Source organism: Photobacterium frigidiphilum, assembly GCF_003025615.1.
Classification (GTDB): domain Bacteria; phylum Pseudomonadota; class Gammaproteobacteria; order Enterobacterales; family Vibrionaceae; genus Photobacterium; species Photobacterium frigidiphilum.
Genome location: NZ_PYMJ01000037.1, coordinates 1 through 57431 on the forward strand (window position 1 = coordinate 1; position 57431 = coordinate 57431).

Genomic DNA, 57431 nt, shown 5'->3' on the forward strand with positions numbered 1-57431 from the left:
TCGATCGCTCAATAACATTTTTAACCAAAGTGATCGGCATCGATGTTATTAGGTGATCGCCATGAATGGTATTGGCTGATCGGCATCAGTGTTATTGAGCGATCGGGATGGATGAAAATATGCAAGAACGTTATGTCTACGGTATTAGTACGCCTGAAACCGCTAAATTTGCAGCAACGATGGCGTTTGCTTCTCGAGTACTTAAACCTTATAAACCAGAAGATTCCCGCCGTTATTTGAAAGCAGCACAGCTCGCTTGGCATTATTTGGAACAAAACCCTGAACAATATATTGATTGGCAAGAAGATGATGATAGTGGTTCAGGTCCATATATTAAGAATGATGAAGATAAAGAAAAATCGCTAGAAACTGATGCTGACGATAGGCTCTGGGCGCTTGCAGAGCTTTATTTAGCAACATCAAAAGACAATTATCTAGATCAATATTTCTCGCTCTATGACGCAACCCTTATCGATATTTTTGAATGGAAAAATCCCATGGCGATGGGAGCCTGGCACCTTATTTTGGCGCTTGAAGGCGAACAGAGAGAACGTTTAGTAAAAGACTTAAAGTCGATTGCCGATAAATATATAAACCAATCTCAACAATCACCTTTTGGCGTTGCTAACCAACGTTTTATTTGGGGTTCAAATAAGATGACGGCGGAAGCGGGAATACTTGTCGCGTGGTCTGACTTTGCTCAAGGCAAATCGAGCAACCATTCAACAGTTCAGGCTCAAATTAATTACTTGTTAGGAGCAAACGCTTTTAACCTTAGTTTTGTTACACAAGCGGGTACTTATTCTGTGAGAAATCTTCACCATTTGTACCGTATTGCAACAGGGGTTAGCTTGCCGGGATATTTAGTTGGTGGCCCAAATGAGAAAGCTCAGGCCGATATTGCTCCGAAAAATATGGGAATGCTGAGCTACATCGATAGTGAAAAATCTTATGCGGTAAATGAATTTGCTATCGATTATAACGCGAGCTTAATTGGTTTATTGGCTGTAAATCATGCCTATTTTAGACAAAAACAACCGGAGTGATAGAAGATGGACTTTTATTTTAAGGAGTTTGAACATCGGAAGCCACCAGAACCTGTGCCGCACAGTATTCCCCGTGAATTACTGTATCAGTACTTGGCGACGTGTAATCTCACTCTGGGTGTTTGGTATTTATGGTGGCGATGGTCTTTTGCGCTTAACTATGATGCATTGTGGTTTTCTTTGCCTTTGGCATTTGCAGAATCGTGTGCTTTTTTTGGCTCATTACTCTTTACGTTCAATCTTTGGAAGACAAAAGATGAGCCCCAAAAAGAGCCTCCGCATAAAATTGCAGAATGTGAAAATGGTAGCGAAGAAGATAGACCCATTAGCGTTGATGTTTTTTTCCCGTCTTACGATGAAGAACCAGAGCTGGTCCGCTTAAGTATCTTAGACGCACAAAAAATAACGTACCCTCATAATATCGAAATGAAAATTTATATTCTCGATGATGGGAAGCGTCCGTCAATGGCCGCTTTAGCGCAAGAGCTAGGTATTGAATATATTACGCGTGAAGGTAATGAAGGTTTTAAAGCGGGTAATCTACGAAATGCATTAGAGCAGACGTATGGTGATTTCATTGTTATTTGTGATGCCGATACACGCCCTTTCCCTACAATTTTAGAACATACCTTAGGGTATTTTCGAGACCCTGATGTTGCATGGGTACAAACTCCACAATGGTTCTTTGACTTACCTGAAGGTGAACGTCTTCCTGCTTGGTTAGATAGGAAAGTAGGTCGTACAGGGGCGTTCATTGGTCGAGGGGTCGAGCGATTATATGGCCCTGTTACGTTAGGAGAAGATCCTTTCGTTAACGATCCTCAGATGTTTTACGACGTAATCCAACGTCGTCGTAATTGGGTTAATGCGTCTTTTTGTTGTGGTGCTGGTTCTATCCACCGTCGTGAAGCGGTAATGGAAGCTGCGCTTCGTAGCTACAGTGAACAAATTAGCAAAGAACATGATGCTGTTGAAAAGCAGATTCGAAAGCTGACAAAAGAAAAAACAGTCGATAAAGAAATATCGAATAACCTACGCCAAGAAATTTTATTTGATACGGAATTTACGCCATATAAATTTCACGTGTCAGAAGATATATATACATCGATTGTTCTGCATTCAGATACCGAAAGAACTTGGCGTTCGGTTCAGCACCCCGAAGTTGAAAGTAAAATGCTGTCGCCACAAGATCTACAAACGTGGACGGTTCAACGTTTTAAGTATTCTGGTGGTTCGATTGATATTTTCATGAACGACAACCCAATATTCCGTAAGGGTATGGATATTAAGCAGAAGTTGATGTACGGCGCCAGTTTTTGGTCAAATTTGTCGGCTATATGGAATATCATTTTCTTAGCGTGCCCAATCATTTACTTCTTAACAAGTATTGCGCCTGTTAGTGCGTATGACACCACGTTCTATTTGCACTTTTTACCCTTTGTATTAACGGCTGAACTGGCAATGATGGTAGGTACATGGGGGGTGGCTGGTTATAAGGGTAAAACGAATTTCTTATCCTTTTTTCCTGTGAATTTCCGTGCATTATGGACTGTGCTTAGAGGGCGAAAAATCAGTTTTCCAACTACGCCTAAAGAGCGACAAACAGGTACTTTTCTTAAGTTAGTTATACCTCAAATTACCGTTTTTTCATTAAGCCTATTTAGTATGATATTTGCTTGGTTTGGTTATTCGACAGGGGCTTTTGGTACTTATTCGTTTGGCGGTTTAGTCTTAAACAGCTTTTGGATTATCAACAATATGATGGCTATGTGGGGCATGATTGCGGCGGCATTTTGGACGCCCCCATCTGATAAAAAGCAAGAACAGGAATCAGAGGAATTAGAATATGGAATTTAAAAAAGCAATGGTTAATGCCCGCCACCATTTTGTGTTTATTGGGGGGTTAGCTACAGCACTTGTTATTGCGTTTACAATTGAAACGCGCGATTTTAATCAAGTATTGGGTAATTTAACGTTTGAAACATCAGAATCTATTCCACTCCGCGAAAGTCGTATTCTAACTGAAGAAGAGTACTTATGGGCAACGACGGCATGGGAATATTTTGATAATAACTATCAGCAGAATACGGGCCTTGTGAATTCAGTTGATAGTTATCCTTCAACCACAATGTGGGATACCGCATCGTATTTAATGGGGCTAATCTCAGCTGAAAAATTGAATGTTATTAGTGATGGTGAATTTTCATTGAGGATGCAAAAAGCACTTCATACTTTGGCACAGTTACCATTAATTGAAGGTAAGCTACCGAATAAAGCTTATAACACTCAAACCTTGGAAATGGTGGATTACAACAATACGCCAACACCAAAAGGGATCGGTTGGTCTGCTATCGATATTGGGCGAATTTTAGTACCGCTTAATATAATGATTTGGCAATACCCGCAATTTAATAAGCATGTTAATGATGTGCTAATGCATTGGAATGTGAGTGAAATGATAGACCAAGGTTACCTATATGGTTCTCGTCCTGCGAGCAAAGGTGATGGGTTTGAACTTGTGCAAGAAGGGCGTATTGGTTATGAAGAATATGCCTCGAAAGCGTTGTCGTTAATGGGGCGTGACGTCTTTAATGCCATGAAATATATTGATTACTTAGAATTAATGACCATTGATGGCGTCGAAATTCCAACAGATAGACGAGATCCTGCAAAATTTCATGCACATAACTATGTGGTGAGTGAATCTTACATTTTGGATGCGCTTGAATTTGGCTCAGATAGTGTTTCTAAAATATTTGCATACCGCGTGTATAAAGCGCAACAAAACCGTTATGACCGCACAGGTATCCTAACCGCAGTGAGCGAAGACAACGTGGATGAAGCGCCGTATTTTGTTTACAACACTGTATTTTCAGATGGTAAAAAATGGAATGCAATAAGTGACGCAGGTGAAGACATGTCTCACTTAAAAACGTTATCAACTAAAGCAGCCTTTGGTTGGTACGCTCTATACGATACACCTTATGCCTCTTTATTAGTTGATGAAGCAAAAAACCTATTTGATGATAAAAAAGGTTGGTATTCAGGTCGTTATGAAGATGATGGGCGAATCAATACAGCAATAACAGCCAATACAAACGGCATTGTATTAGAGTCGTTGGCATATATTCAAAATGGCTCACTGCTAAGTGTGGGTGTGAAGTAATAAACCTGTCGTGACTGATAGGATAATAAAGCGGTATTGAGCTGCGTATATGTAGCTGTTGTATAGATAGGGAGTGTTTATGCGTTATATCACGGTTTGCCTGCTAAGTGTAATGACGGTGGGATGTGGAAATAAATACAACAGTTTTTCTAGCGATATTGTGGAAAAGAAAAGCCATTGGTCAACACCGCAGCCTCGTACAGGTAACTTGACTGAAAAAGAAATGGATATGGCTCGAATTGCTTGGAAGTACTTTGAAAATAACTACCAAGAATCGACCGGGCTAGTCAATGCTGTAAATAATTACCCATCAGTAACGTGGTGGGATGCTTCATCGTATTTGGCTGGCATGGTGAGTGCACTAGAACTTGGCATAATTGAAAAGGAAGAGTTTGATCATCGCTTTCTTCGCTTTGTTACGACGTTAAACACATTAGACCTTTTCAGAGGTGAGCTACCTAATAAAGCCTATAACACACAAACTGCTGCGAAAGTGGATTACGGTAACCAACCCGGTGAAATTGGGTACTCTGCACTCGATTTAGGTCGATTACTTATCTGGCTATATATCATTAAAAATAGATACCCAGAGTATGCGACGGGTATTGATTCTGCTTTATTACGATGGAACTACTGTAATGTCGTTGATGAGAACGGCACCATGTTCGGTGCATTACTCGAGAAAGACAAACCTGTGCAGTACCTGCAAGAAGGGCGTCTAGGTTACGAAGAGTATGCTGCAAAAGGGTTTGAGTTGTGGGGCTTCAATACAACGCAAGCTGCAATGCCTGAACCCTATAGTACGATTAATCTTTATGGGTATGATATTCCTTACGATACGCGTGACCCGCGTAAACTGAAAGCGCATAGTTACGTTGTAACTGAAAGTTATGTGTTAGATGGCATTGAGCTTGGTTGGGATTTAGTCTCAGATCGCTCGGCGCACAATAAAAGCTATTCACACGATTGGATGGCTGAATTTGCGTTACAAATATATCGTGTACAAGAGGAGCGCTATAAGCAAACGGGTATTATCACAGCAAGAACTGAGCACCAGTTAGCGGGTCCTCCGTATTTTGTGTATGACACTATCTATACTGATGGTTTTGCTTGGAATACGATTTCAGAAAACGGTGATTTTTTACCCCAATATTCAGCGGTTGCAGTAAAAGGCGCGATGGGTATGTGGGCGTTATGGGATACTGAATACACCGATCTATTATTTGATCATATTTCACATTTATATGACCGAGAAAAAGGATTTTACGAAGGTATTTTTGAAAATGGTACTGGTTTAATAAACACATTCACATCGAATAATAACGGTATAACAATGGAAATACTCTTGTATAAACAGCAAGGAAAATTACTGACTTATAAAGATAATATTGCTCCAAGTTTATGGGAGAAAGCATTAGAAACACCGTTTGGTTACGAAGGCCAATGCTTACCTCGTAAGCCAACAGCACGCCCGTAGTTGTGGTTGTTTGAAAGGGATGTCGATGTTGAGAGTAGCTGTTGCCGTTAGTCTAGCTTTATCATTATCTGCTTGTGGGGTGGTGTATAAAGGTGTGCAAGATGGAGTTTCCTCTATTAACGAGTCGCAAGTGATTCGTCAGGGGCGCTTTGGCGAGCTTACAGAACTTGAAATTGAATGGGCTAGGGTAGCGTGGAAATATGTTGAAAATAATACGCAGCTTAGTACCGGGTTAGTGAATACTATTGATAATTACCCGACAACTAATATGGCAGGCCTGGCGGATTATTTACTGGCTTTAACTGCTGCGCGTGAATTTGAATTTATCACCAGTAAAGAACATGATGAACGCCTATCGTTAGCCATTAGTTTTCTTGCCAAAATGAACCTCGGGCCGACTGGGGTTCCCAATAAGGTTTACAGCACAAATACTGGTCAAAAAGTAGATTATGGCAATCAACCTGGTGATATTGGTTGGTCGTCGATTGATGTTGGACGGTTATTAATCGTTCTAGCCATTATTAAGCAGCGTAATCCAGAATTTTCAGAATACGTTGATAAAGCTGTTTTACGTTGGAATTTTTGTGAGCTAGTCAGCCAAGATGGGGAACTATATGGTGGGGCAATTAATGATGGGCAGATATTTCGTTACAAAGAAGGTCGACTAGGCGTTGAAGAATATACATCTTACGGGTATGTAGATTGGCATATTGTGCCAGAAAAATCGATGCGATTAGACCCGTACGATGTTGCCACAATAAATGGTATTGATCTGTTATTTGATGGGCGAGATCCTCGCCACTACGATGTACTTCGTCCTGTTTATAGCACCCCGTATTTATGGTTAGGTCTTGAGTTTAATTGGGATGATATTAAGGATACATCGTCAAATGATGCTACACACAGTAATCAAGTGTTATCTGCAATGGCAGATTCAATCTACCGTGTACAAGAATCTCGGTGGGATGTAGATCGTATCTATACCGCTCGTGGTGAACACGTCGTGAGTGGTGACCCCTATTTTGTTTATGACAGTATTTATGCATTAGGTACACCTTGGATAACCGTCGCTGAAGATGGAAGTTCGCATGATGAATTAGCGCTAGTATCCACACGGGTTGCATTTCAAATGTGGACATTGTGGAAAACAGATTATACCAACCGGTTACTTATATTGGTGAAAGAATTATACGACCCAGAACGAGGTTGGTATGAAGGGCGTTATGAGTTAACCAGTTCTTATGAAAAAAGTATTACGCTAAAAACCAATGCCGGTGTATTAGAAGCCCTGTTATATAAAGCAAATGGGAAACTCTATAAGCCACAAGGTGATAAAGAGTATCGTGATGTACAATTTAATTCGCGCTTCTATCATCCTGGGAAATGTAATGTGGAGACTTTTCGATGAGCCGAATATTTATATTAAAGCATAAAATAAAATTGATGTTATTTATTGGGTTGATTGTTTTTTTGGTACAAATAACACCCGTACAAGCAGCGGTGGAAGATGTTGAATTGCCTCCATACAGTAAGGCTACGTATCTTGTCAGTCAGGGGAAATATAAGCAAGCATCAGAACAATGGCATCAACTAACCATTATTATATTAAGCTCTGAGGCAAAATTAGGTCGCAAAAAAATGTGGCAATATGCTGGTCTTTCAGAAGCATTAGCAGCTATTTCTGCTGATAAAAATAACAATGCTGAGGCGTATCAATATTGGGCAGACAGTACTCGATATTTAATGACGGGAGGAATAAATTGGGAAAAAATGCGAAAAAATTTGCATCGGCGTTATGAGCGCTCAAATACTCAGTTATCTTCTCAATTACAGATTAATGATTTATCTGCTGGTATTGATGAAAAATGGCAACAAGAGTTAACAACGCTGCAAGTCTGGGATGATAAGTTAAGTATATTTTCTTTTAATGCTCCTAAATTAGGGTTGCAAGAGAACGTTGATAAACAGGTACAATTTACTCCTGCTGTTATTCCGCAAGCTGTTTATCAACCACCTTCGGCTACAGGAAAAAAACTGAGTGGAATTAAAGCTCAATTTAATCGTGAAAAAAATGTTGTTCCTGTAGATGTAAATAATAACAAAGTTGTTAGTAATAACGTCACGACTAATAACGCGGTTGTTCTAGATAAGGATGTCTCCGTTAATAATCATTCTAATAATATAGACAGCTCGGTAGATAGAAACAGAAAAAATGACAAAGATAAGGTGGCTGCTTATCCGGTTGTTATAAACAGTGTTGTAACGAGTGACAAAGAAATGAATGTTGTTATCTCTCCCGTTGAGGAAATAAAGTTCGATGAAAGTAAAATAGCTAATAAATCTGAGGTGACTTCAGATGATTCGGATGTTCATCCCTTACCGAAAGGAAACCTTGCAACCATTGAAGAGACTAATGTTAAAGCACTGCAGCGTAGAAGCTTTGCACCTGTTTCATCTACGAGTGAATAGTTATTATTATTGTTGTCTATTTTATTTTTCTTACTATTATTATTTGTAAGCCCTGTTGTCTTAGGTGGGTGACTAATTAGTCTCGCATCACTCACGGATAAAGGGATTTATAATGACGCCATCAGGAAAACTTATTTATCAAGAATTAGAATCTTCCAGTGATTTCTTTGACCTTACAGAAGAAGCACATCAAAAAAAATTACTGATTCTTGCAAATAAATTATATTGCCTTACTGAAGTATCAACTGAATTTTATAAAAAAATGATCAAAGAGGTAAGGCGCCCTCTAGAATTTCGCCTTGCTATTAAATTGGTAGAGTCTCGTCGTTATTTATTATCACTGAACAAACCACTAACGATTGGCGTCGTATTTGCCATGTGGGGTGAACATAATAGATTAAATGTAAAGAGTGTTACTAATCCTCACGGTGAAGATTCACTGAGAACAAAAATAAATCAGCTAAATTGGATAACGAAAGGTACATCCGTTGATTGGCATTTATACCCCGTTGATGACGGTTGTCCGCATAATAGTGTAGGCATAGCGAAGAACATACTGGCTTCACATGCTGATAAGAATAAAGTGACCGTGCTAGCGCTTCAAGATGCGATACCCACTGAGTCAGGCCCCTTACAGAACCTCTATCATGTTGATGATTCTCGCAAAGGTGGTGCTATTATTTATGGTTGTGAGGTTGCTTTAAAAGATAATGTCGACTGTGTTGTGTATACCGATGCAGATAACTCTGTTCACTTAGGGCAGTTAGGTTTGCTTATCGAGCCTTATATCAAAAATGATTATCAAGTTGTATTGGGTAATCGTAAGCACCCAGATTCAATTTTGGTCAAGCAGGAAGAACGCTGGGGTGTAGGTATTAAAACATTACGTCATATGCAGCGAATGATAGGGCAAGAAATTTTCACGAAAGGCATCAAAGACACGCAAGCGGCTTTTAAGTTATATGGTAATGCCGCTTTAAGAAAGATTGTTAAAACACCAACAGTGTATGATTTTTCATTTGATACCGATTGGATTCTTGCTGCGATGGAGATAAATCAGTCTATAACAACAGTACCTTTTGCTTTCATTGATTCTGCTGCCGAATCCGCTTCTATTGTGCAAGGGCCAATGACGACGTGGTATACCCTGCTTGATGGTTTAGTGAAGGCGGTTCGCGCAAGACATGCAGCGCACAGTACAGAGATGGCCGATGTATTTGAACGCGAAATTTTATCTCATGAAGATCTCGAATTGATCATTAATAGTGTACCTCCTGAACTGATCAATGCTCAAGACTCTGATTTAGGGGATCCCAATGTTATGTCTCCTAAAGCCATTGAGCAGTGGTTGATAACCATGAAATCACCTCAGACGCAGAGCGTTACTTGAATTTTATATACCTAGGTTACTTGGCTATAAGTTAAACCGTTTCCTAATCATTGTGCATTTGCATGATCACCTCAATGCCTCACGCTAACTCAGCGGAAGGATTGGGGTGTTTTTTCTTCCAATTTCAAGTGAACTTTTATTCATATTGAGCAAATGAATGTTTGATCAGCTTCAAACATAGACCAATTAAATTTTTATAAGTGTCAGTTATGTCTACAGTTGTATTAACAAATTTGTAACCTAATGATTGGCGATATAAACGTTAATCGACAGGTGAAGAATCTGTACCACTTCGCAAACTTAATAATGCGTTGGTAACGACTTTTACGAGTTTCAGTATTGGAATACAAGTGCGAGAACAACAAGGAGAGTAGGATGCAGTTGAAAGATGTAATTAAAAAGTTAGCACTGATTACAACAGTCGCCAGTGTGCTTTTTACCCCACTTATTGTGCAGGCAGCAAGCGCTGAATATAAGTGGAAAATGGTGACCACATGGCCTAAGAATTTCCCTGGTTTAGGTACAGGTGCAAATGATTTAGCCAACCAAATTAATGAAATGAGTAATGGCCGTATTCAAGTCAAAGTATACGGTGCAAAAGAGCTTGTCGGTGCACTTGAAGTTTTTGATGCAGTGTCACGTGGTACTGCTGAAATGGGGCATGGTGCAGGGTATTATTGGAAAGGAAAAGTACCTGCAGGTCAGTTTTTTGCGGCTGTGCCTTTTGGCTTAACCGCGCAAGAGATGAACGGTTGGATTTATAGTGGTGGTGGTTTAGAACTGTGGCAAGAAGCCTATGCACCGTTTGGTATTATTCCGATGCCAGGCGGTAATACAGGAGTGCAAATGGGGGGGTGGTTTAATAAAGAAATAAAAACTCTTGATGATCTTAAAGGCTTGAAAATGCGAATCCCAGGTCTTGGTGGCGAGGTATTAAAACGTGCAGGAGGCACGCCTGTATTGTTACCGGGTGGTGAAATATTCCCAGCGCTTCAGTCGGGTGCGATTGATGCCACTGAATGGGTAGGCCCGTACAACGATATGGCATTTGGTCTTTATAAAGCCGCGAAATATTACTATTACCCAGGTTGGCATGAGCCAGGTACAACACTTGAAGCGCTGATCAATAAAAAAGCCTTCGATAAGCTACCTAAAGACTTACAAGCGATTGTATTAAACGCGACAAAAGTGGCTAACTCGAACATGTTGGCTGAATACACCGCACGAAATAATGCCGCGTTGCAAAGCCTGATTACTGATCACAAGGTTAAGTTATTACCTTACCCTGCAGAAGTGTTAAGCCAGCTGAAAACCTTATCAGATGAAGTCGTCGCAGAAGAAGCTCAGAAAGATGAAATGAGTAAGAAGGTGTATGCCTCTTATATTGCTTTCCGTGATCAAGCGGTCGATTGGCATGCTGTTTCAGAGCAAGCTTACTTGAATGCGAGAAACCCTGAATAAAGAGTCGTAATACGGTGGGGTAGAAGGCTTACCCCATCAATTTGTATGTTGTAATGAGTATTGTGTATGGACGCACCATCTCCCGCTGTTATCAGTTTTATACGGCGTATTAATCGCTTCAGTGATATTACTGGTCGGTTTGTTTCGTGGTTTGTTTTAGCCATTGTATTAATCACCTTTATCGTTGTTGTTATGCGTTATGTGTTTAATACGGGTTCGGTTTTTCTACAGGAATTAATCACCTATTTTCATAACTATGTCATCATGTTGGGTGCTGCTTATGCACTGCTCAAAGGTGCGCATGTCAGAGTCGATATATTCTATCGCCCTATGTCGAATAAGAAGAAAGCGTGGATTGATTTATTCGGTTTTCTTTTTCTTTTATTACCTACCTGCTTATTCATTTTTATCATTGCTTGGGAATATGTCGCTTTGTCGTGGAAAATATTCGAAGGCTCGCAAGAAGCTGGTGGTGTTGATGCCCGTTATCTCTTTAAAACCACGATTCTATTAATGCCCATATTAATGATTGTGCAAGGCTTGGCAGAAAGTATGAAGGCACTACTAACCATTGCGGGTTTTGAAGAGGCAGTGAAAGCGCTTGATGAACATGAAGAGGAGCACGCATTATGATTGAGCTTCTTCCTCTTTTGCTTTTTGTTGTTGTTTTTATTGTGTTGCTGTTTGGCTATCCCGTTGCGTTTTCGTTAGCGGGCTCAGCATTATTGTTTGCGGCAATTGGCTATGTAACAGAAACTTTTGACCCTGTATTCCTTGAAGCGATACCCAATCGAATTCAAGGAATATTATCCAACGAACTATTAATCGCGATCCCACTATTTGTGTTTATGGGGGTGATGCTAGAGAAATCTAAAATAGCCGAAGAATTACTCGATACCATGGGGCAAGTATTTGGTGGTATGGCGGGGGGTTTAGGTTTATCCGTCACGTTAGTCGGCATGTTATTAGCCGCAAGTACCGGCATCGTCGGGGCAACTGTCGTTACCATGGGGTTATTGTCGCTACCGACTATGTTACGTCGGGGCTACTCGCCTGAAATATCTACAGGGATCATTTGTGCATCTGGTACGTTAGGGCAAATTATTCCCCCGTCGATTGTATTGGTGCTATTGGGTGATGTGATTTCATCCTCCTATCAACAAGCTCAGCTCGATCAGGGGATCTTCGCACCAGATAGCGTCACCGTGGGTGATTTGTTTTTTGGTGCATTGATTCCAGGTTTGATTCTTGTGAGTCTGTACGCGCTTTACATCATTGTTATCGCCATTATCTCGCCAGAAAAAGTCCCTCCTATTCCTGAAGATGAACGTAAAGTCAGTAAAGAATTGTGGATGCAGGTGCTTACCGTTTTAATTCCACCGATTTTATTGATCGTATTAGTGCTGGGCTCAATTTTAGGGGGTATTGCGACACCGACAGAGGCTGCATCGGTTGGCTCTGTAGGGGCAATAATACTGTCGTGCTTTAAACGTACCCTCAACTTAAATATTCTTCAACAGGTCATGCGAAGCACAACGGAAGTGACTGCGATGGTGTTCATGATACTGATTGGCGCATCGGTATTTTCGTTAGTATTTCGTGGGTTTGGAGGGGATGATCTCGTTAGGGATTTTCTGGTTGATCTACCCGGTGGTGTCTTTGGCGCTGTACTGTTAGTTATGATTGTCATGTTTTTATTAGGCTTTTTTTTAGATTTTATTGAAATTACGTTTGTTGTGATTCCAATTGTTGCACCAATACTACTGACCATGGGGCTAGATCCCGTTTGGTTGGGCATAATGATAGCCTTAAATCTTCAAACATCATTCTTAACGCCACCCTTTGGTTTTTCATTGTTTTATCTTCGGGGTGTTGCACCTGATTCTATCTCAACACCACAAATCTATCGGGGTGTGATTCCTTTCATTGGCATTCAATTGTTCGTACTCGGTTTGTTAGCGTATTGGCCAGCTCTTGCGACATGGTTACCTAACGTTGTCTATGGTTAAGCACTGTACACGGCTAAGTATGTTTATATTTAGCCGTGTACGCACATCTTCGTCTTTCGGGAAGGGTTATGAAGTTTGGGTGTGAGAGGGATTTATGAGAATATTCATCCGACGCTTATTTAACGATTGGATCTCATGAAAACTTGGATGCACCAGCCACGCAATATTGATATTTCACACTATGTAGATCGATACTGGTGGCTAGAAGTCGGTGAAAGCGATAGTGGTTATGAACCCGCATTGTTGATACCTAATCCTAATGCAAATCTCATTTTTACGTTGCCGACCCAGCAGTATTCTTACCAGCAAGATCAGCAAGAATTAGTCGGGCAGGGTAGCCATTTACTTCACCTATGCAGCAAAGCAATCAGTATTAATGACCAAGGCAGTGTTATTCGGCTTGGCATTAAGTTTAAAGCAGGTGCGCTGTATGCGTTATTTGGTATTGAAGGCAGTGAAACACAGAATACGGTTACCTCTGATTTGTCGCTGTTGCATCCATCGTTCACTCTCGCAAATATACGGCAGCTCATTGATACTGACTATGCTTCAGCTAAAGAGGCTGATCAGATCAAATACAGCGTTGATAATGTGATTGAACGATTGGATAGCCTGTTCTCGCAAGTCATTCAATTAGCGAAAGAAGATCGCCACAGTATATTGGTGTGTGATGCGTTGAGTCTACTTGCTGATAATTCATCGGTTGGGATCGAAACTAAATTGTTTTGCTCACGTAGAACTCTTGAAAGGGCATTTTTGCGTGTAACGGGTGTATCAATAAAGCAGTACGAAATGATGATGCGGTTAGATGCAGTTCTGATGTATATCTTTAAAAATGTAACTGACCCTAAGAATGATACGAGAATAACAGAGCCTGATTGGGCTGATATCGCACAACACTTTGGTTTTAGTGATCAACCACATCTTATCCGTCAGTTAAAGCAAGCGATTGGACATACCCCAAACAAATACCTGAATACACGTAACCTGATTATTGATGTGTATGGTGATTTTGAATAAGTCGCTATTTATCTGACCACACCACACATTGTCGCTTTTGTTCAATCACCCCTTTGCTTTAGAGGTTATGCTCTGATGCAGGATCTATATTAATGAAGAGTAACATTTTGCAACTTGAAGATTTAAAACAAGGTCAACCTGTCCTCCTATCAAATGCATTTACTATCCAGCTTATTCGCCAAGAAGATTTTACCGATATTCTAACGATGCTTGAAAACCCGAATGTTACGAAATTTTTGTTTTTCGCTCCGGCGCCAGTGGCGTTGTACGAGGCATTCTTCTTGCCAATCATTGAAAATACAGAAAAAGCGATAGCAAGCGGTGAGTGGCCAGAACATCTAACAATCATTATTCGTGATCAGAACCATCAATACATGGGCATGGCGGGTTTAACGCAAGTTATGCTGTTAGCGGGTAACTATGAAGTTGGCTTCCAGTTACCTGAGCATGCTTGGGGTTTAGGTATTGGTACATTGACGTGTGAATACTTAACTAAAGTCGCATTTGAACAGCTTAATGCACATAAGGTTGCTGCTGATTGTTATAGCCAAAATTTAGGTTCTGCAGGTGTATTACGTAAGTCAGGTTATGCACTTGAAGGTAAGCAAGCAGGGTATTTTCATACCGAAGAATTAACCGATGATCGTTTGTTATTTGGTATGACGGCAAGCCAGTACTCTGCAAAGAAAATGGGTCAAGCTATATAGTAAATAATTGTGGTGTACAAACACTAAAATATTATTTTTGAATGCAAGATTATTCCCTGTCGAAAGGCAATATGTTTGTCAGTGCTCATCCCCAAAATGGATGAGCAACTTGATAGATAGCTTTGTCCTTGTCAACTAACCCTACCTTTAGTCAATCTAGCCTCAATGTTCACTTTTATCATTTTGATATTGTTTATTGTTTTGATAGTAAAAATGACTATCAAACTGATATTTACGCACTCTCATTGCGTAAGTGTGCAGTTGTAATTTACAGGTGTGATTAGTTTGATCCTTAATCTAATATCTTTGATTAAGAATCAACCCCTGCAAGATCACATATCTCCTTCTTGTTTTCTATTCTTGCCCCAAGTCGGTCTAATTTCTGCTTAACAAGATTACCTGTTTATCATTTCTGTTTTTATGGAAGTATCTCGGTGAAAGTATGGCGACAAGGGGTAATTGGATAACCCATGCGTCTTCATCGTTTCGTGGGTAAACAGATTAGCCCCAGAGTAGTGGATTCAGTCTTTTATTGTTCCTTCTAATGGATAGAGCGCCCAGACAATACGGGTAGGGATAATCGTGAAAAAAGATTGTTGCGCTCTGGGTTGGCCTGCAGGGTACTCGTATCTCACATGCAATTCCGCTGTGAATACCTTGTTGAGTCAGAACCCAATTGAGAAGGATATTTCAATGACTAGCTTTAATCAGCTTGGCAAGCGCACCCTTCGGGTCGATGGACTTGCTAAAGTGACGGGAAAGGCGATTTACGGTAATGATATTCAGATTCCTGGCATGCTTTATGGCGTGTGTCGTTACGCAGATATTCCTGCGGGAAAAATAACCAAGATAGACACAGAAGACGCCAAGCAAATAGACGGGGTGGTTCGTATTGCGTGCTTCGATGATATACCGGGTGATCCCACTGCAGGGGTGATCATTCGCGATTATTACCCCATTGTAAAAGATGAAGTCTGCTTCATGGGCGATGTACTGGCGGTTGTCGTCGCTGAAACATATGAAGCTGCGTGTTTGGCGGTGGATAAAATCAAAGTGGAATATACACCATATACTCCCATTTCAGATATGCATGAAGCGTTAAAGCCAGAATCGCGTCTGATTCATCCTGATAAAGAATCCAATGTTGTTGCGACACACCATACTCAGCTCGGTGATTACGAAGCAGGGTTAGCACGATCGAGCTATGTGATGGAGCGAACGTTTCAAATTGGCTTCCAAGAACACGCATATATTGAACCTGAATCCATTACTGCTTATCTCGATCCTACCTCTTCCGATCTTATTCTGACGGGCTCTATTCAAAACCCGCACCGTGTTCGCGGGTTTGTGTCGTCGTACGTTGGTCTACCACAAGCGAAAGTCGACGTGCGCCGAGCTGTTATGGGCGGTTCGTTTGGCGGCAAAGATGACACCATAGATCATTTGTCATGCCGTGCAGGTTTGATGGCCATGCTCACGAAGCGTCCGGTGAAGTTTACCTATACCCGTGAACAATCCATGGTCGAGAGCAGCAAGCGTCATCCGTATCACATGACTTATAAAGTTGGTTTTGATGGTGACGGAAAAATCCATGGCATGAAGGTTGATATTCTGGCTGACAGTGGGGCGTATGCGGCATGCACTCCGTTTGTCACTTGGCGTTCAGTGGTACAAGCCGCAGGACCATACGATATTGAAAACGTTCGTGTCGATGTTCAAGGCGTGTATACCAATAACACCTACACGGGCGCTATGCGGGGATTTGGCTCGCCACAAATCGTGTTTGCCAACGAATCCTTGATGGATGAAATTGCAGAACATTGCGGTATCAGTGCGATAGCGGTACGTAAAATTAACGTTATTAAACAAGGTGGTCACAGCATTACGGGGCAGAAATTTGATAACCACACGGTTTCTGCATTGGAAGTGATGGAAAAAGCGACTACGCAGGCTGAGTACCTCAAAAAATTAGAACACTACAAAGTACTTAATGCTTCCGATAACCCAGTCAAATACGGTATTGGTTTCGCGATCAGTTACCGCGGTTGTTCACTGGGGGCGGAAGGTGTCGATACGTCATCGGCACTTGTATCGGTTAATACTGACGGTAGCGTGAATATCTCGACTGGGGTATGTGAAAACGGTCAAGGGTTACAAACCACCATGTCGCTGATTACTGCCGAGGTGTTGGGTTTGTTCGTTGATGCAGTGAATTTCACCGAACCACCTACGTCCATGATTTCGGACGGTGGTCCAACCGTTGCTTCGCGCGCCACGGTGACGGGTGGTAATGCGGTCAAAAATGGCGCAGACATTATTAAAAACCGTATTTTTGCGGTGATCGCCGATACGCTTCAAGCAACCAAAATAGAAGAAACGATCTGGAAAGACGGTGTCATCAGTAACGCTCAACAACCTCATCTGCATATTACTTTTGCTGAAGCGGCAAATAAGGCGAAATGGGCTGGCGTTAATTTGGCCGCGTACGGCTGGTTCGATCAACCAGATATCAGTTGGGATGAAGAACACGGTTGCGGGAGCCCGTACTTTACTTGGGTGTATGCTTGCCAAGTGGTCGATCTTAAGGTTGATACCAGTACGGGCAAATTGGACTTGCTCGACATTACTGCGGTCCACGATGTGGGGCAAGTGATCAGCCAAGTGGGTTTTGAAGGCCAAGTAGCTGGAGGTATCGCGCAAGGATTTGGATTAGGGGTGCTTGAAGATTACAACATCGAACATGGTGTTCTTAAATCTGAAAACCTTGATAGCTACTTATTGCCGACGATCAAAGATATGCCACCAATGACCATTATAGCGGTCGAGAATGCCGATGCGGGGGGACCATTTGGTGCTAAGAGTATCGGCGAACCCGCGACTGAATTAGCCGCTGCGGCAATCAATAACGCAGTCAGTTTTGCACTTAACAAACGTATGCGCCAATTACCACTGACCTTGGAGCAAGTGGTGTTGGGTTATAACCTCAAGAAACCCGCGCGACAAAGTGAATTAATGCTTGAATCGGAAGAGAAAAAGCATACCCATCGCTTAACGGGTTTCTCGGTAGTGAATCCATTAACCCTTACTCAGGCGTTGTCTTTGTTGCAAGATGGTAAGGCTACTGCGATTGCGGGCGGCACCGATGTGTTAGTGCAAGGTCGTATGCAAAGTTGCGAGCGTAAATTAGTCAATATTGCTGACTTATCGGGCTTGTGCGAAATTATCGAAGACGATACCCATGTCACCATTGGTAGTGGGGTTCACTTTAATCGCTTGGTAGAGCACTCAGCTATCGCAGAAAATTTTCCACTGTTAGCTACTGCATGCCACACCATTGGATCTCACCAAATCCGTAACCGCGCCACAATTGGCGGTAACATTGTGAATGCGGCACCATGTGCTGATTCCGTGCCGCCACTCATTATCTACGATGCAGAAGTCGAACTGCGTATGGCAAGCTCATCGTTGTCGGAAGGGGCTAACGAGGGAGTAATCACCCGACGTATGCCACTGTGTAAATTCATCACTGGTGGCTACCGCACTGAGCTACAAACAGGTGAATTGCTCACTAAAGTGATCTTACCGAAGATGCATGCTAATGCAGTATCAGGCTCTTCATCTTTTATCCAAAAATATAGCCAGCTGGGTCGACGCAATGCACTCAATATCACCCGTTTGAGCTTGAGCTGCTTGATGGCGTTTGATGAAAATAATCATGTGTCTACTTGTCGCCTTGTTGATGGGGCGCTGTTCAGCAAGCCACAACGTTTGACTGCCATTGAAGACGAGTTATTAGGGTATCCATTAGACCAAGAACGACTATTACGTGCTGAAGCTATCTTGATGGATGCCATTGATACAGCGATTGGTGGACGTTGGTCGGCGAAATATAAACAACCGGTATTCACTAATATGTTCCGCGACTTGATGAATGAGATTCGTGCAGAGCATGCAGTAGGAGTTGCATTATGAGTGATTTACAAGCGACATCTATTAATCAAAGCGAAACTACACCTATTCGTCTGACCGTGAACGGCAAACTGCATTTATTAGACGTAGACGGTAATACCCGACTATTGGATTTGGTGCGTAATGATTTAGGACACACAGGCACCAAAGAGGGCTGTTCGGTGGGTGAGTGTGGGGCATGTACTGTCATCATGAACCAAGAAGCGGTTTGCTCATGCATGGTATTGGCTGCGCAGTGTAATGGGGCCGAGATCACCACTATCGAAGGTGTTGCGGAGGATCCGTTAGCCAATCAACTTCAACAATCCTTTATTGAAGAAGGCGGGGTGCAATGCGGATTTTGTACGCCGGGCGTATTGATGAGCACCAAAGCCTTATTGGATAAAAACACAAAGCCATCTGATGAGGAAATCATGGATGCGTTGGAAGGAAATTTATGTCGCTGCACTGGCTATCAACCGATCATGAATTCGGTTAAAGCCGTTATCGTGCACAATAATAATAAGAAGAAGGATTAGCGATAGAGAACATAAATAAAGCTCAATAACCACCGTTCATAATTAGTTTCCCCCTGCGGTTGAGTGAGAGGCAGGTAGCCTATGCATAAGCTCTGGGGGCACGGATGCGTTTTACCATTGAGGATATAACAATGAAGTTACTGTACAAGTTGAACGAAAAGCCACCTAAGGGAGTGACCTTCTTTCTCGCGCTACAGCATATGCTGGCATCAATTGGCGGGATAGTGGCGGTACCCCTGATCGTGGGTGGATCCATAGGATTACCACCAGATGAAGTTGTAACGTTAATCAGTGCCTCATTGCTTGTGTCTGGCATTGCGACCATCGTGCAATGCATCGGTGTAGGGCCGATCGGGATTCGTTTACCCGTTGTGATGGGATCCAGCTTTGCGTTCTTGGGTACCTGTATTGCGATCGGTAATAGCCAAGGTATGTCAGGTATTATTGGTGCTGCGTTCGTTGGCTCTTTCATGGTGATCATAGCCAGTTTTTATATGGAGTACATCAGAAAGCTCTTTCCCACTTTGGTGAGTGGTGTGGTGGTGACCTTGATCGGGTTAACCATTTTGCCCGTTGCCATGAACTGGATCGGTGATGCCCCAGCGGGGAGCCCTGAATTTGCATCGTTACCAAAAATCTTTTTGGCAGCGGTATCGTTGGCGGTGGTGATTGGCGTTTCTGTCTTTTGTAAAGGTGCAGTGGCCGCATCAGCGATTGTGGTTGGTTTGGCTGTTGGTTACGTGATTGCTTTGCCGATGGGTATGGTGAATTTACAGCAGTTGTCTGATGCTTCGTGGTTTGCGATGCCTGAGCCGTTGAAGTACGGCATGACATTCTCACTGCCTGCTATTATCACTATGACTTTGGTTTATCTTGTCGTCGTGGCGGAAGCTACGGGTGATTTCATGGCGTTAGGCAGTAACTGTCATGTTGATGTATCAGGTAAAGATTTGAAGCGCGGCCTGCTTGGCGATGGTTTAGCCAGCACCCTTGGTGCATTGTTAACCGCGATGCCAGTGGCGAGTTTCAGTCAGAATGTTGGTATCGTCGGTATTAGTGGTGTTGCCAGCCGTTATGTTGTTGGGGTCACGGGCGGTTTGTTGATTCTTGGTGGTCTGTTTCCGAAAGTGGCGGCATTGGCGGTAACCGTGCCTAAACCAGTATTGGGCGGCGTCGGTTTCGTGATGTTTGGCATGATTGCTTATGCCGGTATCCGGATGTTACTGAAAGCGGCAGACTCACGTCGTAATGCACTGGTGGTGTGTGTCGGTTTGGCATCGGGCATGGCGGTAACGTTAGAGCCTAACTTACTGCAACACTTCCCTGAAGATCTCAAGATGTTGTTCCATTCGGGCATTACCACTGGCACATTAGCGACCGTGGTTTTGAATATGTTACTGCCGAAATCGAAGAAGAGTGAGCTTGAAGATGACGAGCCTGAAGAAAACATTACTGCAAAATCGATTCTGACGAAGCCAGATAAACGCTTAAAAAAAATCTCTAATTAAGAAGTAATACAGGTGAAACCGCGTCTTACATAAGGTTATTTACATAATAACAAGATGTAAGACGCGGTTTCTTCATACTAAAATTAGATCTATAAATGAGTATTTTGCTGAAATCTCAACAAACTCTCGCTGAAATTAACGTTTTGATTAAGGTAACTAGGTTATGTACTAAACCGTCGCTTCATCGACTAAATACAAAATTGATTGATAGGGAATACCACTGTGGTGTGATAAACCTATTTCACAGGTTCGGCTATTACTGAATCCACGCGTACAGTTATTGGGTACTTGTTCTTTTAGTGGGTGTACAGCCGCAGCGTTAAGTTCTGGCGTGGTAAAGCCTTTGTCACCCGCCCATCCACAGCATTGAATATGTTCGGGAATAATCACTTCAGATGCGCAGGCATTGGCTAATTCAAGCATACTGTTTTCTAAGCCCATTCGTCGAGAACTGCAAGTAACATGTAACATTACCGTTTCTTCAATGGGTGAAATACTTAAATAGTCGAGCAAATATTTGAGCACAAAACCTGTGGGTTCTAAGATTTCCATAGGTTGCGTAAATTGCTCAATACTGCGTTTAGCACAAGGGCTGGTGTCCATTAACACGGGCCACTTTCCTTGCTCGCTTGCTTGCCATAGTGCATCTTCTAATTGTTGCGATTTCTGTTCTGCCAGTGCAGTCATGCCTTTGCTGTCGTAAGGCATTCCACAACACTGGTCAGCTAAAGATTCAGGAATGATGATGTCAAAACCTGCTTTTTTGATCAGTGATGTGGTCACTTCAGTGAGTGACCGACTATCGGTATTACCCGCTTGCTGGCCCATAGTACGGCTGGCACATGAAGGCAGATACACCACCTTTTTATTTACTCCGGTGTGTGTTTTTGTGTTTTTCGGCTGGTGGCGGTTAGAGGTTGGCATTTCCGGCATCCAAATAGGTGTTTTACCGCCTGTCAGGTTACGGATACCGTTGGTTACTTTACCAACTGCTTTTTCACCCAGTACTTTCTGAGCGAGTTCATTTGCTTTAAGCCCTACACTCACCATTTTGGTCGTTGCAGTGAAATGATCTGCCGTCCAGCGGGCGATAGGGGTAAATTTCTGGTACTTGGCAGTACGCAATTTTTTCACCAGATCGCCAGTATTGATACCTACAGGGCAGCGATCAGCACATAATCCCGTTGCTGCACAAGTGTCTAACCCTTGGTATTCAAATACGTCACGCAATGCTGCTGAATTGGCGGTTTCGCCAGCGGCTTCTCGACGTTGAATCTCGCGGTATAGCACAATACGCTGACGTGGCGATAAAGTAAGCGTACGAGAAGGACATACGGGTTCACAGAAGCCACACTCAATACAACGATCAATTAGATCGTCAGCTTTAGGCATAGGCTTCAGGTTTTTAATGTGTGATTGAGGATTATCATTAATAATGACCCCTGGGTTTAATATGCCACGGGGATCAAACAATGCTTTGATCTGCTGCATTAAGGCATAGCCATCTTTGCCCCATTCCAGCTCGACATACGGTGCCATGTTACGACCTGTGCCGTGTTCTGCTTTTAATGAACCTTGATATTTTATTGCGACTAATTCAGCCACGGCATCCATGAAGTCGCCATAACGTTGTATTTCATCGGGTGATTCAAAACCCTGAGTGAAAACAAAATGCAAGTTGCCTTCAAGTGCATGGCCAAAAATAATGGCTTCGTCGTAATGGAATTGGTCAAAGAGGTGTTGTAAATCACGTACACCTGCTGCCAAATTTTCAACGGGAAAAGCGACGTCTTCAATAATAACGCTAGTGCCAACTTCGCGCACAGCACCAACGGCGGGGAACATGCCTTTACGAATGCCCCATAAGGTTGCGACGGTATGGGCATCGGTGGTGAAAGCGATAGATTCAATCACATTGAATTGCGCGATCGTTTGCATGATGGCGTTGCACTGTTGGTCTAATGTTGCTTGGTTACTGGCATGAGATTCAATTAACAGCGTACCGGCTTCTAAATTCAAATGCTGAATAAAATCAGGCATACCCGGTTTGTCAGCCACTGAACGCATCGCGCGACCATCCATCATTTCGACGGCTGATACGGGATCTTTGGCTAAAGCGGTAACCGCTTGGCTAGCTTCTTCAATGCTGCTAAAAACGATTAATGCGGAGGCTTTGTACGGGTGTTCGATCACTGTGTTATAGGTGATCTCAGCAATGAAACCTAATGTCCCTTCGGATCCGATCATTAAATGTTTGATCACTTCGATCGGATCGGAATAATCGACTAACGCATTGAGCGAATAGCCGGTAGTATTTTTCAGGCGATATTTATGGCGAATACGTTGGGCTAACTCGACATTATTTCTGACATCGGTGCACAGGTTTTTAATACCTGATATTAATTCGGGCTGTTTATGTTCAAAAGCAACAATACTTTCTTCACTGGCTGTATTGAGTAGCGTACCGTCGGCAAATACTAACTTCATGCTATCAACAGTACGGTAAGAATTTTGTGCAGTACCACAGCACATGCCACTGGCATTGTTTGCTGCGATGCCCCCAATTTTACAGGTATTGATAGAGGCGGGATCAGGCCCTATTTTACGACCGAACGATGCGAGGTATTTGTTCGCGTCGGCACCAATTACGCCCGGCTGTAGGGTGATTTTATGTCCGTCATCGTGAATTTGGTGCTCACGCCAATCATCAGTCAATGTGATTAACACGGAGTCTGATACCGCTTGCCCAGATAAGCTGGTGCCTGCTGCACGAAAGGTACAAGGAATATTGAGTTGATCACAAGCTTGAATGGTGAAAATGACTTCATCAAGATCTTTTAAGCGCACGACCATTTTCGGAATTAAACGGTAAAAGCTGGCATCTGTACCGTATGCAAGAAGCTGGGCTTCTTCGGTGAAAATTCTGTCTTGAGCAAGACGGCTCGCCAACATATTTTTCAGTTGTTGGTAGTTATATTCCATTACATATCCTCAATCAAAATCACCACCAACTGGCTTGGACCATGTGCACCATAAGCCAGTGTTTGCTGTATATCGGCGGTTTTAGATGGACCAGAAACTAAGACAATATTGGTAGGCATATTGTTCTGCCATGCTTGCGTTACCATGAGTTCAGCAAAGTTGCTAACAATGGTCGAGCGTTTTATCAAGGCAATGTGACATGGTGGTACTAATGAGAGGGTTCTTGGTTCTGAAATGTCTGGCCACAACATTAATGTACCTGTATCTGCAATACCCGCACGGCAATGGGTAATACCCGCATCGACATCATTAAATAGCGCTGACTTCAAATCACTGATGTCGCAATCAAACGTCATTGTTTCTATTGCTGGTGTTTCTAATGAACCTGTTGCCAAAGATTGAATCGCTTGCACTATATCGGAATGAAATTCACCTGCGGTGCCTAATGCGATGCGCGAAAACTGCTTACTTACAACGATGTTTTTAATGACGTTATTTAATGCATCACGATCTGTTGAAATAATTTCAGCATGGCTGGCAGATAAACCATCAATAAAGCGTTGTCTTGTGAGTTGAGCATCGTTGCTTACCCACGGTTGATAGGTGATAGTTTCCATTGCTTTTGCTTCAGGCTTGGCGTCACGAAGACGGGATAGAATCGCATTTCTTGACGTACTCATGATTTTTCTCCCTGTTTCCGAGCTTTGATTAATTGGTGCAAGGTTTTACTGGCGGGTTTAGGCGCTGTTCGGCATTGTGTCCATGGCCCTAGGTTACTGGGCATCAAGGCTTTCATCTTGGTGGCTGACCATGTACCCATGTGATAAATCGACGGATGTGATGCTGCAAATGCAAACCCTTTCATTGCCAAAGATTCTGCTTTACTGGCTGCGGCTTCTTGCCCTCTCATCGCTGGCATATCGGGTTTTGGCGGGTTTTTTGCTTCATTGCGTAAGCGTTGTAGCATCTCAGGAATAGGGATCCGCACTGGGCATACTTCACCACATGCCCCACATAAACTTGATGCGGTAATCAAATCTTTGGTTTTTTCTAATCCCATCATATGGGGTGAGATGATCTTACCAATCGGCCCTGGGTAAACGGTGCCGTAAGCGTGCCCACCAATACGGGTATAAACAGGGCAGTGGTTCATGCAAGCACCGCAACGAATACATTGCAGTGTTTTACGCATTTCTTCATCACGGAACGCCTGCGAACGACCGTTATCAAGCAATACAAGATGTACTTCTTCAGGACCATCTAATTCACCATCACGACGGGGTGAGCTGATCATATTGAAGTAGGTGGTAATCGCTTGTCCGGTTGCTGAGCGAGTTAACGCGCTATAAAGAGGCGGCACATCAGTTAAGAACTCCACCACCTTTTCAATACCGGTAATGGCAATATGTACATTCGGCACTGTTGTACACATACGCCCGTTACCTTCGTTTTCGACTAAACATAACGTGCCTGTTTCTGCGACAGCAAAGTTAACGCCAGATAAGCCAATATCAGCATCATGAAACTTTTGACGCAAACGACTACGACCTGTTTGGATCAGTTCATCAACATCGAGCGTTGGTGTGAAATTATCGAGGTTCTTCTCAAACGTATCACTGACTTCTTGTTTGTTTTTATGAATCGCGGGCATGATGATATGCGAAGGCTTATCACCATCGAGTTGAACAATATATTCGCCCATATCACTTTCTAAACACTCGATACCCAGCTTTGCCATTTCGTGGTTGAGTTCAATTTCTTCACTCACCATCGATTTGCCTTTTACAATGCTTTTTGCATTATGGCGTTGAGAGATAGTGGCAATAATCGAGTTAGCTTCTTCAGCGTTTTGCGCCCAATGCACCTGAATACCATTGTTGGTACAATTGGTTTCAAGTTGTTCGAGTAAATCGGGCAGCTTGCTAAGGCAACGCTGACGAATAGCTTCAGATAAATCACGAATGTGTTTTTCTTCTGCAGGATCAGCAAAAGCCGTTTTGCGTTTGTCTGTTAAGTAGTCCATTGCGCCACGAAAGTTTTGGCGCAGTTGTGGATCGGCGAGTGCCGCTTTGGCTTGGTCATGAAAATGTTCAGGTGCCAGTTCTTGAATGTGAACGCCGTTATTTGAGTGGCTCATCTTATTTTCCTCCCGTTCGCTCTAATAAAAAGCTCGCAAGGTGACGGCCACGCATAGGTTTACCTTGGTATTCCAGCGCACCGTTAATATTGAGTAAACAACCCCAATCAGCACTGACAAACTCACTGGCTTGGGTATCTGATAAATGGCGAGTTTTATCTTCAACCATGGCTTGGCTTATATTAGGATGACGTACTGCGAAAGTACCACCAAATCCACAACATTCACTCTCATAGGCTTGCTCACGAATTTCTACATTATCGAGCTGAGTAAGCAGTTGAGTTGCAGTAACGTGCACGTTCATTTCACGACGAGCAGCGCATGAGGTATGCATAACCACCGACGTGCTTTCTCCTTTATCGTTGAGCTTTACTCGACAGACGTTAACCAGAAATTCAGTCATCTCAAATACACGATCACAAAAAGTATCAACGTGTGCTTGGTTTTCATCGTCTTTGAATAAACGACGATAGTGATGATGCATCATGCCACCACAAGAACCGGATAACACGACAACAGGCCAGTTTTCAGTAAAGAGATCCATCTGGCTTTGTGCGACTTGTTTGGCTTCTTTATCGTAACCCGAGCTATAAGCCGGTTGACCGCAACAAGTTTGTTTTTCAATGAAGATCACTTCGATCCCTTGTTGCTCTAATAATGTAATGGCATCAAGACCGGCTTCTGGATCAAACATGTCAACTAAACACGTGGCATAGAAGTAGACTTTTACCGGCTTTGCAGGGTAGATACGCATTAGTGTTCTCCTTTACTGTTATTCAGTCTTTATTCTAGTGCGCTCTTTTAGTCAGTGACTATGGGCATTTATATGATCTGAATAGCAAAAATAGTTTGGGCTTCTTTTACGGTTTCAGTGTAGAAATAGGCTTAGGTTTATTCTCTAAGCCTATGCTGAAAAAACATGAGTTTTTGTAAATATGGTCTTTGTAAACGTGGCGCTGTGTTTAACCTTGTTGAGCAAGCATCAGGGCGTCGGTAATATTGAAACCATAGATGATCACTAAACCAATAACACCTGTTGCAACAAGGTAATAGAAGGTAGGGATCACCGTTTTACGCAGTGTTGCACCTTCACGACCGAGCAACCCAACAGTGGCAGATGCCGCCACGACGTTGTGAATGGCAATCATATTACCGGCTGCTGCACCGACAGCTTGAAGGGAAACAACCGCGGCACTTGATATGGTTAATGTTTGTGCCACTTCGAACTGAAATTGACTAAACATCATATTTGAAACGGTATTAGAACCTGCAATGAATGCACCTAGCGCACCAATAGTGGCACTAAGAGCGGGAAAGAACTCACCGACCAAACCTGAGGCAAAGTGGGCTGTGGTTACAGGCATACTGGCTAAATCAGCCGCGTTAACACCTGAGTTTATGAAGATACGTACCATCGGAATGGTAAACACCAATACAAAACCTGCGCCAACCAGTGTTTTACTTGATTCGTGAAGTGCACTGGCTAAAGGCTTAACACTGCGTGATTGTAATAAAACAGCAAGTAATGCAACGAAAACCAAAATACCACCCGGTAGGTATAGCGGTTGAATCGCGGCATTAACGCCGGTTTCGCCTAAGATGTTGCTGAACGATAAGCTAATACCTGTTAAGAAGCCTTTAAAATCCGCACTAACACGGCTAGCCACAAGTACCACAGCCAATAATACGTAAGGTGTCCAAGCAAGCGCGAGGCTCATTGGTTTTTTGTTATCGTCTTTCAAATCCATTTTCAGTGAGCCTAACCATTCTTGAGGCCACTTGTTTTCGCTTTCAAAATCCCACTTTGTTTTAGGTACAAGAAAGCCTTTTTTAGCCGCTGTTACCACGATTGCTAGGCTGACTAAACCACCAATCAATGATGGGAACTCAGCACCAAGGAAAACACCCGTTAATGCGTAAGGTATAGTGAATGCTAAACCTGCAAAAATAGCGAAAGGCAGTATATCTAACCCCTCTGTCCAGCTTTTGTTCTTCCCAAAGAAGCGAGTCAGCATCATTGCCATTAGTACTGGAATAAATGTACCGACGGTTGCGTGAATGAGGGCCACATTGGTTGTAATTTCTTGTAGGTAGAACTCCCACGTTGAGCCACCTGAAACCAGAATTTCGGAAATATTGTGCGTATCAAGGCCTTTGTTAACACCAACAATGATAGGTGTACCGACGGCACCGAACGATACAGGGGTAGATTGGATCATCATTCCCATTAAGACTGCAGCTAATGCGGGAAAACCGATGGCAACTAAAAGTGGGGCAGCAATAGCAGCAGGTGTACCAAAACCAGATGCACCTTCAATGAACGAACCAAAACACCAAGCAATGATAATTGCTTGGACTCGGCGGTCGGCAGAGATATCGGTGAATCCATTTCGGATGACACTGATAGCACCAGTATGTTTCAGCGTATTGAGTAAGAAAATAGCGCCGAAGACGATCCATAGAACCGCAACGGTTATTGCTAAACCTTGTAAGGATGAGGCAATGACACGCGTTGGAGACATATCCCAACAAAATAGTGCAACAACAACTGTCAGCGCAAAGGCGACAGGCATGGCACGTTTTGCTGGCCAGTTCAGGCCGACCAGCAACACGGCTGAGACCATTATTGGTGAAAATGCGATTAACGCGAGTAGGGTATCATTCATGATTGTGTTTCCTTCCTTCGTACAGCTGTTGTGTCGTAATAGGTATGTTTAAAACAGAGTGAAATTCGTTTATCATTATTTTTATTTGTTGTTATATTGTATGTCCACATGCGGCTTTCTGTGGGGCTCCTTGTAATCCATTTGTTAACTTGATGTAACGGTACTCCTTTCTTTTTTTTCAATATAGAGAAATAATGAAAAAGATTATTTCCAAAAGTGGACCAATGATGGCGAAAACAGACGACCTTATCCTGTTTGCTCAGGTGGTAGAGCAGGGTTCTTTTAGTAAAGTGGCAGAGCTTAATTCCCTTACAAATTCAGTTGTTAGTAAACGTATAGCGCGGTTGGAAGAAGACCTTGGTGTGCAGCTTTTGTATCGAACGACACGTAAATTAACGGTCAGTGAAGCAGGAAAAGTACTTTATCAAGGTGCGAAAAATGTGAAGCAGGCAGCGGTAGAAGCTATTGATGCGGTGTATGGATACGGTGAAAGCGTTACAGGGCACGTAAAAATGTCGGTGCCTACTATCTCGGGTGATTTATTGTTAGCTGATGCGGTTGCCGAATTTTGCAGTATGCATCCTGGATTAACTGTTGATATGTCACTTGAGAATTTATTTGTCGATCTTGTTGAAGATGGTTATGACTTGGTGATACGAACAGGATACTTAGAAGATTCAAGCTTAATTGCACGCCATATTCTCGATTCACAATGGGTGATTTGCGCAGCGCCTGCTTATATCGCTAGTGTGGGTAAACCGATGACACCAGAAGACTTGGTTAATCATAATTGCCTGCAATACGCCTATCAAACAACAGGGGCATCTGAATGGGAATTCAAAGGGGATAACGGCAACTATATCGTCAAAGTCGCGGGTAATTTTTCAACCGATAATGCCGCGGCGTTACGAAAAGCGGCATTAGGCGGTTATGGCTTGGCGTATGTTCCTCGCTGTTTGGTCTATAAAGATTTTTTAAAAGGCGATCTGATTGATGTTTTCCCTAAACGCGTAGGTAAAAAGCTCGGTATATATGCTGTTTATCCGTTTACACGCCAGCCACCTCGGAAAATCCGTTTGCTTATTGAACACATCAGAGAGCGATATTTAGCCATGCGTGAGTGCTTTTAATTGCTTTGATTACAAAAATTAAACTAAATACGTTTAGTTGAATAATATGTCAGAGAATTTTACTTCTCGTGTGTCATTAAAACGGGATTTGAAACAGCCTTGTTTAAGAGAATCACAATAAACGCCATTACTGAGTGAATAACGCGTTGTGTCGAAGTTTTTGGTGCCGATAGAGTCGATCACTTTCATGATCTCTTTTTGGGCTTCATCTCCTAAGTATTCTTGGGTAAATGCCATAGAGATACCGAATGAATCAACACAAAATCCCGCTTTTTTATCACATATTACGCCTTTGTATGGTGAGTAGATGTGGGGTGTTAATTCAGTCGTCACTGCCGAGACTGAACCAGACAATATCGTTAATAAGGCTAAGGTAACAAGCTGCTTAATTCGGATTGAATGCAAATGGATGGTATTCATGGTGCTTCGCTTTTTGGTAGTAAATGGACACATAAATTAAGCGTAGCAGTTGATGATAACTTTCATATCTTGATAGCGTGACATCAATGTTTATTGAAAGATTGTGTGAAAATAATTTGTATGACGTTTTACTGGTACTATACCCAAGCATCTTGAGGTGACTTGGGTATACACTGATATAACACACTGTTAGTGAACGAAGTGATTCATTGAATGGCACTCATTTTTATAGGGGGTATTCAGTGTTTACGTGTTTAATTATGTTGAATCAATAGGTGAAAGAATGAATTGGTATTTGGCTGTTTTGAAGAAATATGCTGTGTTTCAAGGACGGGCAAGAAGACAAGAATATTGGTACTTCTTTCTATTTAATATTGTGATTGCGATTGCGCTCGGTATGCTTGATGGTATTTTAGATACCCCAGGGACCCCTGAATCAGGACTTCTTAGTACTCTGTATTCTTTGGCTATTTTAGTGCCAAGTATCGCTGTTGGGGTTCGTCGATTACATGATTCTGGTCGGAAAGGCTGGTGGATGCTAATTGGTTTGTTGCCTTTAATTGGCGCATTAGTTTTGTTGTATTTCTTCATTCAAGATAGCCAGCCAGGTTCTAATGAATATGGCGAAAACCCTAAAGAAAATAATAATGAAAGTGGTCAAATCAGTATGTAGCTGGGGTATAAGACTGTTGGTTTACGTGATTTCGTTATCAAACTGATAGAATCAAAAAGCCCGAATATCTTGAAATAGTATATTCGGGCTTTGTGTATTCTTAGCAAAAGTTTTTTAGTGATAATAGTTTTACTTTTAAAAATCAGCTTGTTGCTGGTGTGCTGTTTCAATTGTCGCCATTGGTTAGCCATTAAAACGAATCAGCGTCGAATCGAGCAAATCTAGCTTCTGTTATAGAGCAGTTAGTTATCTGCATTAGCTCAGCAAGCGTGATATTTGGACTCTTAAGAACGAGCCTTTTTAATTTATCTTCTATTCGTTCTAGCTTGTCGTTGTATGTAGTAAGTTTATCGTCAATTTTTCTTATTAGAAATTGCATGGCATCCGGTTCTGAGAGCTTTAGCCTTTCTGATAGCAGTTTATATGAGTTTTCATTACCAGTTATCTGCCAATTCCTAGAACGTCGAATTCGTTTGATTTCACAACCACACTCAAGGGCAACGAGTTTTGACTTTTTTGTGTTGTCTGAGCCGATTCGATGAATTAACGAGGGTAGGAGGGTCGTTATGGTTTTATCTGTCATCTGCCTAATAGTGCATTTTTTTGAGTAAAAAAGCCAATCGCATGCAATCAGCTTGTATTAGGATGCGTGGTTCAAATCATATTTAAACGTTCGTATTCAGAGCGACAGATATAAAAGTAGCTCTGAATCAACGTTTCAAAGGCATATCATAAGCCAGAAGCTAATCGTTCTGGCTGGGATGTTGAGGTTGGTTACATTTTTGCAAATTTATAAGTGCGGTACCCGCCAATTAGATTTCGCGCCTTAAAGCCATTGTTGACTAGCTGGCGATAAGCAACGTTACCGCGTAACCCAACCTGACAGTAAATAACAATTTCTTTATTTTTTGGTAGTTCGTGCATGCGCTGACGAAGTTCATCGACAGGAATATTGAGTGTGCCTTCAATGTAGCCACCGTTCTCTAATTCCAAAGGATTACGTACATCAAGCAGCACTTGGTCATCCGTTAGGTTGTCTATCTCATCAAAGTGGATCGGTGTTGCGTCTCCCTTGATGATGTTATTGGCAACAAAGGCAGCTTGGTTGATAACATCTTTTGCGCTGCCATAGGGGGGCGCATAAGTCAGCTCTAAGTGTTGAAGTTGTTCAACCGTCATACCTGCACGCTGCGCAACGGCCATGATATCAATACGTTTATCGACACCATCTTTACCTGCTGCTTGCGCACCGAAAATCTTGCCTGATTTAGGGTCAAACAACATCTTGAACGAAACAATTTCTGCACCAGGGTAATAGCTGGCGTGGCTCGCGGTGTGTACGTAGACTTTTTCATAATCAACGCCATCACGTTTAAGCTGCTTCTCGTTCTTGCCTGTAGCTGCGATAGCTAAATCGAAAATCTTACAAATCGCAGTGCCTTGTGTGCCTTGGTAGCTTTCATTACGACCAAGCATGTTGTCTGCCGCCATCCGACCTTGTCGATTCGCTGGGCCCGCAAGAGGCACAATTGTTTGGTTGCCTGTAACGAAATCAGCCTCTTCAATCGCATCACCCACCGCATAAATAGAGGGATCGCTCGTTTGCATGCTTGGCGTGGTCCAAATGCCCCCTAACTCACCAATTTTAAGCCCAGCTTCTGAAGCAAGTGTCGTTTCAGGACGAACGCCAATCGCCATGATCAGAAGATCAGTTTCTAGTGATTCACTGTTACTGAGTGATAGGTTCAAATGCCCATTAATGTGTTGATGCTCGGTGCTTTCACCAGACTCAAAACTGGCAATGTGCGTCTCTGGTATATATTCAACGTCAGATAGGGCAACACCAAGGCGCAGATCAATGCCGTGATCGCGAATTTCGGCATGCGCAAAGCCAGCCATTTCTTTATCAACAGGCGTCATTACTTGGTCGGCAAGTTCTAGCAATGTGGTTTTAATGCCACGTTGGTGGAATGCTTCCATCATTTCAAGACCGATGAACCCACCACCTACAACTGTTGCGTGTTCGACATTGTTGGTTTCAATCGTCTGAAGGATGCGATCCATATCAGGAATATTACGCAGAGAATGCGTTAATGGATTTTTCACGCCAGGAATAGGTGGAACGATAGGGCCAGCACCAGGGCTTAGCAATAAAAAATCGTAACGTTCAGTGTATTCGTTTCCGTCTAATAGGTTCTTAACGGTCACTGTTTTTTCATTACGGTTAATGTTTACGACTTCGTTCATCACGCGAACATCAACATTAAAACGAGCCAAGAAACTTTCAGGTGTCTGTAGTAATAGTTTGCTGCGATCCTGAATGTCGCCGCCAATATGATACGGTAAACCACAGTTAGCAAACGATACGAACTCGCCTCGTTCGAACATGATGATTTCGGCATCTTCACTCAAACGACGTGCTCTAGCTGCTGCTGAAGCACCACCTGCAACACCTCCGACGATAAGAATCTTAGTCATCTATTACTTCCTTTCAATGCGTATTGAGGTAGCTTGGGTATAAGCTATCCCATTTGCATTATAAGATACTACAAACAATAAATTAGTAAAAGCTAATTAAACACGTACTTTATTAGAGCGATCTTTATTAGTTAAGGCTAAATTACTATTGACTAATTTTTATAGTTTAGTAATCTCTAATTAACGAAATCCATGTTTGATTAGGAAAGAAAACATATGACATTTGAAATCCCATGGGATGCATTACGTGGCGGTATGTTACTTGGGCTAGCCGCAGCGTTGTTATTAATAATGAATGGAAGAATCGCAGGCATAAGTGGCATTGTTTCTGGGTTACTTAAACCCGTTAAAGGTGAAGTGTCGTGGCGGTTTCTTTTTGTTCTAGGCATGGTGATGAGTGGGGCACTGGCACCTTTACTTGGCTTTAACGTACCGGAATCGCTACCTGTCACATCAGTATTTTGGGTTGCGTTGGCTGGGTTACTTGTCGGTATTGGCACGAAGCTTGGTAACGGTTGTACAAGTGGGCATGGGATTTGTGGAATGGGGCGTTTATCTAAACGTTCGATTGTCGCGACTTGTGTCTTTATGGCCGTTGCGTTTGTGACGGTATTTGTCCGTTTACATCTTTTATAAGAGCATGATGAATATGAATCTATTATCTAAGGTGATTGCACTTATAGCGGGGCTGCTGTTTGGATTAGGCATGATGATGTCTGGAATGGTTGATCCCACTAAAGTAATTGGCTTTCTTGATATTGCGGGTGATTGGGATCCTAGCTTAGCATTCGTGATGGGTGGGGCATTGTTAGTGTTTACGCCAATTTACTTGTTAGTGATTAAAAAGCGTGAAAAGCCTGTGTGTAGCCGTGAGTTTCAAATCAGTTCAAATAACACGGTTGATAAGCGTTTAATCAGTGGTGCGGCATTATTTGGTTTAGGGTGGGGTATCGCAGGTATTTGCCCTGGACCTGCCGTTACGTCGGTTTCTGCGTTGAATAGTTCGATGTTGTTATTTATTGCTTTTATGCTGGCGGGTATGTGGTTGGGCATTAAAATTGATGAAAAACGTTCTGCCCGCACGAAGAGGGTACGTTGCTAATTACGACGCTTCACTATATCAGGTTATTCGATCAGTAATTTAATAAGTAATTAGCAGCGTTTGATTATGTTATTGAGTTAGCCATGCTTCGGCATTTTCAGTGTCATTGGGTGGAAAGCCTTTAATGTCTAATCCTGGAAATAACATACCTTCTAGTTCACTGACTTTTCGTATCCATTGTTGTTCGGCAAGTACTGCCACTTTTTTAAATTTACGTGTGTGGCGAAAAAGTTCAGGTAAACGAGTGAGTTCTACACCAATAGCACTGAGTGTTGGGAAATCAAAGTCATGGATGGTATATAGCATAGTGCCATTTTCTACATCTTTGGTTTTATCCACGAATTCATCTAATAGTGCTTTCATTTCTTCGCTATCAAGTTTGCCACCGAATGACATATCAATCCGATTGTCACCACATTGCGTTATTTCAAACATACGTACCTCAACGACAGTTCTTAACCAACTGTACTCATTTTAGTGTACGTTTACCGATTTTAAGATAATAAATAAAGAAAAAGCCGAAAACATATTCTTCTATACTCATCTAGCAAGTATCTAAGAACGGTTATCGGCTTTTATGCTTTGTTACAAAAAGAGTTTATAAACCTGCTACTTTGGCTATTGGAGCTACTCGCATTTCAGAGTATTCGTCATGAAGGCTTTTTTCTGGTGCAAACCATGACAATTTATGAGTAAGCTGTGTAACACTGCCAATGATAATTAATGCTGGGCTTTGTGCATGTTCAGCAATGATGTCTAATGTTTGAAGTGAGCAAGGTAGTACACGTTGCTGCTTGCTTGTACCACGTTCAACAATAGCAACAGGTGTAGAAGGTGACATGCCATTAGCTTCTAATCGACGACGAATTTCACCACTTTGGGTTAATCCCATGTAGAACACTAAAGTGTGGTTTGAACGGGCTAATGAGGCCCAATCAATTTGCTCTTTTTCTGATTTTAGGTGGCCCGTTATAAATTGTACACTTTGCGCATGATCACGATGAGTTAGTGGAATACCAGCATAAGCCGCACAACCCGCCGCAGCCGTAATACCGGGTACCACTTCAAATGGAATTTGGTATGGCAGTAATGCTTCTAGTTCTTCACCACCACGACCAAATATAAATGGGTCGCCGCCTTTTAGGCGAACCACCAACTTACCTTTTAATGCTTGCTCAACCAAAATCTGGTTAATACCCTCTTGCGGTACACAATGGTGTCCTGCACGTTTTCCCACAAAGACTAATTCAGTGCTTTCTGGCGCGAGTGCCACAATATCGTTAGAGACAAGTCGGTCATACACGATGACATCGGCTTGTTGAATAAGACGCAGCGCTTTCACGGTTAGCAAATCAGGATCGCCCGGCCCTGCACCAACAAGTACGACTTTACCGAGTTGAGTGTTATCACGTTTCTGATTCACTGCTTGGTTTAGCTGACTTACTGTATTGATAGTTGCCATTGTATGCTTACTCCGCGTCATTATTCGGTATGTTCAGTCTGGTATTAAGCTGTTTGTGTCACATTGTTTGTCTGTTCTTTTTTTGCAGAAGCAAGCAAAGGACGTTGCGCTTTGGGTGTAGAAAACCAGTAACCCAAGCCTACAAAGACAACACCAGAAATCGTATTACCCACAGTTACCCAAAGTAGATTGTGACCAATGCCTGCTAATGTGAAGGCTTCTTTATGTTCACCAAAGTAAGACAGAGCAAAAATAGTCATGTTAGCCACAGAGTGTTCGAAACCTGATGCGATGAAGGCAAGCAAACACCACCAGATAGCGATGAATTTTGATGAACCTTCAACACGCTGGCACATCCAAATAGCCAGACAAACTAGCCAATTACATAGAATACCTTTAAACAAAAGTACCGACGCTGGGGCGGCTGTTTTTGCCATCGCCACGTTGTTTAATAAGCTGTTGCTATCGGGTAATAATTTACCGCCGCCAGCATAGAAGAACAGTAGGGCAACACCGACAGAGCCAATTAAATTACCCATCCACGTTTGAGGTAGTACGCGTAAGGTATCTGCAACAGTGATTTGACCTGTTTTTACACCAAAAGTAAGGAACATAGTGTGTCCGGTGTATAGCTCAGAGCCAGCGATAATAACGAGTGTTAAAGCAAGACCAAATGTACTACCCATTACCAGTGAACGGATTGATGGATCAACCATATTCCCTAATGTGAAAATCAGAATAATACCTAAACCAACATAAGCACCTGCCATGGCAGAGCTTAGCCAAAATCCAAATTTATCCTTATCTGCGAAATCGACGATACGTGCAGCGGTAGCTGAACATTTCTTGATTGTATCTGCGTACATGTAGTTCTTCCTTAAGTTAAATCGAAATCTTTTTGGAATAGATAAAAGAGGTATCCATACTCATTCCAAAAAGCAGGGAATCCAAAACAACTGGAGATGCTGAATTCCCTGAATGATGTTTCTAACTATTCTATGCTGCGACTTGCACGTCGCCGTTTTCTACTTGTATCTGGTAGCTTTTTACTGAAACGTCAGCGTTTTCTAAACAACGCCCGTCTTTTAAAGCGAACCGTTGTTTTTTCAATGGGCTAGCAACCCAAAGTTCACTATCGTGTTCACAAATTAAACCGCGAGATAACACGTTTGAGCGTGCAAATGGGTCCATGTTGTCGATGGCAAAAAGTTCTTCTGACGCGTAAGGACGAAAGATAGCAACTTGCTCTCCTTCAACAAGGGCACATACCCCAGTACCTGGCATCAAATCGTCAATTGCACAGACTGAAATCCACTGGCTCATACTTTTTCCTCCAATGAAATAACGTAGATTGGCGCTTTTTCATTTTCAGTCGCAGGGCGATGTTGTTCACGCTCTGGAACGAAAACGACACTGCTATCACGCTCTGAAGAGTTAATGAAATGATTGAAACGTTTCAATTGATTGTCATCTTCAAGCGTTGTTGTCCACTCACACTGGAAGCTCGCAATCAGTTTCTCAATATCGGTTTCAAGTTGTGCATTGATGCCTAACTTGTTGTTGATGATCACATCGCGCAGGTATTCGATACCGCCTTCTAAGTTCTCTAGCCATACCGATGTACGTTGTACCTTATCGGCAGTACGGATATAGAACATCATGTAGCGGTCGATGTATTTAAGCAGGGTGTCTTTATCAAGGTCGGTTGCTAATAAATCAGCATGGCGAGGTTTCATGCCACCGTTACCACCCACATACATATTCCAACCAGCATCTGTTGCAATGATGCCAAGGTCTTTACCCTGCGCTTCAGCACATTCACGGGTACAGCCTGATACACCGAACTTCATTTTGTGTGGTGTACGAATACCTTTGTAGCGATTTTCTAGTGCAACACCTAGGGCTGTACTGTCTTGAACACCAAAGCGGCACCAAGTGCTACCCACACATGTTTTTGCCATGCGAAGGGCTTTTGCATACGCTTGACCTGTTTCAAAACCAGCTGCAATCAGTTTTTTCCAAATAGCAGGAAGGTCATCTTTGTGTGCACCGAATAAACCAATACGTTGTGCACCCGTAATCTTGGTGTACAAGTTGTAGTCGTTAGCCACTTGAGCAACGGCAAGTAATGCTGCTGGTGTGACTTCGCCACCCGCCATACGCGGAATAACAGAGTACGTACCGTCTTTTTGCATGTTGCCAAGGAAGATGTCGTGGGTATCTTGCAGTTGCGTATTGTCTTGGGTTAGAACGTAATCGTTCCAGCTAGACGCAAGAATAGAGCCGACGGTTGGCTTACAAACTTCACAGCCGTAGCCTTTACCGTATTTCTTTAATAATTCGTCGAATGATTTGATTTCTTCAACACGAATTAGGTGGAATAGCTCTTGGCGCGAATATTCAAAGTGCTCACATAAGTGATTTTTAACTTCGATACCGGCTTTTGCTAGCTCAGCATTCAGTACTTGTGTAATCAGTGGAATACAACCACCACAACCCGTACCCGCACCCGTTACAGCTTTGATTTCACCTAATGTTGTATGGCCATCTGCAACCGCGGTTGCAATCTTGCCTTTAGTCACATCGAAACATGAACAGATAACGGCTGTTTCAGGTAATGAGTCAGCGCCCATTGATGGCTTTTCTGCACCAGCGTGAGCGGGCAGAATCAATGTATCTGGATGCTTAGGCAGATCCATATCATTAAGCTTAAGTTGCAGTAAATTACCGTAATCGGACGTATCACCGACTAATACCGCGCCTAATAACTTTTTACCGTCTTCAGAAACGATGATGCGCTTATACACCTCTTCGTTTTCATCAAGGTAAACGTAGCTCTTACAGTTAGGTGTACGACCATTCGCATCGCCAATACTGCCTACTTTTACGCCAAGCAATTTTAGCTTCGCGCTCATGTCTGCGCCTTCGAATGTTTTATCTTCACCAATAAGGTGGCTAACAGCAACTTGTGCCATTTTGTAGCCCGGTGCGACTAAGCCGTAGAACGTTTCATTCCACGATGCGCATTCACCAATTGCGTAAACATCTTCGTCTGATGTCAGGCAAGTGTTATTGATTGCAATACCACCGCGACGACCTGTTGCCAAGCCACATTGCATTGCGAGTTTATCTTGTGGGCGAATACCAGTAGAGAACACGATGAAATCGACTTCTAGCGATGTGCCATCAGCAAAGTTCATGGTGTTGCGTGCTTCAGTACCTTCTGCCACTATTTCTTTGGTGTTTTTGCCTGTGTGTACTTTCACACCCAGCTTTTCGATCTTGTTACGCAGTTGCTCACCACCTTGGCGATCAAGCTGTTCAGCCATCAATACGGGAGCAAATTCGATTACATGTGTTTCAACACCCAGTGCTTTTAATGCACCAGCGGCTTCAAGCCCTAGTAAACCGCCACCAACAACCACGCCACTTTTACTGCGTTTTGCTGTGGCTTCAATGGTCTTTAAATCTTCGATGGTACGGTAAACGAAACAGTCTTTGCCTTCGTTACCTTTGATCGGTGGCACCCAAGGATAAGAACCTGTCGCCATGATCAACTTATCGTATTTAATTTCACGACCAGTATTCGAGTAAATGATTTTTTGAGCGCGGTTGATTGTGATAGCACGTTCACCAATAAGGACATTGATGCCGTGTTTCTCATAGAAGCCTTCTTTTACTAAAGAAAGTTCATCTGCAGTGTGGTGCGAGAAGTAAGAAGACAGGTGAACCCTGTCATATGCAATGCGTGGTTCTTCACAGAAAACTGTTACTTCAAAATTTTCCATGTCTGCTTTATCGACAAGTTCTTCGATATAGCGATGGCCGACCATACCGTTACCGATAATTGCCAATCTGACTTTGCTCATAATATCCTCTTAACAAAGGCGTTAAATCTGTTCGCATAATAATAAGTCAGCTTGTGAATAAATATGATGTAAATCAACCACACTTTAAAATAACCCTAAAGGGGTAGCCTTTATTTATCAATGCCTTATGTGTGGTAGTTTTGTTTTTAGCACGCGATATGTAACTAAATTACATTGAATGTGAACTATTTATGATGAGTTATGAATGATAAATTACTAGCTGTACATAATGTGCGGTTGGCTGTTTTGTTTGTGGCGAGAAATGGGATGGGAGAGAGTGTCATCACAAAAAACAATGGTTCATTAGATGGAATGACCAACTATGGCTCATTTATCGTTTTAGGATGTTCCTTTATGAAATAAGGGCTTGCATCTGCGCCTCGATTTGGTAAAACAAAGTATGACCACAAGGAAGCAGGTGTCCAATATGACGATTGCCAATAAATTACTTAGCCCTGCCATTGAAGCTCAAGCAAAAAGGGAAGGGGCACTGAACGCGTTAGAAGCGGTGTATGTAAAAGCCCGGTATGCCAGATTTAAAAAGGTGAACTGGGGTGGCCGTATCTTCGACGGTATTCAATTTGGTGACGGCAGTTTAATTGCAGTGAAGCCCGGTGCTTTTAATCGGTTAACTTTGGTATCGGTTGAACATGAAAGCATGCTTGGGTAGCCTTTTAGTGTAAACCTATTCGCTTAGCTACATCGTGTAATGGCAGATATGCTTACCGATAAATATGATAATTCTTATTCTGAAGCCCTGATGATGGTGTGAAAACACTGTTATCGGGGCTTTCTTGTTTCAATCTTTGATATGTGTCGAGTGTGAGGGGACAAATGTCCTCTTGCTGTTTTCGTACATTCATTACACTGATAGCCACAACAGCAATACCGCTAAATAATAAAAGTAATAACAATTAGAAGGGATAGAACATGGATATACTTGCGTGGTTTGATATCAATAATACTTTGGTGAATATCCCAATTGGTGACGGGTATGCCATGTCATGGATTGAAGCTGTTGGCACCGTTTTTGGCTTACTGTGTATTTGGTACGCCAGCCAAGAAAAAACCATTAATTACGTGTTTGGTCTGATTAACGTTTCTCTTTTCGCGATCATTTTCTTTCAGATCCAACTCTACGGCATTCTGATGCTGCAACTGTTTTTCTTCTGCGCCAATATTTATGGTTGGTATGCGTGGACACGTCCTTCCTCGGAAGACGGCGAGATGTTGGAAGTCCGCTGGCTTAATAAACAAAAAATGGCGTTTACCGCAGCGGTCAGTGTTGCAGCTATCGCTATTATGACGGTGTTTATCGATCCTATTTTCTTTGCTTTAGCCAATATCAGCGTGGATGTATTGAATACCTTTGGTGCCGATTTAGCGCGTCCTGAGTTGTCGCCAGATGCCTTCCCATTCTGGGATTCAGTAATGACGGTATTGTCGATTGTGGCGCAAATCCTAATGACGCGTAAATACGTTGAAAATTGGATGTTGTGGGTAGTGATTAACATGATCAGCGTGTGCATTTATGCGGCACAAGGTGTGTACGCCCTGTCTATTGAATATGCGATTTTACTGTTCATTGCAGCGAACGGTTCACGTCAGTGGATGAATACAGCGAAGCAAAATCAGCAAAGCAAGCAACACGATCAGGCGGCTGAGGTAAAAGCATAATGAGTAAACAACCTCACCTTTGTGTTTCGGCAGAGCAAATTGCCAAGCGTGTAATCGTATGTGGTGAGCCTGATAGGGTTAATCGCATTGCAGCCTTACTGGATGGTGTCGAAATCATTGCTGAAAACCGTGAATACCGTTTGATGAATGGACGATTCAATGATCAGCTCGTCACGATTTGCAGTACTGGCATTGGTGCACCGTCAGCCATTATCGCGCTGGAAGAACTTAACTTGTGTGGTGTGAAGCAAGTGATCCGTGTGGGATCATCGGGCGCACTACAAGTTAATATTGCACTGGGTGATTTGATTGTTGCCGAAGCTGCCGTACGAGACGATGGCGGATCGAAAGCATATGTTTCGAGTGCTTTTCCAGCATATGCAGACCGTCACCTGATAGCGAAGATGGAAGTTTATTTGAATCGCTCTCTGACAATGCCAAATACCGAGCAACATGTCGGTCAGGTGCATTACGGTGTGGTACGTTCACATGATAGTTTTTATACCGATAACGAAGCGCAGCTTTGCCAGCATTGGCATGAGAAAGGCGTGCTGGGCGCAGATATGGAAACTTCGGCGTTACTGACTGTCGGTAAATTGAGGGGCATGCAAGTAGCGTCGATATTGAATAATGTCGTGCTGTTCGAGCAAGATGTACAAGAAGGTGTTGGTCACTATGTAAATGCTGATGCCGTGATGATGAATGGTGAACAACGTGCTGCCTTGGCGGCGTTACACGCTCTGTGTAGTGATTGAGTAACCCACTAACATTATTACGTTTTCTTCTGTGTTTCAGGCTGTATTTAGAAGTTCGGATATAGAATTCCACCTGAAAGCCCAGCATGTATTTCTATTAACATGTGTGGGCTTTCTTAATTTAAATAACCTTGTTTTTAGAAAAGCCTGTTGCACTTATTGCTTAAATCCAGCGCGAATTATGATGTTTAGGTATAATATGTAAGCCAATAATTGCTCGTGAATATGTTGGAAGCCCAACGCTATGCAGATTAAGCCCTATCAGCAAGGACGTTTCACGCGTCACCTTGAAAAACTTTATCCCGCCTTTAAAGCTGCGTTTTATCAATGCCAAACGCATCAGCAGTTCCTATGTGCTGGCGATGAAATTTTGCGTCAGGGACAAACGTTAGAGTACTTGTATGTGGTATCGGTCGGGCGTGTCTCAATGAATATTGCCGCAATGAATGGGCGTCGTTTTCAATTGGGGGAGATCGATTGTGATCATCATATCTTTGGTGAAATGGAATTTTTCAGTGATACCCCTTGCCAGTGGAGTGTGGTGGCAGAAGAAGATCTCGATGTTGATATTATCTGTTTGCAAGCATTGACGACATTGTTGATTGAGCGACCTGAGTTTCAAGTGTTTTTCTCCAGCGCACTGGCTGCGGATTATCAAGACTCGTTAGATATCTATACCCATAGGTTATTGCATCCGATTACTTATAATATCGCTTACGATTTGTGGCATCGCAGCCAAGTGAATGTGATGCTTGGCAACTTCGATAAAGTGACGTTGGAAGCTGAACGGTTTGGCACTTCTAGCCGCGTTTATCGTCGCGCAGTAAAAGAACTGATAGAGAAAGGATTAATAGAAAAAGAGGGTGCGGAAATTTCAATAGTCAGTCTTTCAGCATTAAAAACCTTTATTGACCATTATGATTAGCAGTAAATTTCACGTATTTATAACAAATTATTGTAAAATAATCATTGTGCTTTAGTGCGAAGTTTATTATTTTGCTCAGTGACCGATTTACTGTTCTGACCGGAGCAGTGTAGATGGCAGAATACCTGTCATTGGAAAATAGGGATTACATCGTTTTTGGAGTACGATAAATGAAACACATTTCTGCTGTGCTGCAGTTAATGCCAGCAAGCATACTACATGCAATATCCGCCGCTATACGTTCGGGATCGACCCGTATTGCTTCACGCACCCACGTCTATCTTTCCTATACCTCAAGCCGATTTATGGGCTTTTTTGCTTTTTCAGGTTTTAGTGCTTTTCGATTTTAATCCTGAAATTTCAATCTATTAAGACATCTTCATTCGTTACACCTTTTTCAATTTGATTGCAGTACATGATGAATACTCTTTTATATCAAAGTCTATCATGTCCGGAATTCGCACAACTGACCGAGTATTGCGTACCTTATCTGCAAGCAATGGGGTGTAAACAAGTAACAATTTAGGTATAGGTAAATATATTGTGAATATAAAATTATTGGGTAGCTCGTTAATCATTGCAGGTACCGCGCTGGGCGCAGGTATGTTAGCCATTCCAATGGTATTGGCGCAGTTTGGTCTTTTATGGGGCACCCTTTTGATGCTGGTGATTTGGTTGGGTACAACCTACGCCGCATTGTTATTACTTGAAGCCAGTATTAAATCCGGTGGTGGCTTAGGCATGAACACCATTGCGCGTAAAACCTTGGGTAAAGGCGGCCAACTGGTCACCAACGGTTTACTTTACGCGTTGTTAGTATGCTTATTGATGGCTTACATCATCGGAGCTGGTGATTTAGTGAAGAAGATGCTGCACGGTGTTGGCATTGAAATGTCGATGATGCAGACACAAATCTTGTTCACACTGGTTGCGGGCGTAGTTGTTGCCTCTGGTACTGCTGCTATCGATAAGGTTAACCGTCTGTTGTTTGCTGTGATGGTTGTAGTATTAGGTATCACGCTATTCTCGCTCGTGCCGACTATGTCTTTTGACCACCTTTTAGATGCGGCAAGTAATGATAAAGTTGAGCTAATAAAAACCAGTTCAGTGCTGTTCACTAGTTTTGGTTTCATGGTTGTGATTCCATCACTTGTAACCTATAACAGAGACGCGTCACACCGTGATTTGCGTAACATGGTTCTCGTGGGTTCAGTGATTCCGTTGTTGTGTTACTTATTGTGGCTTTACGCGGTAGTCGGCAACTTGTCTGCTGAACAGTTGGTGAAGTTCTCGAATGTATCTGAATTGATTGCTGCATTGGGCACGCGTTTCAGTGGCATTCAAGTGATTCTGTCTACCTTCACAGGTCTAGCGTTACTGACGTCTTTCTTGGGTGTGGCGATGGCACTGTTTGATCAAAATGCAGATACATTTAAGCAAAATAAAGCCGTTACCTATGTACTTACCTTTATTTTCCCGTTAGTTGGCGCACTTTGGGCTGCTGATCAGTTCTTATCTGTATTGGGTTATGCTGGCTTTATTCTTGTGTTTTTGGCTATTTTTGTGCCAATGGCGATGACAATGAAACTGCGTAGTTTTGAAAAGCAAAAGTCAGCAGGGCATGAAGCAATGGCTGAAGCTTACCAAGCGGGTGGCGGTTCGATTGCTATGGGGCTTAGTTTCGTATTTGGTTGCTTCTTAATTGGTGCTCAGCTGGTATAAAGGGCTGCTAATTACTGATTGTAGAAGTAGTATGTGATCATATGAAGAAGGCGTTTATCGAAAGGTAAGCGTCTTTTTTTGTATTCTGAAAGTGTAAATAGGGAAAATGGGATGCGAAGAAGGCAGAGGTCTTTAACAAACAAGTAGAAATAAGAATGGATGTATTAATATGGGCTTTGAAGGAATAAAGAGGGAAAATAGGGGTAATCAGTTTGACCGAACTGAAAATACCCCTATCTAATGGTAAACCTTTAAGTGACCGAAAAATAAAGGTTTACCGCTAAATCTTGCTCTTTTCCATGGAGTACGAAAACGGGTTCGTTGGAAAACAGCACTACTTAACTTGAAGCGGGAATCATACAAATTTTCATCCCAATCTGCTACAAAAGGCCTGAGTTTTGTCATTGCTACTTTTGATGAAAGTGTAAACTAAACAATACAGCTCAGTTTGAATACACCGATCAAGCACGGAATCTTAGGTTGCTGCTTTGAACCCATGACAGCAGAGCAAACATGCTTTATGTTATTTCATCGGAAAATTAGAAGGATAAGGGTATGTTTTGGACAAAAGCTGAGAAAGTTATTGAGCAAGCACTGGTCAATAATAATCTGCTACCCATTACAACCGAAGCGTGTGTGATCAACGAAGCTGGTATTGATTACTTCGGGCATGTCGTAACACAGAACGCAGAACGTAAATTTCAGTCAGGTACGAAACAAGACAATCCTTTTCTGCCTTATGAAGAAGAAATGTTTGTCGCTGATGCTGGTGAAAGCCATGTTTGTTTACTGAATAAGTTCCCGGTTATATCTCCCCACCTGTTAATTTGTTCCCGTGAATTTGTTCCTCAAACATCGCCTTTAGAGTTACAGGATTTTTGCGCGTGGGTAATGGGTTTCGATAGTGACAATGTGTTAGGTTTTTATAATAGCGGAACGATGGCAGGCGCGAGCCAAGCCCACCGTCATATGCAGCTTGTACAATCTTCTATTCCTTTAGAACACGCTATCATTAATCATGAACTACCGTTTAAACATCACTTGTATCAGTTTGACTCACTCAGTGGTGAGCGATTGTATTTGTGCTATTTAGCGGGATTAAGAGAGCTCGGTATACTGGATAAGAACGGCTTAACCAATGATAATAGCTTACCAAGCGAACAAGTGTGTAAGCCATACAACTTACTACTGACTAAACACTGGATGTTAATGATCCCACGTTCTACTAATCAGATAAATGATGTGTTTGCGAATGGCATTAACTACAGTGGTCGTTTTTTAGTGAAAGAGCCTGAACAACTGGCTTGGCTAAAGGAATACGGCATGATGCAGTTTTTGAAAGACTGTAGTCAGGGGTAGCTTCTAGTTAATACCGCTAGAGAGAAGTAAGTGCAACGAAAAAGACCACACCGATACGGTCGTGGTCTTTAGGGCGACTATCGAAGGCTATAAATTCATGCGTTGCTTTTCACCTTCTAGCCATGCATAAAGAGTTTGCAGTGTTTCTTCAAGAGGGCGGCGATTACATTTTGCTTGCACTTGGTCTATTTCGTAATACTTACGACCATCAGGGCGCCTTATCATCCTCACACCCATCGTGACACGCTCTGGCGCAGTGACTTTGAATACTTGATATTCATCGTTTAATACTCGTGCATGGTAAGCGCCTACACAGTGGCGCTGTTCTTCACCTTCATCACGTAATTCGAAATAGCTTGTTAACGGCTGAATATATTCAGTACCAGTAAAGACTATCTGATACGGCTTTTTATGGGTCGGACACGGTACATAGTGCTTACGGTTTTGAGCTCGAATCCAGCTATCGTGTAATGTTGAAACATCTTCGATGGTGCGTAACTTACGTAAATAACGCATAGGTTCAGCTAAACCTAAATTAACCCCCATCATTAATGTGTCATTGAGTAACGTTGGCAGTTTAACCCTGCTTTTGAGCTTGCTCTCAGATAAATTAATCGCAAGGTTTGATCCGGTTAACCCCGGTAATACCATATCAAGCTGTAATGACTGATGAGTAATAATAGGGTAATGGCTAAACAGACGGTAACGTTCAGCAATTGGATGCAATAGACGTGTTACTAAGGTATGGCTTGAACGCGTATCAAATGTAATATCGAGACGATCTAAAAAGCGCAATGCTGCTTTGCTGTGCGAAAAGCCGAGTATACGTAAGATTTCTCGTTGACCGTATTGGCAAAGCTCTAACGATTTTTCACGATCTAAAGGGTATTCATTGCAGATTAAATACAATAGAGCAGGGCGCAATTCAAGAAGCTGACGAGCATTTCTATTGGAAGCTGCCAAGCTCAGCATATAAATTGAAGTTTCAGGGAATGGCTTTACACGGTCTACAAGTAGCGGAGGAATAGAAGCAATCCATTCATCACCACCAGGAGTAAAGGCGATTTGATCGATAGAAAAACCAATATTTCCTTCTAACGATTCAATATCACCATTCGTGTATTCGCGCTTTAAAAGTAATTGCTGATCCCACGGCCATAATTTTAGGCTGAATTTAAAACCAAACGGTGTTAAATCGAGAACCAGAACTTGGCTTTCATCATTGATTGTTTGCGTGTCTTCAGCTAATCGCATTGTTCTGTCATTATGTTATTTATCTGAATTAAATCCCAGCGAGAATAGTACCTAGGATGCTTATATGCCCATTCAAGATGAAGGTTATCTCTGATGCAAGAGTCTTGATGTAGCTTGGGTATAGATACTAACAAAAATTAAGCGTATTTCTACGAATTAAATAGACATTTTTGTCAATGTATTGTTATTTTTATCGTTACATTCTAACGACAGTTAAAAAACGTTTGGGATAGCCACTTTTATAATAATTCGTTTCCGTTACACCGAAGTGCTTCTGCGATGATGAACTATGCACAAACTTGATTGAATCATTCTTTATTTCTGAAATGATTCCTGCGTGACCAGGTTTTCGTACACTAGGGTTTGTTCCTGTAAAAACAATTAAATCGCCGACTTGAGCATCTTTTAACGTCACTGATTGTGTGAATAGTTGAGGATACTCTGACGTCGTTCTTGGAATTTTAATGCTGTAATTATTATATATATAATGAATAAAGCCCGAGCAATCAAAGCCTTTTGGTGTAGACCCGCCCCATACATATTTTGTACCGATAAAACTACGTGCATAACTGACCATTTCTTGCTCATTATTTATTGGGCTATTAGCCGTTAAGTTTTGAGCTGCTGATATTGAAGACGCATTAGGGCTTTGACAGGCTGTTATAAACATAAGCGTAATAATACAGAATGAAAACTTAAAAGAATTTGGGGTGTTCATTTTAATATGTTCTTATATGTTATAAAAATAATGATTTAAGTCTGAAAAAAGTTATCTCTTAAATCCCTTTAAAATTGTAAAAATGCGGTATTAGTGCAAGACATTAATAGCATTGAAGATAGACTATCTAACGAAATAGTTGCACTTAATTTATTACCGCAGCTTATAAAGTCAGCTCCTGATGTGATTAGTTTTATCTTCTACATGATAATTTATAAAATGGTAGAGGATAATCTTGATAGTGGTAATGTTAACTACGTGGTACACGTGTTTCTGTACTTTTCGTCTATAACTTAGAGTGATACTGTATAAAAAATGGTAGTCTAAGTGCTTAAATAAATAGGCGTTTATGCCGTTTTTATGGTCATTTGACCGATGGTTCATTTTTAGAGGCGTGTGAGTTGACCGTTTTTCGCCGTTTTATATTGATGTTAGTAGCCTTAATACTAGGCACTCTTACCTCACAACCCGCTTTTGCGGCAGATATTACTATTTGGTATTCACATCAGTCCTCGCGATTTGTTGAAGGTTTAGTGCAGCGTTTTGAGCAAGAAACTGGCATTCAAGTGTCGCTAGTCCAGTTTAAGCCGAGTAAAATTAAAGCAGAACTTTTGCTCGGGGCTCAATACGGTGGCGTGCCGGATCTCGCTTTAGTACCGTCTGATTTTTTGGGTCTTTACCGGCAAATGCGATTAGAGCCAGTTTTGAAACAGTGGTTGAGTACTGACCTTAGCGAAGATGCATTAAAAACGGCTAAAGTCGATGATGCTTATTGGGGGGTGCCTGTTATTCAAGGTAACCACTTAATGTTGTTTTATAATAAAAAGTTTGTCGAAGAACCCGTAGCTAGTTGGCAAGAATTGATAAAAACATCTCAGCAATATCGAGATAATAACCTTATGCCAATTGGCTGGAATTATACTGATATGTACTTTTTCATGCCATTTCTATTCGCTTTTAATGGGCAACCACTAGATGGCGATATGATTACTTTAGATACACCTGAAATGGTTGAAGCACTTGATTACTATCAACAACTCGCTGTTCAGCAAGTTGTTGATAAAAAATGTAATTATAATTGCTCCCAGCAACGCTTGATTAAAGGTGAAGAAGCTTATGCAATTAATGGTGATTGGGCATATCAAGACTTAAAAGATGAAATGGGTGATGATTTAGGTGTCGCATTGTTGCCAACACTTAACAGCAAACCTATGTATTCAATGAAAAGTACGTTTGTCTTTACCCTTCCTGGTAAATTGACAAAAAACAGTGAGAGGGAAAATAGAATTGCAGCTTTCCTAACATTTGTTCAGCGTGAAGATAATCAAAAGTGGGTCTACCAAAATTATCATTTATTGCCTGTTCATCAAGCTTTATTTCAACAGGTCGTTTCTCAAGCAAAAGGTGATGAATTAGTGTTATTACAGCAGCTACAATTTGCTAAGCCGATGTCATCGGAAACAAACATGGCTATTGTTTGGGCTGCAATGGAAAAAGGTTATCAGCGGTTTAAAGATGGTTTATCAGCTAAAGAATCAGCACGGTACATGCAGAAGGTCGCAGATAAACAGAGCAAGCGGTTACGATGAAAATGAAATTACGGCTAAAGTATTCTCTCGCATCATTAATGATATTTATCGCAGTGATACCTGCGGTTATTGTTGGTGGTCTACTACTTAAACAGCAGACTGAAATTGAAACCAATTATCAGCGAGAAAAACTTGAGCGCTTAAGCAGCACATTAAGACAGGAATTTAACTATCGCTTTTATGTTTTATCAACCAGCTTAGATGTACTTTCTAGAGATCGCTTATTAGTTCAAGCGATGGACGACTTTTTTCTCACAAGTCATGTGCGTGAAACATTAGAGCCGTTAGTGAGTAAGGTGCCTTTAGTTGAATCGGCTTATTTGATTGATAGCGATTGGGAAGAGGTTGAGAATTACAACGGAATTACGAGTCAATCTAATTTCAATGAAATAATGCGCTATCTTGATGAACAATATGAAAAAAAGCTTTTAGAAAACGGCTATCAGTGGCTATTTACTTATGTCGATAAAAACCTCGTTTTAAATGAAGATAACCCCTCTGATGATGGGCTTATTGTTGTTGACCCCATTTATTCTTCAGTATTATCTGATGGGCTGCAAAGAAAACCGGTTGGATATTTAGTTGTAGTCATTCCGACTGAAAATATTAGTAAAATGTTGAAAATGTATTTGACTGGCGATGAAAAGGTTACGTTTTTACGTAATGAAAAAGAAATCTTGAATATTAAATCTGATGGGTCTTTGGGGAGTAACGGGTTACTAACGTTAAACCAAAAAATTAAAATTGATAGTGATTTAATTTCGAACCCGCTTGAATACGAGGTTAAGATCTCGATGGATAAAAAACCGGAAGAGGATAAATTTACCCATTCGCTTCAGATTATTTCTATTGTGGGTATCTGTATGGTTATTGTCGGCATATTTGGTGCAGCGATAACCTATCGTTGGGTAACGCGTCCTTTGGCTGCTTTGATGGTAATGGTAAGGTCGTACTCTCGTGGTGATTATGATCAGCGTGAGCGTAAGTTGCGCTTTTCTGAATTCTATCAAGTCGGGGAGTTATTTCATGAAATGGCAACGACGATTGAAGAGCAGCTTGAAGATTTAGCCTCAAAAAATACAGAGCTAAAACAGGCCAATAACCAGAAAGAAAAATATAATCGTCAGCTGATCAATTTTAATGACAAATTAGAAAAAAAGGTAGAGGAGAAAACAGAAGAATTAACGCTATCGCTTGAGCGAGAAGAAAGGCGCCGTGACATATTGAAATCCTTATTGGCGTTTAGCTCAAAGCTGCAGCAAGATGATATTAAATCGGTTGTGTTAGCTCAAGTTTCAAGCCTGTATCCTGAAGCTAATTGGGCACTAAAATTGAGTAAGCTCGACAATGACCAATGGCAATCAGACGGTATTGTTGAGTCTGCGTTATCTAAAGTGGATGCGGTTCAAAATAAAAAAGAATACTTTTTTATTCCAGAAATTAAATCATTACGCTGTTTCAATTTGATTGATTCTTCAGGGCAATTGTTAGGGTGTCTTATAATGAAAAGCGAGACGTTAGCAAGAACTGATTTCGAAATTGTTTCATTATTTGCACGTCAACTTTCCTCAGTAATTGAAGGACGAATATTAAATGCTGAACTTGAACGCATTGCCGTAACCGACGCATTAACAGAGTTACCCAATAGAAAAGCATTTGATAACGATTTTAATAACCATACAGAGCGATTAAAGCGTTACCCCGATCGACAATTTGGTTTATTTATTATTGACGTAAATAAGCTTAAACAAGTTAATGATGAATTTGGTCATTATGTGGGCGATGAATTACTAAAAGCAGTATCAGAATTATTGATAGGTGCTTGTCGTCAAACAGATAGAGTCTATCGTTTAGGTGGTGATGAATTCGCTATTTTGTTAGATGAAGGTCGCGAACAAGCTTGTCGTCACTTGGCTGCACGTCTGGAAGGTGTTCGAGGTCATACCTTTACGCAGATAGAAACGGGTGAGCTATTACCAATTCATTTTGCTTTAGGCTGGCTGAGCAGTGAAAGTATGTCCCCTGAAAAGATGTTCCAAGAAGCAGATAAAGCGATGTATGAAGATAAACAAGCCTACCGTAGTAATGACAGCGACCAGCCTTAATAAAACCACCCTGTATACCCAAGTTACCTCAAGATGCTCGTTTCAGCGAGAATTTGCTGGGCTTTAGGCAAGGCACTTATTTATAGACCTAGTCATTCTACGTTGAAAAGAAGTAACACCGCATAGAGCACAGCAAAACTCGCCCTTCGGGAGTGATTCAGCGTATCTACTTCTGTGTCAAATGTGCTTAAAAGGGAATGCCATTCCTACACACATTTTCCTTGAATTAAATCCGCTGATATCACTCTGAATCCTGCATCTTGAGGTAGCTTGGGTATATAAGATTTATAAAAAATGCAGATACAAGGTGGTTTTTAACAGCTTTCTAGTGGTTAGAAAACTCTTCGCCTCTTTCAATTTTAGCCATGCGATCATAAAGGATAACATTGACTGCAGCAGCTAAATTCATGCAACCTTTGGTTGGTACATAAATTGTATCGCGACAAAAATCTGTGATCTCTTTTTTTAACGTACCGTCTTCTGGTCCAAAAATATAGAATGCGCGCTCAGGGTGCTTATATTCTGGTAGTGGCTTTGCGCCTTCTATCAGATCAACAGCAACAGGCGTACAACCAACAGGAATGATGTCTTTTAACTCTTTAACACCAATCAGTGGAATATTATTGATGACATTTTTCGTATCGGTACAGAATTGCTTAGCAAGGTCATAACGTGTGCCAGTATAAAAAACAGAGTTAACACCATAACAGCCAGACGCGCGTAAAACGGAGCCAACATTTTCTGGTGTCTTTGGATTAAACAGACCTATGCAACTGTAACCTTTACTTTTTTTGCTCATAATGTACATCTTAACTGAAAAATTGAAGCGGATTATACGCGTTTTAAAATCAGGGGATTACAACTGAAAAAAGTGTGTGAATCCCTAGCACGTATAATATGGATACTGATAAAAAGACATAATAGATTTGTGTTTATTACGCTTTGAACAGCGAAGTTGCAGGGCTAATATTAACCGCAGCACTTCTTGAATTTTTTACCACTACCGCATGAACAAGGATCGTTACGGTTAGGTGTTTTATCGAAGGTTGTCGTTTTAGGCTTATTCAGTAAGCCGTTTAAATCAACAATGTTTTCTTCAACGTCAGCGTTTATTTCGATTGTTGCGAATAACGTGTTCTCTTCTAGAATTGCTTCAACTTCTAGTTTTCGTGCTTCAGTTTGTACGATAACAGAAATTGGGTTCTCTTCTGTACCAGGCTTAGCTTCACGCTTAGTGTTGTAACCACAGCTTGAGTGTTTAGGTTTTTTTTCAATGCGGCCTTTAAAGAAAAATTTAGACATTACGATTTCCTGTATACACGCATTTGCCCATTTGCTCTTAAAAGAAAATGGGAAATTTGAGTAAGGTGTTAATAGAAAAAGCCTGCTCAACAAGCAGGCTTTTCAAAATATTGGGCGTTTATATTACGAGTAACGCTGAAAATTCAGCAGTTTTATGCCTCGTCGCCATCAGTTGGCGATAATGTTAACGGGATCACAGCTTTCAAGCAAGTTTTCAGACGTTTTGAGCCTATATATTCTCACTATTAATTGATCATAAGTAGGCTATTTAAGGTTGCGATCAATTAATTACTTGTTGTTACCATCGTTACTTTATAAAAGATAAAGCACTGCGCTCATAAGTGACGTTAATCGGCGGGTTTGGAAAACATGTGGTTGCAACCGTTTTTGACTAAGCTTCATACAGTTTTAGGTTTTGCCTATTGATGCAATAGGTAATACCGAATATCACTGAAATCTATAAATGCTAACATCTTGAACAGCCAGCAAAACTGATTGCTACCTCAGATCGTCGATCTGTGTTAAATGGGAAATTTATATGGTTCAGCCAGAAAATAACGCGATTGTTATTTTTGGTGCGTCAGGCGATTTGACTCACCGAAAATTGATTCCAGCATTTTATCATCTCTATGCTAATGGGTTATTACCAGAAGATTTTGCAATTTTAGGCGTAAGTCGTACTGAATATAGTGACCAAGATTTTCGTGAAAAATTAAAAATTTCACTCACAGAAACAGAAAAGGTAAACGAAGAAACGCTAATTAAATTTTGTGAGCATTTATATTACCAAGCATTGAATACGTCAGAAGTGGCTGAATATGCGCTGTTAAAACAGCGTTTGGGTGATTTGAATGATAAGCATCATACCCAAGGTAATACTGTCTATTACTTAGCAACCCCACCAAGTTTGTATGGTGTTATTCCTGAATGTTTGGGTGCACATGGCTTAAACGACGAAACGCATGGTTGGAAAAACCTTATTGTTGAAAAGCCATTTGGTTACGATTTAGCATCAGCCAACGAGCTTGATGAACGTATTCATGCACATTTCAAAGAGCAACAAATTTACCGCATTGACCACTACTTGGGTAAAGAAACAGTACAGAATCTACTTGTATTTCGTTTTGCTAATGGGATGTTTGAACCATTATGGAACCGTAATTTCATCGAATATGTTGAGATCACGGCAGCTGAATCTTTAGGTGTCGAAGAGCGCGGTGGCTATTACGATGGCGCAGGTGCTGTACGTGATATGTTTCAAAATCACTTACTTCAAGTACTTGCTATGGTTGGAATGGAATCGCCTGCAGCAATCAATGCAGATTCTATTCGTGATGAAGTTGTGAAGGTTATGCAGAGCTTCCAGCCATTATCAGAAAAAGATTTAGAAAAGAATCTTGTGTTAGGGCAATACACCGATTCCACGATAAGAGGCGATCATCTACCAGGATACCGAGAAGAGCATGGTGTAGCAGATGATTCTCGAACGGAAACGTATGTCGGTATGAAGATGTTTATCCAGAACTGGCGTTGGAATGGCGTACCATTTTACGTCCGTACTGGTAAGCGTTTACCCACGCGTGTGACAGAAGTGGTTATTCACTTTAAGAAAACACCACACCCAGTATTCGGCACCAATGCGCCAGAAAATAAGCTGATTATTCGTATTCAACCCGATGAAGGTATTCTAATGAGCTTCGGTTTGAAAAAGCCAGGGGCTGGCTTTGAAGCTGAAGAAGTTTCCATGGATTTCCATTACGGTGATTTAGAAGAAACGAATATGCTTACCGCTTACGAGCGTTTATTACTTGATTGTATGAAGGGTGACGCCACGTTGTTTGCCCGAACTGATGCGGTAAAAGCGTGCTGGAAGTTCGTTCAACCTATTCTTGACTATAAAGAAAACCCTGAACATTTATTTGGTTATGCGGCAGGTACTTGGGGACCAAAAGAAGCGGATGAGTTATTACAAGGCGACGAACGTAATTGGCGCTTTCCGTGCAAAAACCTGACGAATACTGACTACTGTGAGTTATAGCCATGATGAATTACCGCGTATTTGAAACTCCCGTTCATGTTGTGCAGTCGTTAGCAGAAACAATGTTGGCATTTAGCCAAGAAGAGCGACCAGTCCATATTTCTCTCTCTGGTGGCAGTACGCCGAAGTTATTATTCAAGACACTAGCGCAATCTCCATTCGCAGAACAGATTGTATGGAATAACCTGCATTTTTGGTGGGGTGATGAGCGTTGTGTAGAGCCGACAGATACTGAAAGCAACTTTGGTGAAGCAAACGAACTGTTGTTTAAACATATAGCACTACCAAACGCTAATATTCATCGCATTCGTGGTGAAGATGAACCTGAGCAAGAATCTGCGCGTTTAGCCGCAGAAATGGATGCTGTTATTCCGCATAAAAACGGCTTACCTGCGTTTGATTGGATTTTGCTAGGAATGGGAACCGATGGGCATACCGCGTCATTATTCCCAAACCAAACGAACTTCAATGACCCAGCACTGACAGTGATTGCAGCACATCCTGAAAGTGGTCAGTTGCGTATTTCAAAAACGGCACGTTTACTTGAAAATGCCGATCGCATTACGTATTTAGTTTTGGGTGCCAGTAAAGCTGATGTCATCAGAGAAATTAATGATCAACCAGCAGAAGCATTGCCATACCCAGCAGCAAAAATTAAGGCCGTATACGGTCAAACAGAATGGTTTTTAGATTCAGACGCAGCCAAAGCGCTAGTGTAAAGGAGAGTATGATGAAAGGTGATATTGGTGTAATCGGTTTGGCTGTAATGGGTCAGAATCTGATTTTAAATATGAACGATCACGGTTTTAAAGTCGTAGCGTTTAATCGAACCGTCGCTAAAGTGGATGAATTTTTAGCGGGCCCTGCGAAAGACACGAACATTATTGGCGCAACGTCTTTAGAAGACCTTGTAGCAAACTTAGAAGCACCCCGTAAAGTGATGCTGATGGTACGTGCTGGTGATGTGGTTGATCATTTCATTGATAGCCTTGTGCCATTGTTAGATAAAGGCGACATCATTATTGATGGTGGTAATTCTAATTACCCAGACACTAACCGTCGCGTTGTGGATTTAGACGCTAAAGGTATTTACTTCGTCGGTACGGGTGTATCGGGTGGTGAAGAAGGTGCACGATTTGGGCCTTCTATTATGCCGGGCGGCTCTCCTGAAGCTTGGCCACATGTTAAGCCTATTTTTCAAGCAATCTCTGCAAAAACCGAGCAAGGTGAAGCGTGTTGTGATTGGGTAGGTAAAGATGGTTCGGGTCATTTTGTTAAAATGGTTCACAACGGCATCGAATACGGTGATATGCAGCTGATCAGTGAAGCATACCATTTCATGAAAGAAGGCTTAGGGCTATCTTATGATGAGATGCAAGCAATCTTTAAAGAATGGAATGACACTGAACTTAACAGCTACTTAGTTGAAATAACAGCAGATATATTAGGTTACCGTGATGAAGATGGCGAACCGCTGTTAGAAAAAATTCTTGATACGGCAGGTCAAAAGGGTACTGGTAAATGGACGGGGATTAATGCACTCGACCTTGGTATTCCGCTAACGCTGATTACTGAATCTGTGTTCGCGCGTTGTCTGTCTGCAATTAAAGATCAGCGTGTTGAAGCTGAAGCGTTATTTGGCAAAACTATTCAACCGATTGATGGTGATAAAAAAGAGTGGGTTGATGCACTGCGTCAGGCACTACTTGCTTCAAAAATCATCTCTTACGCACAAGGCTTTATGTTGATTCGTGAAGCGTCAGAAGAAAATAATTGGTCACTGAACTACGGTAACGTAGCACTTATGTGGCGTGGCGGTTGTATTATTCGAAGTGCTTTCTTGGGCAACATTCGTGATGCATACGAAGCGACACCTGATATTAAGTTCTTGGGTACTGACCCATACTTTAAAGATATCTTGGTAGATAGCTTACCGGCATGGCGTAAAGTGGCAGCGAAAGCAATGGAAGTGGGTTTGCCTATGCCAACAATGACATCTGCATTAACTTTCCTTGATGGTTACACTACAGGCCGTCTACCTGCCAACATGATTCAAGCACAACGAGACTACTTCGGTGCGCATACGTATGAGCGCTTAGATCAGCCTCGTGGTCAGTTCTTCCATACGAACTGGACAGGAACAGGTGGTGATACTGCATCTACCACGTACGATGTGTAATCTCGTATAATCGGTTCTTAATTTGTCACGTCCTAAAATACGTTGACGGTTTATTGATCGGCCAGTAGCGCTAGCTGCTGGCCTTTTTCATGCACTTCATTTGGCGTTTGCATACCCAAACTCAGATGCGGTCTCATATTATTGTAGAT

General features: G+C 41.9%; 48 protein-coding genes. 31 read left to right on the top strand and 17 right to left on the bottom strand.

The features are described from left to right. Positions 1-119: 119 nt before the first annotated feature. The 15 genes from C9J12_RS24460 (at position 120) to C9J12_RS24530 (ending at position 20740) form a co-directional block, all read left to right on the top strand. Positions 120-1046: a glycoside hydrolase family 9 protein gene (locus C9J12_RS24460; RefSeq protein WP_227876451.1), complete on the top strand. Its 927-nt coding sequence runs from the start codon at positions 120-122 to the stop codon at positions 1044-1046. 6 nt (positions 1047-1052) lie between these two features. Continuing rightward, entirely contained in the window at positions 1053-2903 is a 1851-nt protein-coding gene (locus C9J12_RS24465) for a glycosyltransferase family 2 protein (RefSeq protein WP_107245093.1), read from the top strand. Beyond that, positions 2893-4212, top strand: a complete 1320-nt coding sequence (locus C9J12_RS24470; protein ID WP_107245094.1) for a DUF3131 domain-containing protein — start codon at positions 2893-2895, stop codon at positions 4210-4212. Before C9J12_RS24465 ends, C9J12_RS24470 begins: the two co-directional genes overlap by 11 nt. A gap of 79 nt (positions 4213-4291) precedes the next feature. Then, a complete protein-coding gene (locus C9J12_RS24475) occupies positions 4292-5689 on the top strand; it encodes a DUF3131 domain-containing protein (protein WP_107245095.1) in 1398 nt (465 codons plus the stop codon). A 25-nt stretch (positions 5690-5714) separates the two neighbouring features. Continuing rightward, the gene (locus tag C9J12_RS24480; protein ID WP_107245096.1) at positions 5715-7097 is read left to right on the top strand and encodes a DUF3131 domain-containing protein; all 1383 of its coding nucleotides are present in this window, start codon (positions 5715-5717) and stop codon (positions 7095-7097) included. After that, positions 7094-8158 carry a hypothetical protein gene (locus C9J12_RS24485; protein ID WP_107245097.1) on the top strand — a complete coding sequence of 355 codons (1065 nt, stop codon included), beginning with the start codon at positions 7094-7096 and terminating at the stop codon, positions 8156-8158. The genes C9J12_RS24480 and C9J12_RS24485 overlap by 4 nt, the downstream gene beginning before the upstream one ends. Positions 8159-8270: 112 nt before the next feature. Further along, entirely contained in the window at positions 8271-9548 is a 1278-nt protein-coding gene (locus C9J12_RS24490; RefSeq protein ID WP_107245098.1) for a glycosyltransferase, read from the top strand. Between the two features lie 375 nt (positions 9549-9923). Continuing rightward, positions 9924-11009, top strand: coding sequence for a TRAP transporter substrate-binding protein (locus C9J12_RS24495; protein ID WP_107245099.1), 1086 nt, complete (start codon positions 9924-9926; stop codon positions 11007-11009). Between the two features lie 66 nt (positions 11010-11075). After that, positions 11076-11642, top strand: a complete 567-nt coding sequence (locus C9J12_RS24500) for a TRAP transporter small permease subunit (protein ID WP_107245100.1) — start codon at positions 11076-11078, stop codon at positions 11640-11642. Continuing rightward, positions 11639-13018, top strand: coding sequence for a TRAP transporter large permease (locus C9J12_RS24505; protein ID WP_107245101.1), 1380 nt, complete (start codon positions 11639-11641; stop codon positions 13016-13018). The genes C9J12_RS24500 and C9J12_RS24505 overlap by 4 nt, the downstream gene beginning before the upstream one ends. Positions 13019-13153: 135 nt before the next feature. After that, positions 13154-14038 (top strand): helix-turn-helix domain-containing protein, encoded by an 885-nt coding sequence (locus C9J12_RS24510; RefSeq protein ID WP_107245102.1) that lies wholly within the window; start codon positions 13154-13156, stop codon positions 14036-14038. Between the two features lie 92 nt (positions 14039-14130). Further along, positions 14131-14745 (top strand): GNAT family N-acetyltransferase, encoded by a 615-nt coding sequence (locus C9J12_RS24515; protein WP_107245103.1) that lies wholly within the window; start codon positions 14131-14133, stop codon positions 14743-14745. Positions 14746-15438: 693 nt separating this feature from the next. Then, positions 15439-18717, top strand: coding sequence for a molybdopterin cofactor-binding domain-containing protein (locus C9J12_RS24520; RefSeq protein ID WP_107245104.1), 3279 nt, complete (start codon positions 15439-15441; stop codon positions 18715-18717). Beyond that, on the top strand, positions 18714-19232 hold the full coding sequence (locus tag C9J12_RS24525; protein WP_107245105.1) for a (2Fe-2S)-binding protein: 519 nt from the start codon (positions 18714-18716) through the stop codon (positions 19230-19232). Before C9J12_RS24520 ends, C9J12_RS24525 begins: the two co-directional genes overlap by 4 nt. 131 nt (positions 19233-19363) lie before the next feature. After that, complete coding sequence (locus C9J12_RS24530) at positions 19364-20740, top strand: nucleobase:cation symporter-2 family protein (protein WP_107245106.1); 1377 nt, start codon at positions 19364-19366, stop codon at positions 20738-20740. A 168-nt stretch (positions 20741-20908) separates the two neighbouring features. Here the strand turns inward: C9J12_RS24530 and C9J12_RS24535 are convergent, their stop codons facing one another. The 5 genes from C9J12_RS24535 to C9J12_RS24555 all read right to left on the bottom strand — a co-directional run bounded on the left by C9J12_RS24535 (position 20909) and on the right by C9J12_RS24555 (position 28525). Then, entirely contained in the window at positions 20909-23722 is a 2814-nt protein-coding gene (locus tag C9J12_RS24535; protein WP_107245107.1) for an FAD-binding and (Fe-S)-binding domain-containing protein, read from the bottom strand. Continuing rightward, entirely contained in the window at positions 23722-24402 is a 681-nt protein-coding gene (locus tag C9J12_RS24540) for a LutC/YkgG family protein (RefSeq protein ID WP_107245108.1), read from the bottom strand. Before C9J12_RS24540 ends, C9J12_RS24535 begins: the two co-directional genes overlap by 1 nt. Continuing rightward, positions 24399-25859, bottom strand: coding sequence for a LutB/LldF family L-lactate oxidation iron-sulfur protein (locus C9J12_RS24545; RefSeq protein ID WP_107245109.1), 1461 nt, complete (start codon positions 25857-25859; stop codon positions 24399-24401). Before C9J12_RS24545 ends, C9J12_RS24540 begins: the two co-directional genes overlap by 4 nt. 1 nt (position 25860) lies before the next feature. Further along, positions 25861-26613 (bottom strand): (Fe-S)-binding protein, encoded by a 753-nt coding sequence (locus C9J12_RS24550; RefSeq protein ID WP_107245110.1) that lies wholly within the window; start codon positions 26611-26613, stop codon positions 25861-25863. A gap of 208 nt (positions 26614-26821) precedes the next feature. Continuing rightward, positions 26822-28525, bottom strand: coding sequence for an L-lactate permease (locus tag C9J12_RS24555; RefSeq protein WP_107245111.1), 1704 nt, complete (start codon positions 28523-28525; stop codon positions 26822-26824). 227 nt (positions 28526-28752) lie between these two features. Here C9J12_RS24555 and C9J12_RS24560 point away from each other — a divergent pair, with 227 nt between their 5' ends. Beyond that, entirely contained in the window at positions 28753-29655 is a 903-nt protein-coding gene (locus tag C9J12_RS24560; RefSeq protein ID WP_107245134.1) for a LysR family transcriptional regulator, read from the top strand. A 33-nt stretch (positions 29656-29688) separates the two neighbouring features. Here the strand turns inward: C9J12_RS24560 and C9J12_RS24565 are convergent, their stop codons facing one another. Continuing rightward, positions 29689-30075, bottom strand: a complete 387-nt coding sequence (locus C9J12_RS24565) for a YcgJ family protein (RefSeq protein ID WP_041394066.1) — start codon at positions 30073-30075, stop codon at positions 29689-29691. A 283-nt stretch (positions 30076-30358) separates the two neighbouring features. Between C9J12_RS24565 and C9J12_RS24570 the strand changes: the two genes are divergently transcribed. After that, complete coding sequence (locus C9J12_RS24570; protein ID WP_107245112.1) at positions 30359-30748, top strand: DUF805 domain-containing protein; 390 nt, start codon at positions 30359-30361, stop codon at positions 30746-30748. A gap of 190 nt (positions 30749-30938) precedes the next feature. Here C9J12_RS24570 and C9J12_RS24575 read toward each other — a convergent pair whose 3' ends face one another. Beyond that, positions 30939-31331, bottom strand: a complete 393-nt coding sequence (locus tag C9J12_RS24575) for a ribosome recycling factor family protein (RefSeq protein ID WP_107245113.1) — start codon at positions 31329-31331, stop codon at positions 30939-30941. A gap of 191 nt (positions 31332-31522) precedes the next feature. Next, positions 31523-33226: an FAD-dependent oxidoreductase gene (locus tag C9J12_RS24580; RefSeq protein WP_107245114.1), complete on the bottom strand. Its 1704-nt coding sequence runs from the start codon at positions 33224-33226 to the stop codon at positions 31523-31525. Between the two features lie 216 nt (positions 33227-33442). Between C9J12_RS24580 and C9J12_RS24585 the strand changes: the two genes are divergently transcribed. After that, positions 33443-33862 (top strand): YeeE/YedE family protein, encoded by a 420-nt coding sequence (locus C9J12_RS24585; RefSeq protein WP_011218156.1) that lies wholly within the window; start codon positions 33443-33445, stop codon positions 33860-33862. 13 nt (positions 33863-33875) lie between these two features. Then, positions 33876-34328: a YeeE/YedE family protein gene (locus tag C9J12_RS24590; protein ID WP_107245135.1), complete on the top strand. Its 453-nt coding sequence runs from the start codon at positions 33876-33878 to the stop codon at positions 34326-34328. 69 nt (positions 34329-34397) lie between these two features. Here C9J12_RS24590 and C9J12_RS24595 read toward each other — a convergent pair whose 3' ends face one another. The 5 genes from C9J12_RS24595 to nirB form a co-directional block, all read right to left on the bottom strand. After that, entirely contained in the window at positions 34398-34763 is a 366-nt protein-coding gene (locus tag C9J12_RS24595; RefSeq protein ID WP_107245115.1) for a SpoIIAA family protein, read from the bottom strand. Positions 34764-34926: 163 nt separating this feature from the next. Then, positions 34927-35790, bottom strand: a complete 864-nt coding sequence (gene cobA, locus C9J12_RS24600; protein WP_107245116.1) for a uroporphyrinogen-III C-methyltransferase — start codon at positions 35788-35790, stop codon at positions 34927-34929. 44 nt (positions 35791-35834) lie between these two features. After that, positions 35835-36656: a nitrite transporter NirC gene (gene nirC, locus C9J12_RS24605; protein ID WP_107245117.1), complete on the bottom strand. Its 822-nt coding sequence runs from the start codon at positions 36654-36656 to the stop codon at positions 35835-35837. A 130-nt stretch (positions 36657-36786) separates the two neighbouring features. Continuing rightward, on the bottom strand, positions 36787-37113 hold the full coding sequence (gene nirD / locus C9J12_RS24610; RefSeq protein WP_107245118.1) for a nitrite reductase small subunit NirD: 327 nt from the start codon (positions 37111-37113) through the stop codon (positions 36787-36789). Then, positions 37110-39659 (bottom strand): nitrite reductase large subunit NirB, encoded by a 2550-nt coding sequence (gene nirB, locus C9J12_RS24615; RefSeq protein WP_107245119.1) that lies wholly within the window; start codon positions 39657-39659, stop codon positions 37110-37112. The genes nirD and nirB overlap by 4 nt, the downstream gene beginning before the upstream one ends. A gap of 201 nt (positions 39660-39860) precedes the next feature. Here nirB and C9J12_RS30845 point away from each other — a divergent pair, with 201 nt between their 5' ends. The 7 genes from C9J12_RS30845 (at position 39861) to C9J12_RS24645 (ending at position 46097) form a co-directional block, all read left to right on the top strand. After that, on the top strand, positions 39861-40022 hold the full coding sequence (locus C9J12_RS30845) for a hypothetical protein (RefSeq protein ID WP_170111878.1): 162 nt from the start codon (positions 39861-39863) through the stop codon (positions 40020-40022). A 64-nt stretch (positions 40023-40086) separates the two neighbouring features. After that, the gene (locus C9J12_RS24620) at positions 40087-40329 is read left to right on the top strand and encodes a hypothetical protein (RefSeq protein ID WP_041394072.1); all 243 of its coding nucleotides are present in this window, start codon (positions 40087-40089) and stop codon (positions 40327-40329) included. A 260-nt stretch (positions 40330-40589) separates the two neighbouring features. Then, positions 40590-41336 (top strand): nicotinamide riboside transporter PnuC, encoded by a 747-nt coding sequence (gene pnuC / locus C9J12_RS24625; protein ID WP_107245120.1) that lies wholly within the window; start codon positions 40590-40592, stop codon positions 41334-41336. Then, positions 41336-42091, top strand: coding sequence for a nucleoside phosphorylase (locus tag C9J12_RS24630; RefSeq protein WP_107245121.1), 756 nt, complete (start codon positions 41336-41338; stop codon positions 42089-42091). Before pnuC ends, C9J12_RS24630 begins: the two co-directional genes overlap by 1 nt. A gap of 244 nt (positions 42092-42335) precedes the next feature. Continuing rightward, positions 42336-43016: a Crp/Fnr family transcriptional regulator gene (locus C9J12_RS24635; protein WP_107245122.1), complete on the top strand. Its 681-nt coding sequence runs from the start codon at positions 42336-42338 to the stop codon at positions 43014-43016. Positions 43017-43559: 543 nt separating this feature from the next. Next, the gene (locus C9J12_RS24640; protein WP_107245123.1) at positions 43560-44738 is read left to right on the top strand and encodes an amino acid permease; all 1179 of its coding nucleotides are present in this window, start codon (positions 43560-43562) and stop codon (positions 44736-44738) included. A gap of 555 nt (positions 44739-45293) precedes the next feature. Further along, positions 45294-46097, top strand: a complete 804-nt coding sequence (locus C9J12_RS24645) for an ATP adenylyltransferase family protein (RefSeq protein ID WP_107245124.1) — start codon at positions 45294-45296, stop codon at positions 46095-46097. A gap of 87 nt (positions 46098-46184) precedes the next feature. Here the strand turns inward: C9J12_RS24645 and C9J12_RS24650 are convergent, their stop codons facing one another. Both C9J12_RS24650 and C9J12_RS24655 read right to left on the bottom strand, forming a co-directional pair. Beyond that, on the bottom strand, positions 46185-47351 hold the full coding sequence (locus C9J12_RS24650; RefSeq protein WP_107245125.1) for a PcfJ domain-containing protein: 1167 nt from the start codon (positions 47349-47351) through the stop codon (positions 46185-46187). 196 nt (positions 47352-47547) lie between these two features. Next, positions 47548-48021 carry a C40 family peptidase gene (locus C9J12_RS24655; RefSeq protein WP_227876452.1) on the bottom strand — a complete coding sequence of 158 codons (474 nt, stop codon included), beginning with the start codon at positions 48019-48021 and terminating at the stop codon, positions 47548-47550. A gap of 449 nt (positions 48022-48470) precedes the next feature. Here C9J12_RS24655 and C9J12_RS24665 point away from each other — a divergent pair, with 449 nt between their 5' ends. Beyond that, positions 48471-49658, top strand: a complete 1188-nt coding sequence (locus C9J12_RS24665) for a sugar ABC transporter substrate-binding protein (protein ID WP_227876453.1) — start codon at positions 48471-48473, stop codon at positions 49656-49658. Next, a complete protein-coding gene (locus C9J12_RS24670; protein WP_107245128.1) occupies positions 49655-51763 on the top strand; it encodes a diguanylate cyclase domain-containing protein in 2109 nt (702 codons plus the stop codon). Before C9J12_RS24665 ends, C9J12_RS24670 begins: the two co-directional genes overlap by 4 nt. Positions 51764-52088: 325 nt before the next feature. On the opposite strand, the gene C9J12_RS24675 is transcribed toward C9J12_RS24670, so the two are convergent. Beyond that, positions 52089-52562, bottom strand: a complete 474-nt coding sequence (locus C9J12_RS24675) for an RNA methyltransferase (protein WP_107245129.1) — start codon at positions 52560-52562, stop codon at positions 52089-52091. Positions 52563-52732: 170 nt separating this feature from the next. Then, positions 52733-53065, bottom strand: coding sequence for a PBPRA1643 family SWIM/SEC-C metal-binding motif protein (locus C9J12_RS24680; RefSeq protein WP_107245130.1), 333 nt, complete (start codon positions 53063-53065; stop codon positions 52733-52735). A gap of 538 nt (positions 53066-53603) precedes the next feature. Between C9J12_RS24680 and zwf the strand changes: the two genes are divergently transcribed. The 3 genes from zwf to gnd are packed head-to-tail and all read left to right on the top strand — an operon-like array spanning position 53604 to position 57282. Further along, positions 53604-55103: a glucose-6-phosphate dehydrogenase gene (gene zwf, locus C9J12_RS24685; RefSeq protein WP_107245131.1), complete on the top strand. Its 1500-nt coding sequence runs from the start codon at positions 53604-53606 to the stop codon at positions 55101-55103. Between the two features lie 2 nt (positions 55104-55105). Next, the gene (gene pgl / locus C9J12_RS24690; RefSeq protein ID WP_107245132.1) at positions 55106-55822 is read left to right on the top strand and encodes a 6-phosphogluconolactonase; all 717 of its coding nucleotides are present in this window, start codon (positions 55106-55108) and stop codon (positions 55820-55822) included. An 11-nt stretch (positions 55823-55833) separates the two neighbouring features. Then, complete coding sequence (gnd, locus tag C9J12_RS24695; protein ID WP_107245133.1) at positions 55834-57282, top strand: decarboxylating NADP(+)-dependent phosphogluconate dehydrogenase; 1449 nt, start codon at positions 55834-55836, stop codon at positions 57280-57282. The last annotated feature ends 149 nt before the right edge of the window (positions 57283-57431 follow it).

What these genes read in the sequence shown, in the direction of transcription:
- C9J12_RS24460 (WP_227876451.1), top strand. Translation starts at nt 120, where the DNA reads ATGCAAGAACGTTATGTCTACGGTATTAGTACGCCTGAAACCGCTAAA.
- C9J12_RS24465 (WP_107245093.1), top strand. Translation starts at nt 1,053, where the DNA reads ATGGACTTTTATTTTAAGGAGTTTGAACATCGGAAGCCACCAGAACCT.
- C9J12_RS24470 (WP_107245094.1), top strand. Translation starts at nt 2,893, where the DNA reads ATGGAATTTAAAAAAGCAATGGTTAATGCCCGCCACCATTTTGTGTTT.
- C9J12_RS24475 (WP_107245095.1), top strand. Translation starts at nt 4,292, where the DNA reads ATGCGTTATATCACGGTTTGCCTGCTAAGTGTAATGACGGTGGGATGT.
- C9J12_RS24480 (WP_107245096.1), top strand. Translation starts at nt 5,715, where the DNA reads ATGTTGAGAGTAGCTGTTGCCGTTAGTCTAGCTTTATCATTATCTGCT.
- C9J12_RS24485 (WP_107245097.1), top strand. Translation starts at nt 7,094, where the DNA reads ATGAGCCGAATATTTATATTAAAGCATAAAATAAAATTGATGTTATTT.
- C9J12_RS24490 (WP_107245098.1), top strand. Translation starts at nt 8,271, where the DNA reads ATGACGCCATCAGGAAAACTTATTTATCAAGAATTAGAATCTTCCAGT.
- C9J12_RS24495 (WP_107245099.1), top strand. Translation starts at nt 9,924, where the DNA reads ATGCAGTTGAAAGATGTAATTAAAAAGTTAGCACTGATTACAACAGTC.
- C9J12_RS24500 (WP_107245100.1), top strand. Translation starts at nt 11,076, where the DNA reads ATGGACGCACCATCTCCCGCTGTTATCAGTTTTATACGGCGTATTAAT.
- C9J12_RS24505 (WP_107245101.1), top strand. Translation starts at nt 11,639, where the DNA reads ATGATTGAGCTTCTTCCTCTTTTGCTTTTTGTTGTTGTTTTTATTGTG.
- C9J12_RS24510 (WP_107245102.1), top strand. Translation starts at nt 13,154, where the DNA reads ATGAAAACTTGGATGCACCAGCCACGCAATATTGATATTTCACACTAT.
- C9J12_RS24515 (WP_107245103.1), top strand. Translation starts at nt 14,131, where the DNA reads ATGAAGAGTAACATTTTGCAACTTGAAGATTTAAAACAAGGTCAACCT.
- C9J12_RS24520 (WP_107245104.1), top strand. Translation starts at nt 15,439, where the DNA reads ATGACTAGCTTTAATCAGCTTGGCAAGCGCACCCTTCGGGTCGATGGA.
- C9J12_RS24525 (WP_107245105.1), top strand. Translation starts at nt 18,714, where the DNA reads ATGAGTGATTTACAAGCGACATCTATTAATCAAAGCGAAACTACACCT.
- C9J12_RS24530 (WP_107245106.1), top strand. Translation starts at nt 19,364, where the DNA reads ATGAAGTTACTGTACAAGTTGAACGAAAAGCCACCTAAGGGAGTGACC.
- C9J12_RS24535 (WP_107245107.1), bottom strand. Translation starts at nt 23,722, where the DNA reads ATGGAATATAACTACCAACAACTGAAAAATATGTTGGCGAGCCGTCTT.
- C9J12_RS24540 (WP_107245108.1), bottom strand. Translation starts at nt 24,402, where the DNA reads ATGAGTACGTCAAGAAATGCGATTCTATCCCGTCTTCGTGACGCCAAG.
- C9J12_RS24545 (WP_107245109.1), bottom strand. Translation starts at nt 25,859, where the DNA reads ATGAGCCACTCAAATAACGGCGTTCACATTCAAGAACTGGCACCTGAA.
- C9J12_RS24550 (WP_107245110.1), bottom strand. Translation starts at nt 26,613, where the DNA reads ATGCGTATCTACCCTGCAAAGCCGGTAAAAGTCTACTTCTATGCCACG.
- C9J12_RS24555 (WP_107245111.1), bottom strand. Translation starts at nt 28,525, where the DNA reads ATGAATGATACCCTACTCGCGTTAATCGCATTTTCACCAATAATGGTC.
- C9J12_RS24560 (WP_107245134.1), top strand. Translation starts at nt 28,753, where the DNA reads ATGGCGAAAACAGACGACCTTATCCTGTTTGCTCAGGTGGTAGAGCAG.
- C9J12_RS24565 (WP_041394066.1), bottom strand. Translation starts at nt 30,075, where the DNA reads ATGAATACCATCCATTTGCATTCAATCCGAATTAAGCAGCTTGTTACC.
- C9J12_RS24570 (WP_107245112.1), top strand. Translation starts at nt 30,359, where the DNA reads ATGAATTGGTATTTGGCTGTTTTGAAGAAATATGCTGTGTTTCAAGGA.
- C9J12_RS24575 (WP_107245113.1), bottom strand. Translation starts at nt 31,331, where the DNA reads ATGACAGATAAAACCATAACGACCCTCCTACCCTCGTTAATTCATCGA.
- C9J12_RS24580 (WP_107245114.1), bottom strand. Translation starts at nt 33,226, where the DNA reads ATGACTAAGATTCTTATCGTCGGAGGTGTTGCAGGTGGTGCTTCAGCA.
- C9J12_RS24585 (WP_011218156.1), top strand. Translation starts at nt 33,443, where the DNA reads ATGACATTTGAAATCCCATGGGATGCATTACGTGGCGGTATGTTACTT.
- C9J12_RS24590 (WP_107245135.1), top strand. Translation starts at nt 33,876, where the DNA reads ATGAATCTATTATCTAAGGTGATTGCACTTATAGCGGGGCTGCTGTTT.
- C9J12_RS24595 (WP_107245115.1), bottom strand. Translation starts at nt 34,763, where the DNA reads ATGTTTGAAATAACGCAATGTGGTGACAATCGGATTGATATGTCATTC.
- cobA (WP_107245116.1), bottom strand. Translation starts at nt 35,790, where the DNA reads ATGGCAACTATCAATACAGTAAGTCAGCTAAACCAAGCAGTGAATCAG.
- nirC (WP_107245117.1), bottom strand. Translation starts at nt 36,656, where the DNA reads ATGTACGCAGATACAATCAAGAAATGTTCAGCTACCGCTGCACGTATC.
- nirD (WP_107245118.1), bottom strand. Translation starts at nt 37,113, where the DNA reads ATGAGCCAGTGGATTTCAGTCTGTGCAATTGACGATTTGATGCCAGGT.
- nirB (WP_107245119.1), bottom strand. Translation starts at nt 39,659, where the DNA reads ATGAGCAAAGTCAGATTGGCAATTATCGGTAACGGTATGGTCGGCCAT.
- C9J12_RS30845 (WP_170111878.1), top strand. Translation starts at nt 39,861, where the DNA reads ATGAATGATAAATTACTAGCTGTACATAATGTGCGGTTGGCTGTTTTG.
- C9J12_RS24620 (WP_041394072.1), top strand. Translation starts at nt 40,087, where the DNA reads ATGACGATTGCCAATAAATTACTTAGCCCTGCCATTGAAGCTCAAGCA.
- pnuC (WP_107245120.1), top strand. Translation starts at nt 40,590, where the DNA reads ATGGATATACTTGCGTGGTTTGATATCAATAATACTTTGGTGAATATC.
- C9J12_RS24630 (WP_107245121.1), top strand. Translation starts at nt 41,336, where the DNA reads ATGAGTAAACAACCTCACCTTTGTGTTTCGGCAGAGCAAATTGCCAAG.
- C9J12_RS24635 (WP_107245122.1), top strand. Translation starts at nt 42,336, where the DNA reads ATGCAGATTAAGCCCTATCAGCAAGGACGTTTCACGCGTCACCTTGAA.
- C9J12_RS24645 (WP_107245124.1), top strand. Translation starts at nt 45,294, where the DNA reads ATGTTTTGGACAAAAGCTGAGAAAGTTATTGAGCAAGCACTGGTCAAT.
- C9J12_RS24650 (WP_107245125.1), bottom strand. Translation starts at nt 47,351, where the DNA reads ATGCGATTAGCTGAAGACACGCAAACAATCAATGATGAAAGCCAAGTT.
- C9J12_RS24655 (WP_227876452.1), bottom strand. Translation starts at nt 48,021, where the DNA reads ATGTTTATAACAGCCTGTCAAAGCCCTAATGCGTCTTCAATATCAGCA.
- C9J12_RS24670 (WP_107245128.1), top strand. Translation starts at nt 49,655, where the DNA reads ATGAAAATGAAATTACGGCTAAAGTATTCTCTCGCATCATTAATGATA.
- C9J12_RS24675 (WP_107245129.1), bottom strand. Translation starts at nt 52,562, where the DNA reads ATGAGCAAAAAAAGTAAAGGTTACAGTTGCATAGGTCTGTTTAATCCA.
- C9J12_RS24680 (WP_107245130.1), bottom strand. Translation starts at nt 53,065, where the DNA reads ATGTCTAAATTTTTCTTTAAAGGCCGCATTGAAAAAAAACCTAAACAC.
- zwf (WP_107245131.1), top strand. Translation starts at nt 53,604, where the DNA reads ATGGTTCAGCCAGAAAATAACGCGATTGTTATTTTTGGTGCGTCAGGC.
- pgl (WP_107245132.1), top strand. Translation starts at nt 55,106, where the DNA reads ATGATGAATTACCGCGTATTTGAAACTCCCGTTCATGTTGTGCAGTCG.
- gnd (WP_107245133.1), top strand. Translation starts at nt 55,834, where the DNA reads ATGAAAGGTGATATTGGTGTAATCGGTTTGGCTGTAATGGGTCAGAAT.